45 protein-coding genes, 2 tRNA genes and 1 pseudogene (2 of these 48 cut by a window edge) are annotated in these 57,549 nt (G+C 65.3%); 23 read left to right on the forward strand and 25 right to left on the reverse strand.

Translation table 11 applies throughout. From position 1 onward, the window contains the following. The 5 genes in view from AC1DYD_RS09525 to AC1DYD_RS09545 are tightly spaced (at most 59 nt apart) and all read right to left on the reverse strand, a layout consistent with a single transcriptional unit that may run on beyond the window. A protein-coding gene (locus AC1DYD_RS09525) for an SDR family NAD(P)-dependent oxidoreductase (RefSeq protein ID WP_478172494.1) crosses the window boundary here: on the reverse strand, window positions 1-272 show its 5' end (the start). It extends 634 nt beyond the left edge of the window; 272 of the gene's 906 nt are visible here — the first part of the coding sequence; the start codon lies at window positions 270-272; the stop codon falls past the left edge of the window. Then, entirely contained in the window at window positions 241-1,743 is a 1,503-nt protein-coding gene (locus tag AC1DYD_RS09530; RefSeq protein WP_478172495.1) for an aldehyde dehydrogenase, read from the reverse strand. The genes AC1DYD_RS09525 and AC1DYD_RS09530 overlap by 32 nt, the downstream gene beginning before the upstream one ends. Window positions 1,744-1,782: 39 nt before the next feature. Beyond that, window positions 1,783-2,370: a YbhB/YbcL family Raf kinase inhibitor-like protein gene (locus AC1DYD_RS09535; protein WP_478121676.1), complete on the reverse strand. Its 588-nt coding sequence runs from the start codon at window positions 2,368-2,370 to the stop codon at window positions 1,783-1,785. A gap of 7 nt (window positions 2,371-2,377) precedes the next feature. Continuing rightward, window positions 2,378-3,127 (reverse strand): SDR family NAD(P)-dependent oxidoreductase, encoded by a 750-nt coding sequence (locus AC1DYD_RS09540; RefSeq protein ID WP_478172496.1) that lies wholly within the window; start codon window positions 3,125-3,127, stop codon window positions 2,378-2,380. Between the two features lie 59 nt (window positions 3,128-3,186). Continuing rightward, complete coding sequence (locus tag AC1DYD_RS09545) at window positions 3,187-3,768, reverse strand: hydrolase (RefSeq protein WP_478172497.1); 582 nt, start codon at window positions 3,766-3,768, stop codon at window positions 3,187-3,189. Window positions 3,769-4,040: 272 nt separating this feature from the next. Here AC1DYD_RS09545 and AC1DYD_RS09550 point away from each other — a divergent pair, with 272 nt between their 5' ends. The 4 genes from AC1DYD_RS09550 (at window position 4,041) to AC1DYD_RS09565 (ending at window position 9,847) form a co-directional block, all read left to right on the forward strand. Then, window positions 4,041-4,898 (forward strand): NAD(P)-dependent oxidoreductase, encoded by an 858-nt coding sequence (locus tag AC1DYD_RS09550; protein ID WP_478172498.1) that lies wholly within the window; start codon window positions 4,041-4,043, stop codon window positions 4,896-4,898. Then, window positions 4,882-6,999 (forward strand): hydantoinase/oxoprolinase family protein, encoded by a 2,118-nt coding sequence (locus tag AC1DYD_RS09555; RefSeq protein WP_478172499.1) that lies wholly within the window; start codon window positions 4,882-4,884, stop codon window positions 6,997-6,999. Before AC1DYD_RS09550 ends, AC1DYD_RS09555 begins: the two co-directional genes overlap by 17 nt. Beyond that, the gene (locus AC1DYD_RS09560) at window positions 6,996-9,110 is read left to right on the forward strand and encodes a hydantoinase B/oxoprolinase family protein (protein WP_478172500.1); all 2,115 of its coding nucleotides are present in this window, start codon (window positions 6,996-6,998) and stop codon (window positions 9,108-9,110) included. Before AC1DYD_RS09555 ends, AC1DYD_RS09560 begins: the two co-directional genes overlap by 4 nt. An 86-nt stretch (window positions 9,111-9,196) precedes the next feature. After that, window positions 9,197-9,847, forward strand: coding sequence for a TetR/AcrR family transcriptional regulator (locus AC1DYD_RS09565; protein WP_478172501.1), 651 nt, complete (start codon window positions 9,197-9,199; stop codon window positions 9,845-9,847). Window positions 9,848-10,223: 376 nt separating this feature from the next. Here AC1DYD_RS09565 and AC1DYD_RS09570 read toward each other — a convergent pair whose 3' ends face one another. From AC1DYD_RS09570 to AC1DYD_RS09590, 5 genes are all read right to left on the reverse strand, one after another. Beyond that, window positions 10,224-10,970, reverse strand: coding sequence for an SDR family NAD(P)-dependent oxidoreductase (locus AC1DYD_RS09570; protein WP_478113827.1), 747 nt, complete (start codon window positions 10,968-10,970; stop codon window positions 10,224-10,226). A gap of 78 nt (window positions 10,971-11,048) precedes the next feature. Next, window positions 11,049-13,505 carry an efflux RND transporter permease subunit gene (locus tag AC1DYD_RS09575; protein ID WP_478172502.1) on the reverse strand — a complete coding sequence of 819 codons (2,457 nt, stop codon included), beginning with the start codon at window positions 13,503-13,505 and terminating at the stop codon, window positions 11,049-11,051. Between the two features lie 19 nt (window positions 13,506-13,524). Next, entirely contained in the window at window positions 13,525-14,640 is a 1,116-nt protein-coding gene (locus AC1DYD_RS09580; RefSeq protein ID WP_478172503.1) for a WD40/YVTN/BNR-like repeat-containing protein, read from the reverse strand. Window positions 14,641-14,670: 30 nt separating this feature from the next. Beyond that, a complete protein-coding gene (locus tag AC1DYD_RS09585) occupies window positions 14,671-16,056 on the reverse strand; it encodes a DUF1329 domain-containing protein (RefSeq protein ID WP_478172504.1) in 1,386 nt (461 codons plus the stop codon). 15 nt (window positions 16,057-16,071) lie between these two features. Further along, on the reverse strand, window positions 16,072-17,799 hold the full coding sequence (locus tag AC1DYD_RS09590) for a DUF1302 domain-containing protein (protein ID WP_478172505.1): 1,728 nt from the start codon (window positions 17,797-17,799) through the stop codon (window positions 16,072-16,074). 1,426 nt (window positions 17,800-19,225) lie between these two features. On the opposite strand from AC1DYD_RS09590, the gene AC1DYD_RS09595 reads away from it, so the two are divergent. Both AC1DYD_RS09595 and AC1DYD_RS09600 read left to right on the forward strand, forming a co-directional pair. Further along, window positions 19,226-19,975, forward strand: a complete 750-nt coding sequence (locus AC1DYD_RS09595) for an electron transfer flavoprotein subunit beta/FixA family protein (protein WP_478172506.1) — start codon at window positions 19,226-19,228, stop codon at window positions 19,973-19,975. Window positions 19,976-19,999: 24 nt separating this feature from the next. Continuing rightward, window positions 20,000-20,935 (forward strand): electron transfer flavoprotein subunit alpha/FixB family protein, encoded by a 936-nt coding sequence (locus AC1DYD_RS09600; protein ID WP_478172507.1) that lies wholly within the window; start codon window positions 20,000-20,002, stop codon window positions 20,933-20,935. Window positions 20,936-21,094: 159 nt separating this feature from the next. On the opposite strand, the pseudogene AC1DYD_RS09605 reads toward AC1DYD_RS09600, so the two are convergent. Then, a pseudogene (locus tag AC1DYD_RS09605) lies at window positions 21,095-21,464 on the reverse strand (transposase domain-containing protein); the annotation flags it as partial. 673 nt (window positions 21,465-22,137) lie between these two features. Between AC1DYD_RS09605 and AC1DYD_RS09610 the strand changes: the two are divergent. Genes AC1DYD_RS09610 through AC1DYD_RS09620 form a run of 3 tightly spaced genes read left to right on the forward strand, consistent with a single transcriptional unit; the run spans window position 22,138 to window position 25,291 of the window. After that, entirely contained in the window at window positions 22,138-23,460 is a 1,323-nt protein-coding gene (locus tag AC1DYD_RS09610) for a C4-dicarboxylate transporter DctA (protein ID WP_478172508.1), read from the forward strand. An 8-nt stretch (window positions 23,461-23,468) separates the two neighbouring features. Beyond that, window positions 23,469-24,167 (forward strand): GntR family transcriptional regulator, encoded by a 699-nt coding sequence (locus AC1DYD_RS09615; protein WP_478172509.1) that lies wholly within the window; start codon window positions 23,469-23,471, stop codon window positions 24,165-24,167. Window positions 24,168-24,217: 50 nt separating this feature from the next. Further along, window positions 24,218-25,291: an AI-2E family transporter gene (locus tag AC1DYD_RS09620; RefSeq protein WP_478172510.1), complete on the forward strand. Its 1,074-nt coding sequence runs from the start codon at window positions 24,218-24,220 to the stop codon at window positions 25,289-25,291. On the opposite strand, the gene AC1DYD_RS09625 is transcribed toward AC1DYD_RS09620, so the two are convergent. Next, the gene (locus tag AC1DYD_RS09625; protein WP_478172511.1) at window positions 25,283-26,194 is read right to left on the reverse strand and encodes a LysR family transcriptional regulator; all 912 of its coding nucleotides are present in this window, start codon (window positions 26,192-26,194) and stop codon (window positions 25,283-25,285) included. The two genes, AC1DYD_RS09620 and AC1DYD_RS09625, sit on opposite strands and share 9 nt — an antisense overlap. 111 nt (window positions 26,195-26,305) lie before the next feature. Here AC1DYD_RS09625 and gcl point away from each other — a divergent pair, with 111 nt between their 5' ends. The 3 genes from gcl to AC1DYD_RS09640 all read left to right on the forward strand — a co-directional run bounded on the left by gcl (window position 26,306) and on the right by AC1DYD_RS09640 (window position 29,939). Further along, window positions 26,306-28,099, forward strand: coding sequence for a glyoxylate carboligase (gene gcl, locus AC1DYD_RS09630; RefSeq protein ID WP_478172512.1), 1,794 nt, complete (start codon window positions 26,306-26,308; stop codon window positions 28,097-28,099). A 130-nt stretch (window positions 28,100-28,229) separates the two neighbouring features. Continuing rightward, window positions 28,230-29,009, forward strand: a complete 780-nt coding sequence (gene hyi / locus AC1DYD_RS09635) for a hydroxypyruvate isomerase (protein ID WP_478172513.1) — start codon at window positions 28,230-28,232, stop codon at window positions 29,007-29,009. 24 nt (window positions 29,010-29,033) lie between these two features. Then, entirely contained in the window at window positions 29,034-29,939 is a 906-nt protein-coding gene (locus AC1DYD_RS09640; protein ID WP_478172514.1) for a 2-hydroxy-3-oxopropionate reductase, read from the forward strand. Window positions 29,940-29,969: 30 nt separating this feature from the next. On the opposite strand, the gene AC1DYD_RS09645 is transcribed toward AC1DYD_RS09640, so the two are convergent. From AC1DYD_RS09645 to polA, 3 genes are all read right to left on the reverse strand, one after another. Then, the gene (locus tag AC1DYD_RS09645) at window positions 29,970-30,872 is read right to left on the reverse strand and encodes a LysR family transcriptional regulator (RefSeq protein ID WP_478172515.1); all 903 of its coding nucleotides are present in this window, start codon (window positions 30,870-30,872) and stop codon (window positions 29,970-29,972) included. A 163-nt stretch (window positions 30,873-31,035) separates the two neighbouring features. Continuing rightward, the gene (locus AC1DYD_RS09650; protein WP_478172516.1) at window positions 31,036-32,328 is read right to left on the reverse strand and encodes a M20/M25/M40 family metallo-hydrolase; all 1,293 of its coding nucleotides are present in this window, start codon (window positions 32,326-32,328) and stop codon (window positions 31,036-31,038) included. A gap of 186 nt (window positions 32,329-32,514) precedes the next feature. Next, window positions 32,515-35,307: a DNA polymerase I gene (gene polA / locus AC1DYD_RS09655; RefSeq protein WP_478172517.1), complete on the reverse strand. Its 2,793-nt coding sequence runs from the start codon at window positions 35,305-35,307 to the stop codon at window positions 32,515-32,517. 98 nt (window positions 35,308-35,405) lie between these two features. Here polA and AC1DYD_RS09660 point away from each other — a divergent pair, with 98 nt between their 5' ends. From AC1DYD_RS09660 to AC1DYD_RS09670, 3 genes are read left to right on the forward strand one after another with little or no spacing between them, the layout of a single operon-like run. Continuing rightward, window positions 35,406-35,786: a hypothetical protein gene (locus tag AC1DYD_RS09660; RefSeq protein WP_478172518.1), complete on the forward strand. Its 381-nt coding sequence runs from the start codon at window positions 35,406-35,408 to the stop codon at window positions 35,784-35,786. A gap of 7 nt (window positions 35,787-35,793) precedes the next feature. Further along, the gene (locus tag AC1DYD_RS09665) at window positions 35,794-36,846 is read left to right on the forward strand and encodes a homoserine kinase (protein ID WP_478172519.1); all 1,053 of its coding nucleotides are present in this window, start codon (window positions 35,794-35,796) and stop codon (window positions 36,844-36,846) included. A gap of 9 nt (window positions 36,847-36,855) precedes the next feature. Continuing rightward, window positions 36,856-37,647 carry a BPSS1780 family membrane protein gene (locus AC1DYD_RS09670; protein ID WP_478172520.1) on the forward strand — a complete coding sequence of 264 codons (792 nt, stop codon included), beginning with the start codon at window positions 36,856-36,858 and terminating at the stop codon, window positions 37,645-37,647. A gap of 126 nt (window positions 37,648-37,773) precedes the next feature. On the opposite strand, the gene AC1DYD_RS09675 is transcribed toward AC1DYD_RS09670, so the two are convergent. Together AC1DYD_RS09675 and AC1DYD_RS09680 are read right to left on the reverse strand one after the other, a co-directional pair. Continuing rightward, window positions 37,774-40,173, reverse strand: a complete 2,400-nt coding sequence (locus AC1DYD_RS09675; protein ID WP_478172521.1) for a UvrD-helicase domain-containing protein — start codon at window positions 40,171-40,173, stop codon at window positions 37,774-37,776. A 38-nt stretch (window positions 40,174-40,211) separates the two neighbouring features. After that, on the reverse strand, window positions 40,212-41,117 hold the full coding sequence (locus tag AC1DYD_RS09680; RefSeq protein WP_478172522.1) for a MurR/RpiR family transcriptional regulator: 906 nt from the start codon (window positions 41,115-41,117) through the stop codon (window positions 40,212-40,214). A 109-nt stretch (window positions 41,118-41,226) separates the two neighbouring features. On the opposite strand from AC1DYD_RS09680, the gene AC1DYD_RS09685 reads away from it, so the two are divergent. From AC1DYD_RS09685 to AC1DYD_RS09695, 3 genes are all read left to right on the forward strand, one after another. After that, window positions 41,227-42,408 carry a M20 family metallopeptidase gene (locus AC1DYD_RS09685; protein WP_478172523.1) on the forward strand — a complete coding sequence of 394 codons (1,182 nt, stop codon included), beginning with the start codon at window positions 41,227-41,229 and terminating at the stop codon, window positions 42,406-42,408. A gap of 33 nt (window positions 42,409-42,441) precedes the next feature. Then, a complete protein-coding gene (locus AC1DYD_RS09690; protein WP_478172524.1) occupies window positions 42,442-43,455 on the forward strand; it encodes a Bug family tripartite tricarboxylate transporter substrate binding protein in 1,014 nt (337 codons plus the stop codon). Between the two features lie 214 nt (window positions 43,456-43,669). Continuing rightward, window positions 43,670-44,647, forward strand: coding sequence for a GMP reductase (locus tag AC1DYD_RS09695; protein WP_478172525.1), 978 nt, complete (start codon window positions 43,670-43,672; stop codon window positions 44,645-44,647). A gap of 184 nt (window positions 44,648-44,831) precedes the next feature. Here AC1DYD_RS09695 and AC1DYD_RS09700 read toward each other — a convergent pair whose 3' ends face one another. Then, window positions 44,832-45,698, reverse strand: a complete 867-nt coding sequence (locus tag AC1DYD_RS09700) for an alpha/beta hydrolase (RefSeq protein WP_478172526.1) — start codon at window positions 45,696-45,698, stop codon at window positions 44,832-44,834. Between the two features lie 95 nt (window positions 45,699-45,793). Between AC1DYD_RS09700 and AC1DYD_RS09705 the strand changes: the two genes are divergently transcribed. Continuing rightward, window positions 45,794-45,869: transfer RNA gene (locus tag AC1DYD_RS09705), tRNA-Ala, on the forward strand. 92 nt (window positions 45,870-45,961) lie between these two features. On the opposite strand, the gene AC1DYD_RS09710 is transcribed toward AC1DYD_RS09705, so the two are convergent. From AC1DYD_RS09710 to AC1DYD_RS09730, 5 genes are all read right to left on the reverse strand, one after another. Next, window positions 45,962-46,093, reverse strand: coding sequence for a hypothetical protein (locus tag AC1DYD_RS09710; RefSeq protein ID WP_478172622.1), 132 nt, complete (start codon window positions 46,091-46,093; stop codon window positions 45,962-45,964). Then, complete coding sequence (locus AC1DYD_RS09715) at window positions 46,065-46,700, reverse strand: MarC family protein (protein ID WP_478172527.1); 636 nt, start codon at window positions 46,698-46,700, stop codon at window positions 46,065-46,067. The genes AC1DYD_RS09710 and AC1DYD_RS09715 overlap by 29 nt, the downstream gene beginning before the upstream one ends. A gap of 16 nt (window positions 46,701-46,716) precedes the next feature. Then, window positions 46,717-48,102 (reverse strand): DUF1254 domain-containing protein, encoded by a 1,386-nt coding sequence (locus AC1DYD_RS09720; RefSeq protein WP_478172528.1) that lies wholly within the window; start codon window positions 48,100-48,102, stop codon window positions 46,717-46,719. 125 nt (window positions 48,103-48,227) lie between these two features. Continuing rightward, complete coding sequence (locus tag AC1DYD_RS09725; protein WP_478172529.1) at window positions 48,228-49,802, reverse strand: arylsulfatase; 1,575 nt, start codon at window positions 49,800-49,802, stop codon at window positions 48,228-48,230. Between the two features lie 162 nt (window positions 49,803-49,964). Then, window positions 49,965-50,675 carry an SDR family NAD(P)-dependent oxidoreductase gene (locus tag AC1DYD_RS09730; RefSeq protein WP_478172530.1) on the reverse strand — a complete coding sequence of 237 codons (711 nt, stop codon included), beginning with the start codon at window positions 50,673-50,675 and terminating at the stop codon, window positions 49,965-49,967. Window positions 50,676-50,773: 98 nt separating this feature from the next. Between AC1DYD_RS09730 and bktB the strand changes: the two genes are divergently transcribed. The 4 genes from bktB (at window position 50,774) to AC1DYD_RS09750 (ending at window position 55,056) form a co-directional block, all read left to right on the forward strand. Continuing rightward, window positions 50,774-51,955, forward strand: coding sequence for a beta-ketothiolase BktB (gene bktB / locus AC1DYD_RS09735; protein ID WP_478172531.1), 1,182 nt, complete (start codon window positions 50,774-50,776; stop codon window positions 51,953-51,955). Between the two features lie 67 nt (window positions 51,956-52,022). Next, window positions 52,023-52,098: transfer RNA gene (locus AC1DYD_RS09740), tRNA-Lys, on the forward strand. A 1,509-nt stretch (window positions 52,099-53,607) separates the two neighbouring features. Further along, a complete protein-coding gene (locus AC1DYD_RS09745) occupies window positions 53,608-53,898 on the forward strand; it encodes a 2TM domain-containing protein (RefSeq protein ID WP_478172532.1) in 291 nt (96 codons plus the stop codon). 354 nt (window positions 53,899-54,252) lie between these two features. Continuing rightward, complete coding sequence (locus AC1DYD_RS09750; RefSeq protein ID WP_478172533.1) at window positions 54,253-55,056, forward strand: TSUP family transporter; 804 nt, start codon at window positions 54,253-54,255, stop codon at window positions 55,054-55,056. Window positions 55,057-55,276: 220 nt separating this feature from the next. Here the strand turns inward: AC1DYD_RS09750 and AC1DYD_RS09755 are convergent, their stop codons facing one another. Both AC1DYD_RS09755 and AC1DYD_RS09760 read right to left on the reverse strand, forming a co-directional pair. Beyond that, window positions 55,277-56,653 (reverse strand): amidase, encoded by a 1,377-nt coding sequence (locus tag AC1DYD_RS09755; RefSeq protein WP_478172534.1) that lies wholly within the window; start codon window positions 56,651-56,653, stop codon window positions 55,277-55,279. Window positions 56,654-56,944: 291 nt separating this feature from the next. Beyond that, on the reverse strand, window positions 56,945-57,549 hold the 3' portion of the coding sequence (locus AC1DYD_RS09760; RefSeq protein WP_478172535.1) for an SDR family NAD(P)-dependent oxidoreductase. Its footprint extends 148 nt past the window's final position; the window shows 605 of its 753 coding nt (coding positions 149-753); its start codon lies off the right edge, out of view; its stop codon occupies window positions 56,945-56,947.

Raw genomic sequence — 57,549 nt, forward strand, 5'->3', positions numbered from 1 at the left:
AGCTGCTCGAGGGCGTCAGCCCGGCGCACATCGCAGTGGAACGAGCGAGCCTTCACGCCCTTCGCTTCAAGCTCCGCGCACACCTCGCTGGCGCGCTCCATCTGGACGTCCGCAACGACGATGCCGCTCGCGCCGGCCTCTGCCAGTGCCAGCGCAATGCCGCGGCCGATGCCGCTGCCTGCGCCCGTGACGACACACCCCTTCTGTTGAATTTCCATGACGTCTTCCTGTTTGATCGATTCAGTTCCGCATGACGAACGGATGGTTGGCATCCGGCTTGCCGCAGATCCATACCGTCTTGGTCTGGAGCCATTCTTTGATGGCTTCCACACCGCCCTCGCGTCCGAGGCCACTGTGCTTGTAGCCGCCGAAAGGCGTCGAGGTGCCCCCGACGCGATAGGTGTTGACCCACACCGTGCCAGCCTGCAACCGCTCCGCGGCGCGCATGGCCCGGCCGATGTCGGACGTCCAGACACCCGCCGCCAGTCCGTATTCGGTGTCATTGGCAATGGCGAAGGCTTCTTCCTCGGTGTCGAACGGGATCACTGCGAGCACCGGGCCGAAAACCTCTTCGCGCGCAATGCGCATCTGGTTGTGCACGCCAGTGAAGACGGTCGGCGCAATGAAGCGCCCCCCCTGCGCACCTGCCCCGGTGTACGGGCCTCCGCCCAACACGCAATTCGCGCCCTCGCCCTTGGCGATCGCGATGTACTGCAGCACTTTTTCGTATTGCGGCGGCGTTGCCACCGGCCCCACATGGGTGCCCGCAGCCATGGGGTCGCCGATGCGGGCCTCGCCCGCGATTTGCACCAAGCGCTCGACGAATTGATCGTGGATGGAGCGCTGCACCAAGAGGCGCGAGCCCGCGATGCAAGTTTGGCCGCTGGCAGCGAAGATGCCGGCGATTGCGCCGATCACGGCAGCGTCGAAGTCCGCATCCTCGAAAACAATGTTTGGTGATTTGCCACCCAACTCCAGTGCCACGTGCTTGAAATGACTCGCCGCCGCCTCGTTAATCCTTCGGCCGCCCGTTTCCGAGCCTGTCATGGCGATCTTGGCGACGTCGGGGTGCGCCACCAGCGCGGCACCCGCCTCATGGCCGAAACCCGTTACCACGTTGACCACGCCCGCAGGAAAGCCGGCCTGCGCGAACAGCTCGACGAACTGCAACGTGGACGCCGAGGTGAACTCCGAAGGTTTGATCACGACCGTATTTCCGGCGGCAAGCGCCGTCGGCAACTTGTGCGCGAGCAACAGGAGCGGGGAGTTCCACGGCGTGACCAGCGCCACGACACCCAGCGGCTCGTACCGCGTGAACGTCAGCATGTCGGGCTTGCCTGTCGGGATGACCGCACCCTCGACCTTGTCGGCCAGGCCACCGTAGTACCGGAACCATTCGGAAACCAGCCGCATTTGCGGCAGCATCTCAGCAAGGAGCTTTCCATTGTCACGCACTTCGGCCGCCGCCAGATGCGCGGCGTTGGCCTCCACGAGATCGGCCATCTTCAGCAACATGCGTCCGCGTTCCGCCGGCTTCAGTGCGTTCCACGGTGAAAGCGCCTGGCGCGCCGCTTCGACGGCCCGGTCGACGTCCGGCGCGGTGCCGCGGGCAATCCGCCCCCAAACACGGCCGGTGTAGGGATTGTCAGTGGGGATGTACCCGCCGCCGCAGGCTTTCTCGCGGCGACCTCCGATGTGAAGATCGAAGGTCTCAAGCGCTTCAGTAGTGACAGTCTCTTGCATAGATGTTGATCGTTTTGTGGCTACGCGGCGAACGGAAATTCAGGCTCGCTCGTACACACCTTCAAGCACACCCTTGGCAATGACCGAACGCCGCAGCTCTTTCGCGAGTGAACGGCGGCTTGGGGCCGAGCGGAACGGCAGCGACCGGTCGAGGGCGAAGATCTGGAACAGGTAGCGGTGCGGGCCGTGTCCGGGCGGCGGGTCCGGCGGTGTATAGCCGAGACCGAAAAGGCCGTTGCGGCCCAGCCGGAAGTCCGCGGCGCCATCGGTTGAGGCGCCAGCCTTGAGGTTGCACGCTCCCGCAGCAAGTTCACCGTCGCATCCCGGCAAGCCCCAGGCGACCAGGTGCACGAAAGGTGATGGCGTCGGACTGTCAGCATCCTCGATCAGGAGGGTGAGACTCTTCGTGTTTGCAGGCACGCCATGCCATGCCAGCGCGGGCGAGATGCGCTCGCCATCGGCGCTGTGTTGGCGCGGGATGTTGCCACCACTCGCGAAAGCACTGCTGGCGACAACGATGCTCGACGGAACCCCCGCCAACGCCGGGTCGTGGATCATTGTCTTGCCGATGCCGGCGCGCATGCCGCGAAGCATGCGCCCGATCCATCCGGGAAAGCCGGCCATCATGATCGTTCTACGACAACATCACGCCGCCGTCGACCACGATTTCAGCCCCCGTGATGAACGATGCGTCGGGCGACAGCAGGAACGACACGGTCTTGGCGATCTCGATCGGCTCACCCATGCGCTTCATGGCGGTCAAGCCGGCAATGACATCCGTGCGTTCCTTGTTGCCACGCGTGAGCGGCGTGAGGATCGGGCCTGGCGACACCGCATTGATGCGTATGCCACGCGTCGCATATTCGAGCGCCACCGAGCGGGTCAACCCAAGCGCCGCGTGCTTGCTGGCGGTATACGCATCCAGCCGGCCCAATCCGAGGTGCGCGTAGATCGAGGCCGTGTTGACGATCGCTCCGCCGCCTGCCTTCTCGATCGCCGGAAGCTGGGCCTTCATGCAATAGAAGATCCCGTCGAGATTCACGCCCATGACCCTGCGCCATTCATCGGCGGTCACGTCAGGTAGTGCATCGAACTTGCCGCTGATGCCGGCATTGTTGGCTGCGTAGTTCAAGGCGCCGAAGTCGTGAATCGCGCGGTCGACGATGGCCTGGCATTGCTCCAGCACAGACACATCCGCACACATCGCCACAGCCGTGCCGCCCTGCCCGCGAATCGCTTGAGCCACCGTTTCGGCGGCGTCGGATTGAATATCGACGACTAGCACCTTGGCACCCTGCATGGCAAGGTCCTGGGCTATGGCTTCGCCGATTCCTCCACCGGCACCCGTCACGATCGCCACCTTGTCTTGAAACGTACCTGGCACTGTTTTCTCCTGCTGTTGAATTGGTTCTGTTCGAGCGAGTGGCGCGCTACGCGCTGCCCTCAGCGCTCGTTGATGGCGGCAAGAATCTGGCTCGCGCTGCGAACCCGGCCGATCATCGGGAAGATGGTCTTGACCGCGAACGCATGCAGCTCTTCCGATACGCTGGTGATCGCATCCTCGGCGAAGACGAGCTGGTAGCCCAGTTCATGAGCGGCACGTGCGGTGGACTCAACGCCCATGTTGCTGGCAATGCCCGCCAGCACCACTGTCTTTACACCGCGGCGGCGCAGTTGCAGGTCCAGTTCAGTGCCGTGAAATGCATTCCACTGACGCTTGGTGATCACGATGTCGCTGGCCACGATGCCGAGGTCCGCAGGCAGGTCTGCCCAGTCTGCAGGCAACCCCCCGGCGGGCATCGGCAACGGCCGGTCGACCGGCTGATGCAGTGCATCTGAAAAGTCGGCGGCCCATGAAACGCGCGTCACGGCGACGGGGTACCGGGCGTTCCTGAAGGCTTGCGCCAGTCGCGCACCGTTCTCCAGCACTGCGTCCGCAGGATGCGGCGCGAGCGGGAGACGCAGGATTCCTGATTGCAGATCGACTGCCAGGAACGCGGCGTCGTGAAGCTCCAGAGCTTCCATAAATTACCTCCACTTGAAAAGAACAATGAATGGATTCGACAGCCGCTTCGCCCCTTCCGGAATCAACTTGGCGGCAGTCCCTGAGCCTAGCATAATTGATTGATCGTCATTTGTTAGTTAGGGTTTTCGATAGGCGAAAGAATGGTTCGTTCCTTGCCTCACCAATGGACGATCCGGAAGAGATCGGCTAAGCTGCGATCCACACAAAGCTGACTATTAGTCATTTATGAACTTTCATCGATCTACTGTTTGTCATTCATGGAGACAAGTACATGGCACTGAAGATGGGATTCATAGGGCTGGGCAACATGGGCGAGGGCATGGCTTCGAATCTGGCCAAAGCGGGGTTCCCGCTGACCGTGCTCGACATTCGACCGGAGCCTGTCCAGCGGCTCGTCGAACTGGGCGCCACTGCGGCGGCCGATGTCTTCGAGCTTGCTTCCCGCTCGGACGTCGTCTGCCTCGCGCTTTTCGACGAGACGCAGGTGCGCGAGGCTTGTTCGCCGCAATCCGGAGCGCCGGGCCTGCTGGCCGGCATGAGGCCCGGGGGAATCATTGTCGTTCACAGTACGGTGCCGCCACGCCTGACGCAAGAGCTGGCCGAGCAAGCCAGGGCGTGCGGCATCTATGTTCTCGACGCTCCGATGACCGGCGGAGGCGACACCGCCGCCCGCGCGGGCAAGCTGACCTTCTTTGTCGGAGGCGATGCCGCCACACTGGAGATGGCACGTCCGGCCCTCGCTGCGATGTCGCAGAACCAGTTCCACGTCGGCGACGTGGGCGCGGGTTCCACGACGAAAGTCTTGAGCAACTTCCTGGCCATCACGAACACGCTGGTGGTGCGCGATGCCTTGCGGCTTGCACGCGCCGCCGGCATCGATGAGACGAAGTGGTTGTCGGTGATCAACGCCGGCGCCGTCGGGTCCAGTTGGGTGAGCAACAACTGGTTGCTCATCCGCGCGCAAGGAGAGGCCTACACCACGGGGCAGGCCGGCATGGTTGCCATGGCATCCAAGGACCTGCATCTCGCGAGGGCGCTTGCCATCGAATTGGGCACGTCGATGCCCACGCTCGACCACCTGATCGACCAGTCCTTGCCCGGCCTTCAAGACCATGGCCTCACATACTGAAGCGGCCGCGCGCCTCGACGGTCGCAATGGGCCGGCTCCGTCCGGCCAGTTGTGCATCGGAGTCGATGTCGGGGGCACCTTCACCGACATTGTCCTTTCGGACGGGCAGCAGGTCTGGCGGGCCAAGGCGGCCTCCACGACCGGGGCATTGGGCGGCGGAGTCATCGCCGCGTGCCGGTTGGTCGCAGATCGGGCTGGCCTGCCCTTGGAAGCGATGCTCGAACGTGTCGAGCGATTCGGCCTCGGGACGACAGCGGTCACGAACGACATCGCCTCTCGCACCGGACGAAAGGTGGGTCTGATCACGACGGCCGGCTTCGAAGACATGGTGCCGATCGCCCGCGTCCGGCGCGTACCCTGCGACGGCTGGCTGGTGCCGCCGGACGGCTTGATCGACCGCGACTGGATCATCGGTGTGAACGAACGCATCGACCGCGACGGGGACGTCCTGAAGCCGCTGGACGTCATGCAAGCTGTGACGGCAGCCAGGCGCCTGCGGCAAGAGTTCGGCGTCGAGGCACTCGTCGTTTCATTCCTGTGGTCGTGCGTCAACCCTTCGCACGAGGCGGCCGCGGTCAAGGCCATCCAGGAAGCGCTGCCGGACATGGCCGTGCTGTCCGGCGCGGCGCTGTACCCGGTGGCACGCGAATACGAGCGCACGACTTTCGCGCTGCTCAATGCCTACACATCCGGCTCCCTGAGCGGAATCGACGAACTAGTCGTGGAACTTCGCCGACTGGGGCTTCAGCGCCCTCCACTGCTCGTGCATTCCGGCGGAGGCTCGATCACGGTCGCCGAAGGCCGCGCCACGCCCGCTGTGCTGGCCGAGTCGGGTCCCGCCGCAGGCGTGGTCGGCGCTCTTGCGGTCTGCCGCGCTGCGGGCGTCAAAGACGCAGTTGCCTGCGACATGGGCGGGACCTCATTCGACATGGCCATCATCCGCAGCGGCGAACCCATGCGGCGCGTGCGCGGCGAACTGATGGGTGTCTGGACCGCCATGCCGATGGTGGACATCGAGTCTGTCACCGCCGGCGGTGGTTCGATCGCGTGGGTGGACCCGCTCGGCTTGATGCGCGTGGGGCCGCGCTCCGCCGGAGCATACCCCGGACCCGCCTGCTATGGACGCGGCGGCACCGAGGCCACCGTGACCGATGCCTTGGTCGTGCTCGGCTATATAGACCCGGCGCGCTTTCTCGGTGGCGACATGGCGCTCGACGAATCGGCGGCCCTTGCCGCCTGTAAGCGACTGGGCGACAAGGTGGGTACGGATGCCCGTCAGACGGCTTGGGGCATCCATGAGATTGCGAGGGTAGAGATGGTCCGCGCGCTGCGCGCCCAGTTTGCGCAGCGTGGACTGGACCCGGCTGCGCACACCATCGTGAGCATGGGCGGGTGTGGCGGATTGTTCAACGCTGCGATCGCGCTGGACCTCGGCGTAAAGCGCGTCCTGGTGCCTGAACTGACATCGGTCTTGTCGGCGTTTGGAGCCGCCAATGCGGACATCCGGCGCGAGCGCAGCCGCAGCGTCGCCCTGACGCTGCCGTGCGACCCGCAGGTCGCCGAACATCACCTGTCCGGGTTGGCCCGGGCCGTCGAGACCGATCTCGAGGCCGATGGAATCGGCAAGGATGAGCGCTCGTTGAGATTCGAAGTCGACCTTCGGTTCATGCGCCAGCAATGGGAATTGACGATGGACTGCACCGACGGCCTGGACGCAGCGCAACAGCAGCGTATCGCCGAAGCGTTCAAGGCCGAGTACGGCCGCCGCTATGGGCAAGGCTCGCTGATCAGCGGCACGCCCGTCGAACTCGTGGCGATTCGTGCCATCGGATGCGGGCGAACCGTGCGCGCCGAGTTGACAACGAATGCGGCAAGGAATGTCTCCGCTTCACTGCCCCTCCTGGGCACACGGAACATTCACCGGGGCACCCAATCGCCGGCCATGGAGGTCAAGGTCGTCGATGGCGCCAGGCTCGTTGCCGGACACACGCTCGAAGGGCCGGCACTGATCGACAGCCGTGACACGACGCTATGGATTCCTTCAGGCATGCGCGCGGTAGTCGATGCCTTTCGAACAATCAACCTGGAGACGACCGTATGAACGCCGCCGTACAACGTGAGTTCGATGCGATCGAACTCGAGGTGCTTCGCGCCCGGCTTCAGGCCATGTCCGAAGAAGGTGCAATGACCATCGAGCGCACGGCGTGTTCGCCGACGATCGCGGAGTCGCGCGATTGCTCGTGCTCGCTGCTGGACGCTGGAGGAGATCTTATTGTCGGTGGCGGAGCGGTCGCGCATCACTTCGGCGCATGCAGCCACGCGGTGCGATACACCCTCGCAATGCACGGCGACACCATTGCACCCGGCGATGTCTTCATTGCCAACGACCCGCACAACGGCGGCGGCCTGCACTACATGGACGTCGTCGTGCAGCGGCCCATCTTCCATCTCGGCAAGTTGATCGCCTGGGTGGCGAACTCCGGCCACATGATCGATGTGGGCGGCATGACTTTCGGCTCTTGGTCACCCGCAGCGACGGAATGCTTCCAGGAAGCATTGCGCCTGCCGCCGGTGCGGCTGTTCCACCAAGGCATTCAGCAACCGGACATCTGGGCGATCCTGCGCAACAACATTCGCGTTCCGCAACTCGTGGAGATGGACATACGCAGTCTGGTTGCTGGTTGCCAGGTCGTGCATGACAAGATCGTCGCCTTGGCCGATAGCTGGGGGGCGGACCGCTTCACCTCAGGCGTCCGGTCTCTGCGCAGCATTGTCTTGCGCGAACTGAAACGGCGGATTTCATTGCTTGAAGACGGTGTCTACCGGCTCACGACGTGGACCGAATGGGGCGACGAGCGGTTCAAGGTGCCGTGCGCATTGACAATTTCCGGCGAAAGCATGGTGTTCGATTTTGAAGGCGCCGCGCCGCAGTGCTCGCACTTCTTCAATACCAAGCCGCACATCGTCAAGTCGATCCTCGTCAGCGACGTTACAGACGTCCTGGCGCACGACCTGCCGCTGTCTGCCGCAATGTTCGATGCCATCGAGGTCCGTTGCCCACCAGGCACGGTCGTCAATGCCGCTCCCCCCGCGCCGACAGCGTCAGCGCACTTTGACGTGGCGCTGAACGCCAGCATGGCGGCGCAGCAGTGCGTGATGCTGGCCATCGCGATCTCGGGCGAGCAGGCGCCGGGGCGGCACCTGCTTTCCGGTCCGGTCGCACCGTCGTGTATGGGCTTGCACACATGGGCCTACCGCACACCTGCCGGCGCCCAGGACGGATGGCTCATGATCGATGGCGCTATGGCCGGTGGATCCGCCGGCCATGACCGCGATGGCTACGACCTGTTCAGTTTCATGGTCGCGCGGAAGGCCATCATCGAATCCATTGACGTCGAGTCCTTCGAACTCCGCTACCCCGCGCTGGTCCTCGAAAAGCGCCCGCGCGTGGGTTCGGAGGGCGCCGGCGAACACCGCGCCGGCGCTGGATGCCAGATGGCCTACAAACCGCACAAGACATCGTCGTGGACCGGCGTCATGCTCGGCATGCGCGAACGCTTGCCGCTTCCCGGCTTCGCGGGCGGGCGGCCCGGGGCCAACACCAAGTTCTCACGACGCGACGCGAACGGAACGCTGCATGACGTATCGGGGCACGAAGGCGCGCTCATTGTGACAGAGGCAGACACTTTCGAGTTCCGTCTGGGATCCGGCGGCGGGTTCGGCGACCCTCTGGCGCGCGACCCGGCGGCCGTCTTCAGGGACCTGCGACAGGACCGCATCAGCAATGACGAAGCCTGTTCGATCTATGGTCTCGTGCTGAACGAGCGCGGTACCGTGGATACCGATGCGACCGCAGCGCGGCGCTCCAGACTTCAGCTCGATCGCCTCGAGAACGCCCTGCCCGCTCCGAAGCCCCTCAGCCGACTGGACACCCTAACGATGGCTAGACGCGGGCGTGGCCGGTTGCTCTATCCCGGCGTCGAGCACCACGATGGTACTGCGTATGCCGTCGGCAGCGGAACACCATTGTCCTGCGCGCCTGACGCCTGGATCGAGGGATGCCCACGGCTCGAGGAACATCGCGACGGCCGCGTCGTACTGCGCAGCTACCTTGATCCTGGCAGCGGGCGATTGCTGATGGTCGACGTGACGCTGGAAGGCGAGCCCTGTACGGTGGAATCCAGTCCTCATCACTGGCGGTGTCCGGTATAAGCCGAAATTGTCCAACCCGTGTCAGTGCCCAACCCAGCACTGATTCGCTGATAATCAGTCATCTTTTGTTGAGGATTTCCAAGACCATGAACGAAGCCGATTCGACGACAGTGGTACCCCGTCAGAATCTTTACGGCCAGAAGATCGGTCGCAAGGGCGCTGAAACGCGCGCTCGGCTCATGAAGGCAGCCGAAAATCTCCTTGAGAAGCGCTCGATCATGGAGTTGAACGTCGCAGACATCGCGGCGATGGCGGGGACCTCGTCAGCGTCGTTCTATGTTTACTTCGACGATGTCAACGAGGTCGTGCTAGCCGCGGCACAAAACATACAGCAGATCACGCCCGAGATCGAGACATTGCTCAGCAGTCCTTGGACCCAGGAGGATGCTTCGACCAAGGCGCTCGCGCTGGTGAAGGCTTACGTGGCGTTCTGGCAAGAGCACCAAGCCATCCTTCGGATTCGCAATCTGGCTGCTGACGAAGGGGACAAGCGCTTTGAAGAAGTACGTCATGCGTCGGTTGAACGACTGCACACGTTGCTGGAACAGCGCATCAAGGAAGCTGACAACGGCCTGGAGTACGCATCCGGGGCATCGGCGGTCCTCGTCCTCATAGAACGCGTGGCGGCGATCGTGCGCTTGCCTCTGCGTCGACGCCATTCGTCTCGCACTCAACTTTTGCAGTCCGCAGCGTTCATGGTCGCGCACGCGCTCGCACCTAAGCTCAAGCCGCGTTGATGCTCGAGTGAATCCGGATCTTTCTGTGCCCTTCGGATAGCTTTGCACTCGCCCTCCGCGCAAGGCGTGTACTGCGGGGCCTCGCCATATCAAGGTCCATCCTGAAGGGCTAAACGGCTAAAGGTCGGTGGGTTGCAGGCTAACTCCTGCTAACCAGGAGCTCGATAACACAGCGCCAATGGAAGCCGCCTGCACCATTGGCGGAATTCCCGCGTTGTCGCCTTGCGAGAGCTCCCTGTCGATGAACAACCCGGCCTGCATTGTTGGCAGCAAATCCGATCGCTCGAAAGCCTACCGGAGTTCATACCCGCCAGACACGAAAAATCCCTGGGGTCTGTTCGCTGAACCGCCGCTCGACAGAAGCGTGTTGTGGGGACTACTTGGCCTGGAAGCCCCCATCGATGCTGAGGACGTGCCCGGTAACAAAGGAGGCCTCATCCGAGAGCAACCATGCGATGCCGTTGGCGATCTCACGCGGCTCACCCATCCTCCCCATCGGATGCATAGCGGAAATGGTGGCCTCGTCATATTGACCCAGCGCGATCTGCCCCTCGATCAGATCTGTCTTGATGGCGCCGGGTGCCACGGCGTTCACCCGGATGTTTTGTGTGGCGTAGTCGAGCGCGCTTGACTTTGTGAGACCCACAACGGCGTGCTTTGTCGCAGCATAAGTACCCGCCCAGGGGATGCCGTTGAGCCCGGCAATCGATGCGACATTGACGATGGCGCCGCCGCTTTGCTGGCGCATTTGCTGCAACTCATACTTCATGCAGAAGTAGAGGCCCATCACATTCGTCTGGAGCATGCCCTGGAAGGCGCCCGAATCAGACTCGCCAACCACCTTGTTCTCGTTCGAGATGCCGGCGTTGTTCACCGCCATGTCAAGACGGCCATGATCGCGAACGACTTGATCGATCAGCTTTCGCACCGAAGCCTCATCATTGACATCAGCCTGGGCAAACGATGCCTTGCCACCGGCCGCCTCGATAGCTTTGACTGTCTCAAGGCCCTGGCGCTCACGTCGGCCGCTGATGACGACCGTGACGCCCCTGCTGGCGAGTAACAACGCGGTCTCTTTTCCGATTCCACTGGCACCACCGGTAATCAATGCGACCTTTGTCATGAAAGCTCTCCTTTAAAGCGTTGAATGAACGCGTTGGCACCGGCACGCCCGAGCGCGCGTCTGCGGCGAATGTGATCATCACGACCCGGTCAGGCTTCGACAGCGAATTTTCAGCGGAACAGCGCCGGGCGAAGGGGCGAGATGTTTCGTCTGCAGCAGGAAGTGCGACAAGGCCGGGATCAACAGTAGTGCGCCGACCATGTTCCACAGGAACATAAACGTCAGCAAGATGCCCATGTCCGCCTGGAACTTGATGGGAGACCATGCCCACGTCACAACGCCCGCTGCCAGCGTCACACCGACCAATGCCACCACCTTGCCGGTGAAGCTCACAGCGTTGCGATAGGCCTCACGCAATGGCACGCCGGCGCGTTGCTGTGCGAGTTGGACGCTGAGCAGGTACAAGGCGTAATCGACGCCAATGCCAACACCCAGCGCAACAACAGGCAGCGTCGCCACCTTCACGCCGATGCCAAGCATGACCATGATCGCCTCACAAAGGATGGATGTCAGTGCCAGGGGCAGCACCGCCACCACGACGGCACGCCAGCTGCGGAAGGTGATGAGGCACAGCACCACCACGGCGGCATAGACCACCAGCAGCATCGTATGGTTTGCCGCAGCCACAGCACTGTTCGTGGCTGCCTCGATGCCCGCCGAACCGGCGGCGAGCAGAAACTGCCGGTCAGCAGTGCTATGGGCTTCGCTGAACTGTTCGGCGACGTCTACCACCTGCTTCAACGTGGTCGCCTTGTGATCGCCGAGATAGGCCACCACGGTTCCGCGGCTTCCGTCGCCGTTGATGAACTCGGGGCTATTGGTTTTCAGGTCGTAGGTGGCCTGTGCCGTGACTGCCGCCTCACGATTGATCGTGAGCCACTTCGGATTTCCCTCGTTGTTGCCGTAGGTGGCAAAGCGGGCCAACCGGGCTGCGGAAGACGTCGTCTGCACATCCGGCAGGCTGCGAAGCGCCTGCTCAAGGCGGTCTTCCTCGATCAGCGTCTGGTAGGTGCTCATCCCATCCACAGGCGTCTTCACGATGACTGCAAATACATCACTCGACAAGCCGTAGTGCCCGGTGGTATAGGCGTTGTCGCGGTTGTAACGTGAGTCGGCGCGCAGTTCGGGCGCGCCGGCATCAAGATCGCCGATCTTGAGGTTCAGGCTGACCACGAAGCCCGTGACTGCCAGCAGGGCCGAAATTGCGACGGTCCACGTGGCCAATCGTCGCTCAGTGAATCGGTCGAGCAACGACCAGATCCTGGAGAGCCCCGTCAATCGCTCACCCTCCGGCGTTTCCGCACGCAAGCTGCGTTCGGCGGCCGCGCAGCTGACGCCGATGTAGGAAAGCATCACCGGCAGCAGAAGGAGGTTGGTGAAGATCAGGACCGCCACGCCGATGCTGGCGGTCATGGCCAGTTCGCGGATCACGGGAATGTCGATGGCCATCAACACGCCAAAGCCGACGGCGTCGGCAAGCAGCGCCGTGATGCCGGCAATGAACAGGCGCCGGAAGGTGTACCGAGCTGCGACATAGCGATGGGTGCCGCGCCCGATGTCCTGCATGATGCCGTTCATCTTCTGCGCCCCGTGCGAGACGCCGATGGCAAAAACCAGGAATGGCACCAGGATCGAATAGGGGTTCAGCACAAAGCCGAGCAAATGTACGATGCCCAGTTGCCACACGACGGCGACGAGCGAACACGCCAACACCAGCACCGTGCTGCGCGGACATCGGGTGTAGCCATAGAGCAGGATCGCCGCGATGACACCGGCGACGCCAAAATAGGCCATAACCTGCATCAGGCTGTCGATGAGGTCGCCCACCAGCTTCGCAAAGCCGATGATGTGGATGCGTACACCCTCCGACCCCTGCGATCGCACCTTCTCCTCAAGGGCATGAGACAGCGCGGCATAGTCGAGCTGTTTGCCAGTGGCCGGGTCAGTGTCGATCAGCGGCACGAACAGCATGCTGGATTTCTGATCGTTGGCGACGAGATTGCCGACGATGCCGGCCAGCTCGACATTGCGCTGGAATTGGCCGATGGAGGTGGCCGAGCCGTCGTAGTTCGGCGGCATGACCGGACCACCGCGATAACCTTCTTCGGTGATCTGGGTCCAGCGAACGGCAGGTGTCCACAGGGACTTCATGAACGACCTGTCCACGCCGGGGATCAGAAATACCGTGTCATTGATCTTGCGCAGGGTCTCGAGGTAGTGTGGGTCATAGATCGTGCCTTGCGTGTTCTCGACCACGATACGCACCGAACTGCCAAAGCCGCCGAGCGACGCCTTGTTCCCAAGGTAATTTCGGATGAACGAATGGGAGCGCGGCAACGTGTTCTCAAAGCTCGCATTGACCGACAGACGCGACGCCTGCCAGCCGAGCAGCACGCTGACAACGAAGCAGAAGGCCATGATCAGGAATCGGTGGTTGAATACCATCCGCTCAAGCCAGTTTCCCGAACGCCGGTCGAACTGGGCCGGGTCCGCGATGATGGGCATCGCGCCGAGATCTGCAACAGGTAGGGTCATGGCGTCGACGCGTCTCGCATTACGGCGAGAGCAATTTGAGGGTTTGAACTTGCACGCCCAGCAATCCGGCCGTCACCAGGGACGTCTGGCCGGTGGTGGCGGCGCCGGAGACTGGCTTCAACCTCGGCAAGTCGGCAGGCTTGAAGGTTGCACCATCGTCAGTGCTCTGGATCGCCTCGCCGGTCTCGGTCAACAACACGATGCGTCGACCATCGTCGAAAATTCCGCCGGCGGTGATCGTTCGCTCGACCCCGGTCTTTGCTGCCTGCCAGGTGACTCCACCGTCCGTGCTCCGGTAGGCGACGCCGCGCAAGCCGAACGCAACCAACGCGTGCGGGGTGCCGACAATGTCGAAGAAGCTGCCCTTGTAGCCGGTGCTGGTCCCGATGAAGCGCTGCGCCTTACGATCAAGCCGGTAGACCATGCCGCGCTCGCCAGCGATGTAGGTCTCGCCATTGATGCCGCGAATCGCATTGAGATTCAGGAATTCATCGTTGTCGATGCGATCCAGCCAGGGCAGCCAGGTCCGGCCGCCGTCATTGGTGGCAATGATCATTCCAAAGGCGCCCACAGCGTAGCCGTTGTTCGAGTCTTCGAACCGTACGCCGAGGTACGGCAGTGACACGTCGCCCTCGGTGTTCAGCTTGACCTGGTCCAGGTACTTTTGCATTCCTGTCTCGCCGGCACCGACCCGCTGCTGGTAATTGCTGCTGAGCACCTGCCGGGCCCCGTTGCGATCAAACTGCTTGCTCCAGGAGGCACCGCCGTCCTCGCTGTGCAGGATGGTGGAGTCATGCCCGCTCGCCCATGCGAGGCGATCGTCGAGAAGCTGCACGGCGACCAGGTCCGTCTGCACCGGGACGGCCGCCTGGCGCCACTCTGGAGTACCGGTGTTTGAATAGATGATCATGCCGCGCAAGCCCACCCCGATCGTGCGTGTGGCAGAGGCCGCGACCGCAATCAGCGGCTCGTGCCCGGCACGATCTGCGCCGTTCATCTGAACTGCGGGGGTGTCGAGAGGATCGCGAAATGTGTCCGCGTCGGCTGCCCACGTACCAACTGCCCCGCCCAGCGCTGCCGCGACCAGCGCAGTTGCCAGGCGTGCGTGTCGACTGCGAAACATCGCAAGGCTCATAGCGCTGCTCCCAGGGCGGCCTCCAACATGTCAGCGAACTCCAGTGGCGGCCAGCCGCGACGAGGTGAACGCGCCCACGTCGGGCAGTGCGGTCTTCGAGTCGAAACGCCCCATCGTATCGGGGTAAGACATGAAATATTCGCCCTTGGTAAGGTCAGCAAACCCGTAGAACTGGGTGGCTGTGTAGGGCGCGTTTTCCTTGTCGTCATAGATCAGGAACGGGAAGGCCAGCCCCACGCGGTACAGCTTGCCGGCCTGGTCGTATCCGTCGGTGGCAACGACTTGCCAGCTGTCTTCGTCCACGAAGAAAGTGCGGCGCGAAAGGATGTGCCGCTTGCCTGGCTTCAACGTGCCCTCGACGACAAACACGCGGTGCTTTTCCCAGCGAATGAATTCAGGGTTCGGATGCTTCGGCGTCAGCAACTTCTCGGCCGTCGCTTCCGGCGTGAAGAAGCCATTGTTGTCATAGGGAATGTAGATTTCCTTCTTGCCCACGAGCTTCATGTCGAAGCGGTCGGCTCGACCCGAGAAAACGTTGACTTCGTCGTAGGTCAGCGCGCCGCCGAAGTTTGCGGCCGGCGTGTCGTAAGAGAACTCCGGTGCCGTTCGCACTCGTCGCTGGCCCGGCGTGTACACCCAGGTCAACTGGTCGAAGTTGGCGTAGTCGCTGGAGTAGCTGATCAGTAGGTTGTATCCCGCCTGAGAGGCAGGAGCCTCCCCCAGACAAAGCTGTTTGTAGAAGTACGGGTCAGGCAGCGTCGTGGCAGCTTGGTCGTAGTAGGTGTTCGCAAACTTGCACAGATACCGGCCGAGAAAGACCGACCGTCCGGAGGAATCCACGAGGGAACTCGATTGGCGTTGCGAGGTGGAGGCGGGGATGTAGCGCATGCGGAAGTTCCACAGCACCTCGTCACCGTTCTTCGGAATCGGGAAGGGAATCCCGCCATACACGTTCTTCACCGCGTCCCCGAGCGTCTCTCCCGCCAGTTCCGCAGTCGTGGCATTCTTCAAACTGTTGTCGAGCACCCATTTCGGATACGGCGAGTTGCGGTGCGTCGCGTAGACGTTCAGAAAGTAGTCCGGATACTGCTGCAGCATGGCCATCGTGCCGGGCGTCAGCATGTCCTTGTACTGCGCGGCGTTCTTCGCGTCGATTTTCAGCAGGACCTTGTCATTCGGATAGGGGTCTGGGTAGCGTCCGCTCCCAGCCTTGTAGCTCGGCGGGGTCGTTGGAACTGCGCCGCTGTACGCGGGGATGGACCCATCCGCATTGCCCGCTTTCTCCGCACCGAAAGGCGTGAGTGTGGCGCCGAGTTGCTTGGCTTCTTCGGCCGTGACAGCGGCGAAGGCGCCGTTGGCGAAGGCGAGCGTGGCGACGGCAAGAGCCGGGACGAGGTGTCTGTTGAGATGGATCATTGAGTGCTCCTGTGATCAGAATGAGGCCTTCAGGGTCAGGGACACCCAACCCTTGTCGTTGTACATGAACGTGCCGCTACCGCCAGCGTAGAAGGTCGGGAATCCGGGGGTGCCGTTGGGCACGCCGAAGCGGGCGCCAGCGTTTGTCAGCTTCCCGTTCGTGGGCGAGTGGTAGCCGTTGTACTGAAGGGTTATCGTGTACTTTTGCTGAACGACCGCTTCGAGGCCTACGGTGAAGAGAGTCCCACCTTGATTGACAGGCATGCCGAGCGTGGATGCATTGCCATTGATCCCATACATGACGAAGATTGGCATGCCGAGGTCGACGCTGGGCATCACGCCTAGCCATTGCGGCTTGAAGAGCACTGCTGCCGCGACGGCGCTTCGCGTGGAGCAACCATCCTTCGTGCTGCCGCTTGGACAGGCCGCAGGGTTGTTGACGCCGTTGTACATGTCCGCGTTGGCGGTCACGGAATCGAGGTGCGTGTAGGCGAGTTCGGCGAGGAAGATGCCGGTATCCCACACCGGCGTGCGCGTCAGGCCACCGACGGTATTCAGGACCATGCTGGTTGCGTTGCCGCGAGCAGCTTCACGACCAAGCGGATCCGAGGCGTTGAACGGCGTGCTGTTGAGCGCCGTCCCACGACGCTGGTTCAGCTCGGCGCCGACGCTGTAGGCACCAAACTGCTTCTCCATGCTCAGGCCAAAAAGGTCGACCTTCTGCGCGTATGCCAAGTGGTAGTTCTCGACGGCGAAGGTCGCCGGGTTGTATTGAAGCAGCGGCATCCATGGTTGCGTCTCGTCCAGCTTTCTGTAGTAAGCAGAGACAGCACCCTTGAGCTCCGGGGGGGCATAGGACAGCTTGAGCCCAAAATTGCCGTTGATTGCATTCGGCACAATCGACTCTCCGCGAGGGCCCAATCCGATTGCCCGGGTCAGTGCAGCGCCCTGAGGACCGTTCGCGAGGAAGTCGGCAAAGCTCAAATAGGTACCGCCCTCAGGTACCAGATTGTTCTGGAATTGAAAGAAGTACTGACCTTCTGCGACGAGGTCCTTGGTGAGTTGGGTTGAAAAGTAGATTTGCTCACGTGGAATCGCGAGCTCCTTAGCCTCCGTCCCGGGCGCGAACGAACCCTTGATGTTGTCAGCAGCGTTTTGCGAGTAGCTGATGCCAAGTGGGCCAAAGAATACGGCGTTGCCCCAGTACTTCGTAAGGCGGCCGACCATCACCGACGCATCCCTGTCGCCAAGCTTGAAGTTGTTGTACGCGAAGGCATCGAGCCACTGTCCGCCCTGGTCGTAGTAGCGTTTGGTGTAGCCGGAGAATACGTTGCCGATGTAAGGACCGATTGACGAATACGGCGTTCCGGGCGCGACTTGGCCGGGATTCGTGCGCACGTCGTCGTTGAACGCAAAGTCCTTAAAAAACGAGCCGCTAAGGCGAAATCCCCACCCATTCTTGTTTTGCGCGTCGAGCTCCATCAGATCGGAAATCCGGCTGGTCACCACATTCCCGCGCCCGAAGCTGTAGTCCGACGAAGCAAACACCGGGTTGTTTCCGATTCCCCCGTTGATGCCTTGGGCGCGAACACCGAGGTTGTAGGACAGTGTGTTGTCCCAACGCACCGCCCAATCGGGGCCGGCATCAAGCTCGATGGCCGCGGCCGTGTTGGCGAGTGCCGCCCCAAAGATCAGTGCCGCGCTGCCGATCAGGCGTCCGCGCAGACCGTTGTAATCTTTCAATGCCCTCTCCATTGGTTGTCTCCACGAATGCTAGTAGGCGCGATCACCGACGCCAAGTTGAACTGGAACGAATCAAGCATAACTGATGATAGGTCAACTTTAAAGTTGGTGTTTTTACCAATAGGCAGTGGGCCAACATGAACTGATCCAGATTCATTTTTATCAGAGATCAGCTCATGGCCTCGTGGCTGAGGAGCCGATGCTTTGGTGGACGACGCGTATCAGGGGACATGCCCTGCCCCGCGCGCGGCCAGTCCTGCCGGTCGACCCGGGAGCGCTTCCTATCGAAAGACGAGCTGGCCCGGCGCCCAATGACCTCACGACTTGGTCTTCATCAGTCGGGGGCTTCATGTGCTGCGCGCGCCACCAGTGCGACGGCGGCACGAGCGGCCGCGCCTCCGGACCGACTCGAAGCCCATCCGGCATGTGCACGACGAACGCGCCACCTCCGCTGCTCTTCGTCGCCATGCCTCCGAGACACGCGATTGACGCGTGCAAGTAGTAGGCAATCCGCGAGCGGCCCGCTCCGGCCGACAACTGCCCGCCGCGGGCGGTGCGCGACCCGCCCTCGACAATGGCATCGCTTTCGCCCCTTGTGCAGAACGCCAGGCCTCGAGCCGCACCGAGGTCAGGTTGCTGAAGCCATCGTACAGGTCCGCGAACTGGACAACCCAGGGGTGGAGATCGGCGCGCTGCAACAGATGCATGTCGGCGTCGCGCGCAGTAAAAAAGCATCAAGCTTTCACCAGTTCTCGCGCCCGCAAATCCCCGTTCATGGCCTCCATGCGTAAGGCAGGCTTGCGCTGACCCCTGGCCGCATCGATACTCGAAACGATGATTGCGAAGGAGGCATCGATCGGCGCGCATCGCATCGTGGAGGCATGAAGGCTCGATCGGTTGCTGCGCGCGATGACTGCAATGGTCCGAGCTGTTCGCGTGTGGTCTCGATATCGTGCATGCACCGCGCGGCGACCCGCGCGATCGAGTGCGCAGCAAACAGACCATTGAAAGGCCGTATCCAGCTCATGGGCCCCGAAGCACGCAGTGTCAATGCGCGTCGTGCCGGCCCATGTTCGGCAATCGTCCCACGGCGTTCTACGATTTTCATTCTTGTTGTTCGAATAGTTGATGACACATCAGTTTTTAATTATCATGAAGGTAGCCCCACGGGCGATGGGAAACTTTTCAAAGCGGCGAACGCCCGACGAAACGTTCAAGGCCCGCCTGCGCCCACAGGTCCGAAGGCACTCGGCGTACAGGACTCATGCCCTCAGGACCCGGTCGAAATCGCGGGCCTACCCGGACCATGTGCGTCTGAATTGGTGCGCAAGATCGACCTCAGAACGGGCTTCGGGGATCCAGATGGTCGGCCGTCTCATCCTGTTACGGCCGAAGTAGTCAATGAAACGAAAGAAGGAGAAATCCAGTGAAGGTTTTGATAGCGGTCAAGCGGGTCGTTGACTACAACGTCAAGGTTCGCGTGAAGAGCGACGGTACGGGCGTTGACATCGCCAACGTCAAGATGAGCATGAACCCCTTCGACGAGATTGCCGTCGAAGAGGCCGTACGGTTGAAGGAAAAGGGTGTCGCCACCGAGATCATCGCCGTGTCCTGCGGCGATGCGAAGTGCCAGGAGACCCTGCGCACGGCGATGGCTATCGGTGCCGATCGCGGCATCCTCGTCGAGACTTTCGAAGAGCTTCAACCCCTTGCGGTGGCCAAGCTGCTCAAGGCCCTGGTGGACAAGGAAGCGCCCCAACTCGTGATCCTCGGCAAGCAGGCCATCGATGAAGACGCCAACCAGACGGGCCAGATGCTCGCTGCATTGGCCGATCTGCCGCAAGCCACCTTCGCCAGCAAGGTTGAAGTGGCCGGCGACAAGGTGAATGTCACCCGCGAAGTTGATGGCGGCCTCGAAACCATCTGCCTGAGCCTTCCGGCGGTCATCACCACCGACCTGCGCTTGAACGAGCCGCGCTACGTGACCTTGCCCAACATCATGAAGGCCAAGAAGAAGCAGCTCGACATCGTCAAGCCCGAGGACCTGGGCGTGGACGTCAAGCCGCGCCTGAAGACGCTGAAGGTGTCTGAACCGCCGAAGCGGGGTGCGGGCATCAAGGTGCCTGACGTCGCCACCCTGGTGGACAAGCTGAAGAACGAAGCCAAGGTCATCTGAGGCTCGGAAGAAGGAATACACGAAATGACCGTACTTGTTATTGCCGAACACGACCACGCCACGCTCAAGCCGGCGACCCTCAACACCGTGACCGCGGGCCTCGCCTGCGCCAGCGGCGATGTCCACGTGCTGGTGGCCGGCGCCAACGCCGCCGAAGCCGCCAAGGCCGCGAGCCAGGTCGCGGGCGTCGCCAAGGTGATCGTCGCCGACAGCCCATCGCTGGCCGAGAACCTCGCGGAGAACGTCGCGGCGCAAGTCCTGGCGATCGCCAGGAACTACAGCCACATCCTGTTCCCCTCGACCGCCAACGGCAAGAACGTGGCCCCGCGCGTGGCCGCCTTGCTGGACGTGGCGCAGATCAGCGACATCACCAAGGTCGACAGCCCCGACACCTTCGAGCGGCCGATCTACGCAGGCAACGCGATCGCCATCGTGCAGAGCTCGGATGCGATCAAGGTGGTGACGGTGCGCACCACCGGCTTCGATGCGGCAGCGGCCAGCGGCGGCAGCGCCGCCATTGAAACCGTCGACGGCGTGGCCGACTCGGGCAAGAGCAGCTTCGTCGGCCGCGAAGTGACCAAGAGCGAGCGCCCCGAACTCACGGCGGCCAAGATCATCGTCTCGGGCGGCCGGGCGCTGGGCAGCGCTGAGAAGTTCCAGGAAGTGATGGCGCCGCTGGCCGACAAGCTCAACGCCGGCCTGGGCGCCAGCCGCGCGGCGGTCGACGCCGGCTACGCGCCGAACGACTGGCAGGTCGGCCAGACCGGCAAGATCGTGGCGCCGCAGCTGTACATCGCCTGCGGCATCTCGGGCGCGATCCAGCATCTGGCGGGCATGAAGGACTCCAAGGTGATCGTAGCGATCAACAAGGACGAAGAGGCGCCGATCTTCTCGGTGGCCGACTACGGCCTGGTCGCCGACCTGTTCACGGCCGTGCCGGAACTCGTGGCCTCGCTTTAAACCATCGGGATCGACCATGGCATTTCTTCGACAATGCTTGGATGAAGTTCGCAGCAAACAGCGCGAAAAGAAGTTCTGCAATGCCCTGGGTGGGCGGTTTGAAGGTAAGCGGGCAGCAAACACACGCAGCCCAACACTGGCGCAGTGCTGACGCGGGCGCTATTCAGCGCCGCCAGTGGGGCGCCAGAGATGAGGCAGCAGTTGATCGACCTCGCGTGCCTTGTGTCTGGGCAGGCGCGTGAGCACGTCCCTCAGGTACGCATAGGGGTCCAGGCCGTTGAGTTTGGCCGACTGGATGAGGCTGGTGATTGCGGCTGCGCGTCGTCTGCGCCGATCCGCTCACCCAGCTTGGCCAACTTCGCATAAGAACAAGGTTCGCCTTATTTCTGCCAACTGCCCATAGGCGGATTTGGTTTTCGAGGTGGTTGTTGTCGAACGCAACATCGCCGTCGTGGAGGAAGCTGCTCAACGCGTCCCAGCGCCTCAAGCTGTAGTCCAATGCCCTCGCCGTTGCGCTGCCATCGGCCACCTTTCGTGACGGGGGCCAATGAATGCGCGCGCAATCCTGAGACCCAAAACTTTCCGCTGACACCTTTTTCTTGATTGGATCGCTTCTCCCTCGGGCGTCAGTACCTGCCGACCGCTGAGAATTTCTCGATCACGTATCGAGCGGGTGCCTTGCTTGCGGTCGTGATGATGAGATTCATCTGCTGCTCTCCAAGACTGTCGCATGGAAGAACCCGACCTCCTCGCGGAGTTCATGCACAAGAAGGACTTCCGCGGAGCCTCGGTGCTGGATTTTGTGCTCGCGCGTTGCCCGGCGTGGTCGACCTGGCACTGCAGCCCCCTGCCCGCCCTCAGATCGTCCTGGGCAGCGACGTCGGCATGCTTTCTTTCTTGAGCTCTTGGGATGGCAAGTCCTGAACTTGAGCGGTCCTCACCCCCTGGAAATCCAGGCCGTTGTGCCCTGACGCTTAGCGTGCTCACTTCGCGAGGGCCGAACTGCCCAGCGCCGTTCTACGACTTTATTTCGCCTCCTACGACTTTATTCGGCGGACTACGAGTTTGTTCTCACAGAACAGCGGCTGTGAAGGCCCACTCTCACCCGGGAATACCCTCAGAGCATTTCCCGTGTTCTTGCCTACATTGCTTGTATGCAAGACAACGTGAATCTTGCATGCAAACCTAACCAGGGAACTTCCATGCCACGTTTCGCCAAATCGCTCTTCGGTCAGGTGGTCATCGCGCTGGTGCTCGGCGTCGCGGCCGGCCTGTTCTTCCCGGACTTCGCCGTCAAGCTCAAGCCGCTGGGCGACGGCTTCATCAAGCTGATCAAGATGATCATCCCGGTGCTGGTCTTCTGCGTCGTGGTGCACGGCATCGCAGGTGCCGGCGACCTTCGGCGGGTCGGTCGCGTCGGCGTCAAGGCGCTGATCTACTTCGAGGTCCTGACCACCATCGCGCTGGCGCTCGGCCTGGTGCTGGCCTTCGTCTTCCAGCCCGGCGTGGGCATGAACGTCGACCCTTCCAAGCTCGACCCGGCGGCCATGAGCGCCTACGCCTCGAACGCCGACAAGCTCACCAGCGGCGGCACGGTCGACTTCCTCATGAAACTGATCCCGACCACCGTGGTCAACGCCTTCGCCACCGGGGACGTGCTGCAGGTGCTGCTGTTCGCGGTGCTGTTCGGCTGCGCCCTGACCCTGCTCGGCGAACGCGGCCGGCCGGTGGCGGTGGTGGTCGACGCGCTGTCGCTGGTGCTGTTCAAGATCATGGGCATCATCATCAAGCTGGCGCCGCTGGGCGTGCTCGGCGCGATCGCCTTCACGGTCGGCCAGTACGGCATCGGCTCGCTCAAGCAGCTGGGCATGCTGGTCGCACTGTTCTACGTGGCGGTGCTGCTCTTCGTCTTCGTGGTGCTCGGGCTGGTGATGCGCCTGTCGGGCTTCAGCCTGGTCAAGCTGCTGCGCTACCTGCGCGAAGAACTCACGATCGTCTTCGCCACCACCTCGTCCGACAGCGTGCTGCCGCAGATCATGGCCAAGCTGCGCCACATGGGCATCCGCGACTCGACCGTCGGCCTGGTCATCCCCACCGGCTACTCGTTCAACCTCGACGCCTTCTCGATCTACATCACGCTGGCCGCGGTGTTCATCGCCCAGGCCACCAACACGCCGATCTCGATGGCCGACCTGCTGACCATCCTGGCGATCGCGCTGGTCACCTCCAAGGGCGCGCACGGCGTGCCGGGCTCGGCGATCGTCGTGCTGGCCGCCACGCTGCACGCCATTCCGGCGATCCCGGCCATCGGGCTGGTGCTGGTGCTGTCGGTCGACTGGTTCATGGGCATCGCCCGCGCGCTCGGCAACCTGATCGGCAACTGCGTCGCCACCGTCGCCATCGCCGCCTGGGAGGGCGACATCGACCGCGAGCGCGCCCACGCGGTGCTGAACGGCACCCACTCGCCCGAGGACGAGCCGCTGGCCGAGCCCGGTTCGCCGGCCGCGATCCCGGCAGCCCATTGAGCAAGCCGATGACCGACGTCACGCCCACCCACATCGCGGAGCGCGTGGTGGAAGCGATCCTGGCGCAGAAGCTGGCGCCCGGCGAACGGCTCGGCGAACAGGCGCTGGCCGAGAACTTCGGCGTCAGCCGCACCATGGTGCGCGAGGCTCTGATGCAATTGCAGGCGCGCGGCTTCGTCGAGGTCCAGTCGCGCCGCGGCTGGTACGTGGTGGAACCCTCGGCCGACGAGGCGCGCGACGCCTTCGCGGCCCGCCGCATCGTCGAGGCCGGCATCCTGGCCGAGGCCGGCCGGCCGCTCTCCAAGGTGATCCGCAAGCTGCGCGAGCACATCGCCGACGAGAAGCGCGCCATCGCCGGCGCCGATGCCGCCACCCGCGCCTTCCTGCTGGCCGACTTCCACGTCTGCCTGGCCGACCAGATGGGCCACCGTCTGCTGTGCGACGTGCTGCGCGACCTGACCGCGCGCACCACGCTGGCCGCCACCCTGTTCCAATCCCGCCACGAGGCGGCCGAGTCCTGCGCCGAGCACGCCGCGATCGTGGCCGCGCTCGAAGCCGGCGACACGCCGCGCGCCCGGCAGTTGATGCTCGACCATATCGGCAACGTCGAGCAGGCGCTGCAGGTCGAGGTCCAGGCCGCCCCCGGTGCCGACGAACGGCTGCGCACCACCCTGGCCCCCGTGGCCTTGCCTCGCGGCCTCCGCTGACACGTTTCGACCTGCCGGCGGGGGCTGTTTCGGCTAAAGTCGACGCGCCTATGAATTCACCAGCCCTGCAGCGCGGCACCTTTCTCTTTCTGCTTGCGGTCGTCACGGTTGCCTTCGGCTGGATCCTGTTCCCCTTCTTCGGTGCCGTGATGTGGGGCGTCGCCCTGGCCATCCTGTTCACCCCGATCTACCGGCGGCTGGTCAGGAAGATGGGAGGCCGGCGCAACCTGGCCGCCCTCACCACGCTGCTGATGGCGATGGTGGTGGTGATCATTCCGCTGGTCGCGGTCACCGTTTCGCTGGTCGAGGAGGTGTCGGTGCTGTCGCACAAGATCCGATCCGGCGACATCAGCTTCGCCAGCTATTTCCAGCAGGTCGTCGACGTGATCCCGAAATGGGCGTTGAGCCTGCTCGACCGTTTCGGACTCGGCAACGTCGAGGGCCTGATCAAGCAGCTGTCGCAGGCCGCCGCCCGCGGCAGCCAGGCGATCGCCGCCCATGCGGTCGCGATCGGCCAGAACACCTTCGAATTCATCATCAGCTTCGGCCTCATGCTGTACCTGCTCTTCTTCCTGCTGCGCGACGGCGCGGAGCTGTCGAAGACGGTGCGTGCGGCCCTGCCGCTGGCCAGGCCGCACACGCACCACCTGCTGAACAAGTTCACCACCGTGATCCGCGCCACCATCAAGGGCAACATCGCGGTCGCAGCGGCGCAGGGATTGATCGGCGGCGTGACCTTCTCGCTGATGGGCCTGCAGGGTTCGCTGCTGTGGGGCGTGCTGATGGCCTTCCTGTCGCTGCTGCCGGCGGTTGGCGCGGCCCTGATCTGGGGCCCGGTGGCGATCTATTTCCTGGCCGTCGGCGCGGTGGGCAAGGGCCTCGGGCTGATCTTCGTCGGCGTCTTCGTGATCGGTCTGGTCGACAACATCCTGCGGCCGCTGCTGGTCGGCAAGGACACCCAGATGCCCGACTACGTCGTGCTGATGTCGACCATCGGCGGGATCGCGCTGTTCGGCATCAACGGCTTCGTGATCGGGCCGGTGATCGCGGCGCTGTTCATGGCGGCCTGGGATCTTTTCGCGTCCTCGAACGTCGATGAAGACAAGGCGCCGCCGCTACCCTGAGCGGGCGCTCCACCAGGCCTCGCCGAAGCGGCCCTGCAGGAAGGCCACGAAGCTCGACACCTTGCCCGGCACCAGCTTGGGCGACGGAAACACCGCATGGATTTCCTGCTCGGCGAGCGCGTGGTCGGCCAGCACCTCCACCACCTGCCCTGAAGCGAGCGAATCGCTCGCCACGTAGCGCGGCATCAGCGCGATGCCGAGGCCGGCGCGCGCGGCGGCCAGCACGGCCGAGACGTTGTTCGAGCGCAGGCGCCCCGAGACCGGCACCGTGACCGGTTCGCCGCGCGGCGTGTGCAGGTGCCAGACATCGTCGCCGACCACGCTGCTGTAGATCAGCGCCACGTGGGCGCTCAGCTCCTGCGCCTTCTTCGGCGTGCCGTGCTTGCGCAAATAGGCCGGCGCGGCCACCATCACCCAGGGATTCATGCCGAGGAAGCGCGCACCCAAGGACGAATCGGCCAGCTTGCCCATCCGGATCGCGACGTCGATGCCCTGCGCCACGAGGTCGACATAGCGGTCTTCGAAACTGAGGTCGACCTGCACCTGCGGATGCCGCGCCATGAATTCCAGCGCCAGGGGCACCACGATACGGCGGCCGAAGGCGGTCGAGGTGCCGATGCGCAGCAGCCCCTGGGCCTGCGACTGCTGCAGCTTGACGATGTTCTCGGCTTCCTCGGCGTCGCGCACGATCGCCTTGCAACGCTCGTAGTAGAGCGCGCCCGACTCCGTCAGGCTCACGCCGCGCGTATTGCGGTTGAGCAGCCGCGCCTTCAGCCGCGCCTCGGTGGCGGCCACCTGTTTGGTCACGGTGGGCTGGGTGGTGTTGAACTCGCGCGCCGCCTTGGAGAAGCTGCCGGTCTCCACCACGCGCACGAACATCTCCATCGCCAACAGTCGGTCCATCCGCGCATGCTACTCACTTATTCCAACCAGGAATAGGCTTTATGGCTGTACGCCCTCTTCTGCCCGAAGCGCTGAATTCCTACAGTCGAGTCCAAACCCAAGGAGACTCGCATGGCAAAGATGACCGCGGCGCAAGCCGCCGTGCTCGTGATGGAAAAAGAAGGCGTGACCCAGGCCTTCGGCGTCCCCGGCGCCGCCATCAACCCGTTGTACTCGGCGCTGCGCAAGCAGGGCAGCATCGCCCACATCCTGGCGCGTCACGTCGAGGGCGCCTCGCACATGGCCGAGGGCTACACCCGCGCGGTGGCCGGCAACATCGGCGTCTGCATCGGCACCTCGGGGCCGGCCGGCACCGACATGATCACCGGCCTCTACTCGGCCTGGGCCGATTCGATCCCGATCCTCTGTATCACCGGCCAGGCACCGCGCGCCCGGCTCTACAAGGAAGACTTCCAGGCGGTCGACATCGAATCGATCTCCAAGCCGGTCACCAAGTGGTCGGTCACGGTGCGCGAGCCGGGCCAGGTGCCGCAGGTGTTCCAGCAAGCCTTCCACCTGATGCGCTCGGGCCGCCCGGGCCCGGTGCTGATCGACCTTCCCTTCGACGTCCAGATGGCGCAGATCGAGTTCGACATCGACAGCTACGCGCCGCTCCTGCCCTACAAGCCGGCCGCCACGCGGGCCCAGATCGAGAAGGCTATCGCGATGCTCAACGCGGCCGAACGGCCCTTGATCGTGGCCGGCGGCGGCGTCATCAATGCCGATGCCAGCGATCTGCTGGTGCGCTTCGCCGAAGCCACCGGCGTGCCGGTGATCCCGACCCTGATGGCCTGGGGCGCGATCCCCGACGACCATCCGCTGATGGCCGGCATGTGCGGCCTGCAGACCAGCCACCGCTACGGCAACGCGACCATGCTGGCCTCCGACTTCGTGCTCGGCATCGGCAACCGCTGGGCCAATCGCCACACCGGCTCGGTCGAGGTCTACACCAAGGGCCGCACCTTCGTCCACGTCGACATCGAGCCGACCCAGATCGGCCGCGTCTTCACGCCCGACTTCGGCATCGTCTCGGACGCCAAGGCGGCGCTCGAACTTTTCGTGCAGGTGGCCGAGGAAATGAAGGCCAGGGGCCAGCTGCCCGACCGCGGCAAATGGGCCGGCGAGTGCCGCGGGCGCAAGAAGACGATGCTGCGCAAGACCAACTTCGGCGACGTGCCGATGAAGCCGCAGCGCGTGTACCAGTGCATGAACAACAACTTCAGCCACGACACCTGCTACGTCAGCACCATCGGGCTCTCGCAGATCGCGGCGGCGCAATTCCTGCATGTCTACAACCCGCGCCACTGGATCAACTGCGGCCAGGCCGGACCGCTCGGGTGGACCATTCCGGCGGCTTTGGGCGTGCGCGCAGCCGACCCGACGCGCAAGATCGTCGCGCTCTCGGGCGACTACGACTTCCAGTTCATGATCGAGGAACTCGCCGTGGGGGCGCAGTTCAAGCTGCCCTACATCCACATCGTGGTCAACAACTCCTACCTCGGGCTGATCCGCCAGGCGCAGCGCGGCTTCGAGATGGACTACTGCGTGCAGCTCGGCTTCGACAACATCAACGCCGCCGAAGACGCCGGTGTCGAGCGCAGCTACGGCGTCGATCACATGAAGGTGGTCGAGGGCCTGGGCTGCAAGGCGATCCGCGTCTACAAGCAGGAACAGATGACGCCGGCAATCCAGCGTGCCGAAGCGCTCATGGCCGAGTTCAAGGTGCCGGTGGTGATCGAGGTGATGCTCGAACGGGTGACCAACATCGCGATGGGCACCGAGATCGATGCCATCAACGAGTTCGAGCCGCTCGCCGAAAGCACCGAAGACGCGCCGACGGCCATTGCGGTCGCGATGCTTGACTGAAACCTTGCGGGACAGATCAAGAAACTGCGCAGCAGTTTTTGCTTTGTCCTCGACCTACTGAAACCTTGCGGGACAGATCAAGAAACTGCGCAGCAGTTTTTGCTCTGTCCTCAACTGACTAGTGACACACATGCCCAAGTTTGCTGCCAATCTGACGATGCTGTTCAACGAGCTGCCTTTCATGCAGCGCTTCGAGGCCGCCGCCAAGGCCGACTTCAAGGCCGTCGAATACCTGTTCCCCTACGCCTACGAGAAGAAAGAACTGACGGCCGCGCTGCGCGACAACGGCCTCGCTCAGGTGCTGCACAACCTGCCCGCCGGCAACTGGGAGGCCGGCGAGCGCGGCATCGGCTGCCATCCGGACCGGGTGGCCGAGTTCCGCGAAGGCGTGGCGCGCGCCATCGACTACGCCACGGCGCTGGGATGTCCGCAGGTCAACTGCCTGCTCGGCAAGCTGCCCGAGGGCGTCACGCCTGCCGATGCGCGCAAGGTCGTGGTCGACAACCTGCGTTTCGCGTCCACGGAGTTGCTGGGTGCCGGCATCCGGCTGCTGATCGAGCCGATCAACACCTTCGACATTCCGGGCTTCTACCTGAGCCGCACCGACCAGGCGCTGGCGCTGATCGACGAAGTGGGCTCGCCCAACCTGCGGGTGCAGTACGACATCTACCACGCGCAGCGCATGGAAGGCGAACTCGGCAACACGCTGACGAAGAACATCGCCCGCATCGGCCACATCCAGCTGGCCGACAACCCCGGGCGCGGCGAGCCGGGCACGGGCGAGATCAACTACCCGTGGCTTTTCAAGCACATCGATTCGCTGGGCTATGACGGCTGGATCGGCTGCGAATACAAGCCGCGCGGCACGACGGTCGACGGCCTCGGATGGCGCACGGCGCTCACCCAGTAATTCAGGACAAGGACAACTCGCGAAATGACGCAACCCAACGCACAGAAAATCGGTTTCATCGGCCTCGGCATCATGGGTGCGCCGATGGCAGGCCACCTGCTCGACGCGGGCCATCAGCTCTGGGTGAACACGCGCGGCGACGTGCCGCAGCCGCTGGCTTCGCGGGCGGAAGTCTGCGCGTCGGCCACGGAGGTGGCACGGCAGGCGGACATCGTCTTCATCATGGTGCCGGACACGCCGGACGTGGAGAAGGTGCTGTTCGGCGAAGGCGGCGTGGCCGAGGGATTGTCCAAAGGCAAGGTGGTGGTCGACTGCAGTTCGATCGATCCGATCGCGACGAAGGCGTTCGCGAAGCGGATCACCGATCTGGGCTGCGGCTATGTCGATGCGCCGGTCTCGGGCGGCGAGGTGGGCGCGAAGGCAGCGAGCCTCACGATCATGTGCGGCGGCGATGAAGGCACTTTCGGGCGCGTGCGGCCCCTGCTCGAGAAGATGGGCAAGAACATCACGCGGGTCGGCAATGTCGGCGACGGCCAGGTCTGCAAGGTGGCGAACCAGATCATCGTGGCGCTCAACATCGCGGCGGTGGGCGAGGCCCTGGTGTTCGCATCCAAGGCCGGCGCGGACCCGGCGAAAGTGCGGCAGGCGCTGATGGGCGGCTTTGCGTCATCGCGCATCCTCGAGGTGCATGGGGAGCGCATGATCAAGCGCAGCTTCGCTCCGGGCTTCCGCATCGCACTGCACCAGAAGGACCTGAACCTGGCGCTGCAGGGCGCACGCGCGCTGGGGGTGGCGCTGCCGCAGACCGCGAGCGCAGCGCAATTGATGAACGCCTGCGCGGCACTAGGGCATGGCCAGGAAGACCATTCGGCGCTGGTGCGTGCGCTGGAGGCGATGGCGCAGCACCCGGTGGCCGGAGAGCTGGGCTAGCTGCCGCCGCATCCCTCGCGCGTGCCCTGCCTAGTTCATCTCCTCGATGGCCTCGCGCATGAAGCGCGTGATGCTGCGCACCGCCACCGAATCCGGCCGCCCGGCGAAACGCAGGGCGCGGATCGGCACCGGGATGTGCGGCTCCAGCCTCAACACGTCGACCTTGCCGCGGTCCGCCGAACTCGCGGTGCAGCCGTCGACCAGCGCGACGCCCAGGCCATGGTGCGCCATCGCCAGCGCCGCATGGTAGGTCTGCACCGTGACGACCGCCTGCTGGAAGCCGACGCCGGCCTGGCGGCAGGCCTGGCTCAGGCTGGTGCCTACCGGGTCCCGGCTGTCGAGGCCGACCACCGGCAGCTTGACGAGGTCGTGCAGGGCCACCGAGCCGTTGCGCAGCAGCGCCCGCGGCAGCAGGCCCTTGGGCGCGATGCAGACCATGCGGCTGTCGGCCAGCGCCTCCTGCGTCAGCGAGGGATGGACCGCCGGGCTGAAGGCAAAGCCGACATCGGCCTCCTGCAGCAGCAAGGCCGACATGATCTGCGGCGAATGCAGCGATTCGAGCGTCACCGCGATCGATGGGTGCTGCGCCCGGAAGCGCTTCAGCGCCCGCGGCAGCACCTCGTAGCTCAGCGCCAGCACGCTCAGGATGCGCAGCTCGCCGGCATCGCTGGCCGTGCGCAGGTTGGCGGCCAGCCGCTGCACTTCGTCGAGCTGCGCGAACAGCCGCTCGATGTGCGGGTAGAGCGCCAGCGCTTCCGTGGTCGGCGTGAGCCGGCCCTTGGCACGCTGGAACAGCGGAAAGCCGAGCTGGATCTCGGCATGCTGCAGCGTGCGGCTGACCGCCGGCTGCGTGATGTTGATCAGGCGCGCCGCCGCGCTCACGCTGCCCGTGAGCATGATGGCGTTGAAGACCTCGATGTGGCGCAGGCGCATGGATCAGGCCTTGCGCCGGGCCGCCCCAAGATCGCGTGACCCGCGGCGCATGAAACTGGCGTAGCCAAATGCCAGGGATACCGCGGAACCGGCTTTGCCGGGCCGCCGGTATCGCCCCCCTTGAGGGGGGAGGCGCCGCAGGCGCTTCGGGGGGTGTTTCATTTCAGGGCGCAGCGACCTTGCCGCGCGAGATGTCCATGATCAGCTGCGCCGACAGGGTCAGCCGCGGCTCGATCGAATCGACCAGCACGTACTCGGCGTCGGCCGAGTGGGCGCCGAAGCCCTGCAGGCCGAAGCGCTCGACCACCGCCGCCTTGGTCTTGAGCGCCGCGAACGCCGCATCGGTGCCGCCGCCGGCAACCTTGTCGTCCGCGCCCAGCTCCCGACCCAGCGCCTTGTAGATCTGCTGCGCATGCTGCGCCAGCGCACGCGAGGCATCGTTGGCCTCGAGCGGCGGACGGCGACGCTCGAACTTCATCTCGACCTTGGCCTGCGGGATCAGCTGCTTCTTCACGCGCTCCTGCACCTGCTGTTCGATGCGGTCGTAGTCGCTGACCTTCAGCACCCGCACGTCGGCGCCGGCCGTGGCGCTGGCCGGGATCACGTTGCGGTTGCTGCCCGCGCGCGAAATGGTCCAGTTCATCTTGAGACCGGTCGCCGGGTCCGACAGGTCGCGCATCTGCAGGATCTGGTGGGACAGCTCGTACAGCGCATTCACGCCCTGCTCCGGCGCCGAGCCCGCATGCGAGGCCTTGCCCGTGACGTTCAGCGTGACCGAAGCGATGCCCGCGGTGGCCAGCGAGAGCTTGTCGCCCTGGACCGGGGCGCCTTCGTAAGACATCACGACGTCGTGCTCGCCGCCCAGCCGCGTGATCAGTTGGCGGCCGCCGGGCGAACTGATCTCCTCGTCGCCATTGATCAGCACCGTGAGCGTGCCGTACTCCTTGAAGTCCATCGCCTTGAGCAGCGCCAGCGTATGGGCGATCACCGCGATGCCCTGCTTGTCGTCGGCGATGCCCAGGCCATAGGCCTTGTCACCCTCGACGCGGAAGGGCTGCTTGTTCAGCATGCCGATCTGGTAGACCGTGTCCATGTGGGCGATCAGCATGATCTTCTTCGTGCCCGTGCCCTTGAACGTCGCGCGCATGACCTTGCCGATCTTCTCCGGCGTGTCTTCCATGCGGTAGGCCTCGGCCGAGGGATCGATCAGCTCGACCTGGCCGCCGAGCGCCCGGAACCTGTCGGCGATCAGGTTGGCGATCTTGTCGAGGCCCTCGAGATCGCGGCTGCCGGATTCGATCGAGACCAACTGGTTCAGCGTCTCGAGCAGCGCGGACTTCTCCTTGGCGGCCAGCGCGGCGATGCGCTCGTCGGGGGCGGCCGACGCCAAGGTGCATGCGGCGGCGAGCGCAGCGAGCGCGAAGCCCCCGCGAGCGAAAGCGATTGCATTCTTCATCAAACTCAAATCTCCAAAAAAACCATTCCAGAAACACCGCGGAACCGGCTTTGCCGGGCCGCTGGTGTTGCCCCCGGCAGGGGGCTGAGGAGCCGCGGCTCCAAGCCTGCCTGCGCAGGCTTGGACGGCTCCGAAGAGCCGCTGCCTCTGGCAGCGACTCGAGGCGTCCCTGGGGGCGAGCAATAGTCAATGCGCCTTGTCCCAGTTGGGACCAAAGCCGATTTCCGCGAGCAGCGGAACCCTGAGGTCCGCCACGCCCGCCATGAGGCGCGGGATCTCGGTACGGACCCACTCGACTTCCTCTTCGGGGACCTCGAACACCAGTTCGTCGTGCACCTGCATGATCATCTTCGTGCCGCGCTGCTCGGCGTCGAGCACCTGCTGCACCTTGACCATGCTGAGCTTGATCAGGTCGGCCGCGGTGCCCTGCATCGGCGCGTTGATGGCAGCCCGCTCGGCGCCGCCGCGGCGCGGACCGTTGGGCGAGTTGATCTCGGGCAGGTAGAGCCGGCGGCCGAACACGGTCTCCACATAGCCCTTCTCCTTGGCCAGCGCCTTGGTCTCGTCCATGTAGATCTTCACGCCCGGGTAGCGCGCGAAGTAGCGCTCGATGTAGGAGGCTGCGGCCTTGGTCTCGATACCCAGGTTGCGCGCCAGCCCGAAGCTGCTCATGCCGTAGATCAGCCCGAAGTTGATCACCTTGGCGTAGCGGCGCTGCTCGCTCGACACCTGGTCGACCGGCACGCCGAAGACCTCGCCCGCGGTCGCGCGATGGACGTCGATGCCCTCGGTGAAGGCCCGCAGCAGCGATTCGTCGCCGCTGATGTGGGCCATGATGCGCAGCTCGATCTGCGAATAGTCGGAACTCGCGATGACGTGGCCCGCGGGTGCCACGAAGGCCTCGCGCACGCGCCGGCCTTCGGGCGTGCGGATCGGGATGTTCTGCAGGTTCGGGTCGTTGCTCGACAGCCGCCCGGTCACCGCCACCGCCTGCGCATAGTGCGTATGCACGCGGCCGCTGCGCGGATTGGCCAAGAGGCCCAACTTGTCGGTGTAGGTACCCTTGAGCTTGGACAGCCCGCGATGCTCAAGGATCTTCGCCGGCAGCGGGAAATCCTCGGCCAGCTTCTCGAGCACCTCCTCGTCGGTGCTCGGCGCGCCGCTCGGGGTCTTCTTGACGACCGGCAGGCCGAGCTTGGTGAAGAACACTTCGCCGATCTGCTTCGGCGAACCGAGGTTGAAGGGCTGGCCCGCCAGCTCGTAGGCCTCCTGCTCGAGCGCCATGATGCGCTTGCCGAGCTCGTTGCTCTGCGACGCCAGCGTCGGCGCATCGATCAGCACGCCGTTGCGCTCGATGCGGTAGAGCGTCTCGCTGGAGGCCATTTCGAGCTCATAGATGAAGCGCAGCTTCTCGTCGGCTTCGAGCCGCGGCCACAGCACGCGGTGCACGTCGAGCGTCTGGTCGGAGTCCTCGCAGGAATATTCGGCCGCCTTGTCGATCGCCACCTGGCTGAAGGAGATCTGGTGCGTGCCCTTGCCGCACAGGTCCTCGTAGTCGATGCCGCTGCGGCCCAGGTGGCGCTCGGCCAGGCTGGCCAGGCCATGCGGCTTGTGGACTTCGAGCACATAGCTCTGCAACATGGTGTCGTGCGCATAGCCCCGCACCTCGATGCCGTGGTTGGCGAACACATGGCGGTCGTACTTGACGTGCTGGCCCAGCTTCTTCTTCGCGCCGTTCTCCAGCCAGGGCCGGAGCTTCTCGAGCACCGCCTCGCGCGGCAGCTGCGCCGGCGCGTCGGGGTAGTTGTGGGCCACCGGAATGTAGGCCGCCTCGCCGGGCTTGACGCTGAAGCTCAGGCCGACGATCTCGGCGCGCAGCTCGTCGAGCGAGGTGGTCTCGGTGTCGAGCGCGACCAGCTCGGCGGCCTCGATCTTCGCCAGCCAGGCGTCGAAGGCCTCCCAGGTCATGACCGTGTCGTAGGCCAGGTTGCTGACCTTCTCGGCGGCCTCGAAGGCCGGGTCGCTGAACAGGTCCGGACCGGCCTCGGCGCCCTTGCGCTTCGGGGTCTGCCCGACCAGCTCGGGCGGCACCGCATGCGCCTCGAGCGTCTTCACCAGGCTCTTGAAGCCGTATTGCTCGTAGAACGCCTTGAGCGCATCGGTCTGCTGCGTGCCGATCGCGATCGCATCGAGCGCCGGCAGACCGCTCACGTGCTCGCCGAGCTCGCAGTCGGTGCGGATCGTGACCAGGCGCCGGCCCTGGGGCAGCCATTCGAGCGCGCGGCGCAGGTTCTCGCCGGCCTGCCCCTTGACCTCGGCGGCGCGGGCGATCAGGGCTTCGAGCGAGCCGTATTCGAGCAGCCACTTGGCCGCCGTCTTCGGGCCGACCTTCTCGACGCCGGGCACGTTGTCCACGGTGTCGCCCACCAAGGTCTGGTAGTCGATCATCAGGCTCGGCGGCACGCCGAATTCGGCCGTCACGCCCGCCACGTCGCGCTTCTTGCCGTTCATGGTGTCGATGATCGTGATGTGCTCGTCGACCAGCTGGCTCAGGTCCTTGTCACCGCTCGAGACGATCACCTCGATGCCCTGGCTCGCCGCCGTCCGGGCCAGGGTGCCGATCACGTCGTCGGCCTCGACGTCCGGCACGCAGAGCACCGGCCAGCCGAGCATCCGGACCACCCGGTGGATCGGCTCGACCTGGCTGCGCAGGTCGTCCGGCATCGGCGACCGGTTGGCCTTGTACTCGGGGTACCAGTCGTCGCGGAAGGTCTTGCCGGGGGCGTCGAAGACGCAGGCCGCGTAGTCGGCCCTCACCTCGCGCCGCAGCGCCTGCATCATGTTGATCATTCCGCGGATGGCCCCGGTGGCCGGGCTGCTGTTGTCGCCGGGAACGGCGCGCAGATCGGGCATCGCGTGGAAGGCGCGATAGAGGTAGCTCGATCCGTCGACGAGCAGCAGCGTTTTCTTGTCGGTCATCAAGGCATTTTGCCGTGCCGCGCGGCCTGCTCCCGAAGACGGAAAAGTTCGGCACATGCTTCTATCCCCCAACCGGTCACGGACCTACAATCCAAATCATGTCCTCCTCCCTGCTCCTCGTTCGCCGCGCCCGCCTCGCCACGCTGGCGCTGGCCTGCGCCGCGCCCTCGGCTGTCGTTTTTGCGCAGGATCCGGCGCCCCCGGCCCCGGCGCCCGCCCAGGAACAGCAAGACCCGGACAAGGCGGCCGGCCGCCAGAACCAGCGGATCCAGCGCATCCGCACCGAGGACAGCGGCGCCACCATCGACGAGCTGCGCGTCGGCGGCCAGACCCAGGACATCACGGTCAAGCCCAAGAACAACGCCCCGGCCTACCAGGTCATGCCCAACGCCGAGGAACGCGTGCGCAACCAGGGCCAGTCCGACTCCAGCGCGGGCGAAGGCGGCTCGCGCGTCTGGTGGAACGTCTTCAAGTTCTGAGCGCGCAGTGGCGGTTTTCACGGAAGTCGGATTCGACGAGGCGGACGCGCTCGTTCAGCGCCTGGGCCTGGGGCCGCTGACCGCCCTCAAGGGCATCGAGGGCGGCATCGAGAACACGAACTATTTCGCCAGCACCGAGTCCGGCGAGTTCGTCCTGACCCTGTTCGAACGCCTGGGCGCCGAACAGCTCCCCTACTACCTCTGCCTGATGAAGCACCTGGCGGCCCGCGGCATCCCGGTGCCCGAGCCGGTGGCCGATCCGGCCGTCGCGCCGCCCCAGGGCCATCCGCTGTCGATCCCGGCCAACGCCCCCTGCGAGTTGCTGCACACGGTGGCCGGCAAGCCGGCGGCGGTGGTCCAGCGCCTGAACGGCAAGAGCGAACTGGCCCCGTCGGAAGCGCACTGCGCCGAACTCGGGCGGCTGCTGGCCCGCATGCACCTGGCGGCCCGGGACTACCCTCGCATCCAGCCCAATCTGCGCGGTCTGGCGTGGTGGAACGACACCGCACCGGTGGTGCTGCCCTACCTTGGCGCCGCCCAGAGCTCGCTGCTGCGCAGCGAGTTGGCCTACCAGAACCACGTGGCCGAATCCTCGGCCTATGCGGCGCTGCCGCGCGGGCCGGTGCATGCCGACCTGTTCCGGGACAACGCCATGTTCGACACCCACGCCAGCGCCGACGCGCCGCGGCTCACCGGCGTGTTCGATTTCTATTTCGCCGGCGCCGACAGCTGGCTGTTCGACCTCGCCGTGTGCCTGAACGACTGGGCGATCGAGCTTTCCACCGGCCGCCACGATGCCGCCCGCGCCGACGCCCTGCTGGCCGCCTACGGCACCGTGCGTCCGCTCACCGGCGCCGAGCGCGCACTGCTGCCCGCCATGCTGCGGGCCGCGGCGCTGCGCTTCTGGATCTCGCGGCTGTGGGATTTCCACCTGCCGCGCGAGGCCAGCATGCTGAAGGCCCATGACCCGGCCCACTTCGAGCGCGTGCTGCGGCAACGCGCCCACGCCACTTTCGACATTGTCGACATTGCGCCCGGCGCCAACGCGCTGGCTGCCTGACCGGACCCGATGAAACTCAACCTCGTACCTGCACGCACCGGCGTGCTCTGGGTCCGCGCGGGGCTCAAGGCCTTCGCGAAGCAGCCGCTGGCCTTCATCTCGCTGTTCTTCTTCTTCATGGCGATGGTGTCCATCGCCTCGCAACTGCCGCTCATCGGGGCCGCCCTCGCGCTGATGCTGCTGCCGACCATGACGCTGGGCCTCATGGCGGCCGCGCAGCAGGCCTCCGGCCCCGAGAAACCGCCCGCGGGCACCGTGTTCCTGGCGGCGCTGAATGCGGTGCGCGCCGACATCCGGCCGATGGCGGTGCTGGGTGCCCTGTACGCGGGATTGTTCCTGGGCGTGATGGCGATCTCGGCGCTCGCCGACGGCGGCCAGTTCGCCCGCGTCTACCTGCTCGGCGGCCCGCTGACGCGGGAGCTGGCCGAATCGACCGAATTCCAGGTCGCGCTGTGGATCGCCATGGGCCTCTACCTGCCCCTGTCACTGGCCTTCTGGCATGCGCCGGCGCTGGTCCACTGGCACCGCGTGCCGCCGGCCAAGAGCCTGTTCTTCAGCTTCGTGGCCTGCTTCAAGAACTTCGGCGCCCTCACCGTCTTCGGCCTGGCCTGGTTCGGCGTCTTCATCGGCGCCGGCATCGTGCTGAGCCTGCTCGCAAGCCTGCTGGTGGCGGTCGGCGCCATGGCCAGCGAAGGCGCCGCGACGATCGGCGGTGCGCTGATGATCGGCGGCGCGCTGGTGATGGCCGCGATGTTCTTCACCAGCACCTGGTTCACCTTCAGGGACAGTTTCACGGAATAGACTCGCCCCCCAGGTTGGCTCACTGCGTGTAGCCGCCCACCCCCCTACCGGGGGGCAACACCAGCGGCCCGGCGAAGCCGGTTCCGCGGTGTTTCACCAACGGGCCTGGCTGCGCCGGCCTCGGCGTCAGACTGGGGTCAACTTGGCCACCGAAAGGGCCAGCCACTTGATGCCGTGGCGCGGGAAATTCACCTGCGCGCGGGCGTCGTCGCCGCTGCCTTCGAGCGCGGTCACGGTGCCTTCGCCGAACTTGTTGTGGAAGACCTGCATGCCCGAGCGCAAGCCGTGCGAAGGTGCGGCCTTCTGCGGCGGGACCGGCGGGCTGGCGAAACTGTCCTTGCTGAAAGCTCCGGCGCCGCCCCGCGTGGTCGCGTAGCCGCCGCCGTAGCCGAAGGCCGAAGGCGTGAAGCCCATGTTCTTCGGCGTCAGCCATTTGAGCGCGCCCTCGGGCAGTTCGTCGAAGAAGCGGCTCTTGAGGTTGTAGCGGGTCTGGCCGTGCAGCATCCGGGTCTGCGAATGGCTCATGTAGAGCCGCTGGCGCGCGCGCGTGATCGCCACGTACATCAGCCGCCGTTCTTCCTCGAGGCTCTCGTTGTCGCTCATCGAGTTCTCGTGCGGAAACAGGCCCTCTTCCATGCCGGTAATGAATACGCAGTCGAACTCGAGGCCCTTGGCCGCATGCACCGTCATCAGCTGCACAGCGTCCTGGCCGGCCTGGGCCTGGTTGTCGCCCGATTCCAGCGCCGCATGGGTCAGGAAGGCGGCCAGCGGGCTCAGGGTTTCGCCGGTCTCGGCGTCGGGCGCCAGCGGCTCGTCGAGCAGCGGCCGGTTCGGGTCCAGCCCCTGGCTGGCCGGCGACTGGCGCAGCTCGTCGACCGGCAGCGCCACCGCGTCGCGGCCAAAACCCTCCTGCGTGACGAAGCTTTCGGCCGCATTCACCAGTTCTTCCAGATTCTCGATCCGGTCGGCGCCCTCGCGATCGGCCTTGTAGTGCTCGATCAGGCCGCTGTGGTCGAGCACCAGCTCGATGATCTCGCGCAGCGACAGGCCCTGCGTCTGCTCGCGCAGCACGTCGATCCGGGCCACGAACGCCGTCAGGTTGCTGCCGGCCTTGCCGCCGACGGCGCTCACCGCGTCGTGCATCGAGCGCCCGGCGGCGCGGGCCGCGTCCTGCAACTGCTCGATGCTGCGGGCGCCGATGCCGCGCGGCGGGAAGTTGACGATGCGCAGGAAGCTGGTGTCGTCGTCCTTGTTCTCGAGCAGGCGCAGGTAGGCCAGCGCGTGCTTGATCTCGGCCCGCTCGAAGAAGCGCAGGCCACCGTACACGCGGTACGGCACCGAGGCGTTGAACAGCGCCGTCTCGATCACCCGGCTCTGCGCGTTGCTGCGGTAGAGCACGGCCATTTCCTTGCGGTCGATGCCGTCGCGCACCAGTTGGCGCATCTCCTCGACCATCCACTGCGCCTCGGCGAAGTCGCTGGTGGATTCGTAGACGCGCACCGGCTCGCCGGGGCCCTGGTCCGTGCGCAGGTTCTTGCCCAGCCGCTTGGTGTTGTGGCTGATCAGCGCATTGGCCGAATCGAGGATGTTGCTGTAGCTGCGGTAGTTCTGTTCGAGCTTGATCTGGTGCGAGACGTCGAATTCGCGCACGAAGTCGGCCATGTTGCCCACCCGCGCGCCACGGAAGGCATAGATGCTCTGGTCGTCGTCGCCGACCGCGATCACGCTGTTGTCGTTGGGCGTGAAGCGGCCTTCGGCCGTCGTGCCCGAAAGCATCTTGATCCAGGCGTACTGCAGCCGGTTGGTGTCCTGGAACTCGTCGATGAGGATGTGGCGGAAGCGCCGCTGGTAGTGCTCGCGCACCGGGTCGTTGTCGCGCAGCAGTTCGTAGCTGCGCAGCATCAGCTCGCCGAAGTCGACCACGCCTTCGCGCTGGCACTGCTCCTCGTACAACTGGTAGAGCTCGATCTTCTTGCGGTCGTCGTCGCTGCGGGCCTCGACGTCGCGCGGTCGCAGGCCGTCTTCCTTGGCGCCGGCGATGAACCACTGGGTCTGCTTGGCCGGGAAGCGCTCGTCGTCGACGTTGAACTGCTTCATCAGCCGCTTGATGGCCGAGAGCTGGTCCTGGGTGTCGAGGATCTGGAAGGTGGACGGCAGGTTGGCGAGCTTCCAGTGGGCGCGCAGGAAGCGGTTGCACAGGCCGTGGAAGGTGCCGATCCACATGCCGCGCACGTTGACCGGCAGCATGGCGCCCAGCCGGGTCATCATTTCCTTGGCCGCCTTGTTGGTGAAGGTCACGGCCAGGATGCCGCCCGGCGACACCTGGCCGGTCTGCAGCAGCCAGGCGATGCGGGTCGTGAGCACCCGCGTCTTCCCGGAACCGGCGCCGGCCAGGATCAGGGCGTTGCCGGCCGGGAGCGTGACGGCGGCGAGTTGTTCCGAATTCAGGTTGGCAAGCAGCGGCGACGCTGCAGGCGCATGGCCCGTGGCCTCGGGCGCGCCAGAAAACAAGTCATGGGGGAGCATGCGCCCATTGTAGGAAGGTGCCCCTGCCAGCGGCCGCCTCAGGTCTTGGGACGCCGGCCTCGTGGGGTGGACGGCGCGCGGTACAGGCCATCGACCGCGTCGGACTCGACGCGCTGCCACAGCGCATCCTGGCGCCGCAGCGCCTCGCCGACCTGCACCTGCCGCCGCTGCGCGACGGCCGAGACGAGTGCATTGCAAAGGAAAAAGGCGGCCGTGTACGAATCGAAGGGCGACGCGTTCGCCGTGCCCACGACCAGGCAGTGATCGGCCTGCGCCACCACGGGCGCGGCCGCGCTGTCCGTCAGGGCCAGCACGGTGCAGCCTTGCTCGCGGAACTGGCGGGCCGCCAGCAGGGCGCCGCTGGAGTAGCGACGGATGCTGAACACCAGCAGCACGTCTTTCGGTTCGATCCACAGCAGGCGGTCCACCGCGAACGGCGCGCCCGCTCCCAGGTCCTGCACGCGCGGGCGGCACAGGTTGAGGTGGGTGGTGAGGTAGGTCGACACCGGAACGCTGTTCTTCTCCGCCAGCACGAACAGACGGCCTTCGCTGCCGGCGATGGCATTCACCATGCCCTCGAACATCGACATGTCCAGCGACTGGCGCGTGGCGGCGATGTTGTGCTGGTCGTGCAACAGGGCGTCGTCGATGCATTCGGCCAGGCTGCGATCACCGCCGATCGTGGCCGTGGCGCGCTGCGCGGGCGTCTGCAGCAGTGCTGTCACCTCGGAGCGTGCCTCGCGCCGGACCTCCGCCAGGCTGGCATACCCCAGCTTGGAAACGAGGCGCACCACGGTGGACGCGCTGGTGCCGGCGCGCATCGCGATCGCACTGGCGGAATCCAGCAAGCCGTCGGGATAGTGGCGCAGGAGGTCGTCGGCCAGGCCACGTTCGCTGGCCGTGAGGGATGACGCGTGGAACACCAGCCGTTCTGTCAGGAGCATGAGTGCGATTGCAGAGTGACATTTTCAGAATCGTCTGAGTATGCAAGTCATTGCAATGAACGTTTCATAAAAATATCATGGCTGACAATTTCATTTCAGGGGAGCATGCATGCACATTCAGGCGCGGGACGATGCGCGCGCGGCCGCCATCGACGCCCAGGTGACGGACTGGCTGGCGGCGCAGCACGAGCCCATGCTGGCACTGTTCCAGCAGATCGTGGACATCGACAGCGGCAGCGGCCACATCGAGGGCATTCATCGGGTGGCGGCCGCCCTGGCCAAGCGGCTGGAGGCGGCGGGCATGCAGGTCCAGACGATCGAACTGCCCGGCTACGGCTGCTGTCTCCACGCCCGCCTGCCGCAGGAACTGGACGCCGACAAGGGCCATGTCCTCCTGCTGGGCCACATGGACACGGTCTTCCCCATCGGCACCGCCGCGAGCCGCCCGTGGCGCTCGGACGGGGGCCGTGCCTACGGGCCGGGCGTGGCCGACATGAAATCGGGCTTGGTCATGAACGCCTTCGTCGCCGAGGCATTCGCGCGCTTCGGCGGCCACCCGAGCCCGTTGCAACTGTTCTTCTCGTGCGACGAGGAGGTCGGCTCTCCCGCGTCGCGCGCGTTGATCCGCCAGGTGGCGAAAGGCGCCCGGGCGGTCCTGAACGCGGAGCCGGGGCGCATCAGCGGCAACGTGGTGACGGCGCGCAAGGGTTCCTACAACATTGAATTCGAGGTCCTCGGCGTCGCCGCGCATGCCGGCGTGAATCCGACCCAAGGAGCCAGCGCCATCGCCGCCCTGGCGCACAAGACGCTCGCCTTGCATGCGCTGACCGACTCGCAACCCGGCGTGCTGCTGAACGTGGGCTTCGTCGAAGGCGGCATGGCAGCCAATGTCATCGCACCCCGGGCACGGGCACAGCTCGATCTGCGCTACACCGCCGACACCGACTTGGAAGCGCTGCTGGGCGATGTGAAGACGATCATCGAAGCCGAATCCCTTCCGCGCACGCACGGTCGCATCGTCAGGCAGACCGGCACGCTGCCGATGGTCCGCACGCCGGAGGCCTTGCTGCAGCTCTACCAGCACTGCGCCATGCGCTCGGGTTTCTCGGTCGACGGCGAATTCACCGGCGGTGCGGCAGACAGCGGCATCACCTCCTCCATGGGCATCCCGACGCTGTGCGCGCTGGGCCCGGTGGGCGGCTATCCGCACAGCGAACGCGAGTTCTGCGATCTGAGCACCTTCGTGCCGCGCGCTCAGGCGCTCGCGCGAACCATCCTGGCACTGCGCTGACCCGCGCGGCCCCCCATTGTCTGGAGCAACCCCATGAAACACCGCCGCCTCGACGCCGCCTGGCCTGCCTTGACCCGGCGCCGGATCCTGGGCACCGGCCTGGGCCTCGCCGCCCTGTCCGCCTTGCCTTCCTCGGCCAATCCCCAATACCCTTCACGTCCGATCACACTCGTTGTCCCCTTCCCTCCCGGAGGATCCGTGGACGTGATGGCGCGCCAATTTGCCGAACCCCTGAGTCAACTGCTGGGGGTGCCCATCGTCATCGACAACAAGCCCGGCGCTGGCGGCTCCATCGGCGCGCAGTTCGTGGCGCGTGCCAAGCCCGACGGCCACACACTGGTTGTGTCGTCTCAAAGCAGCCACCTGGCCAATCCGCTGGTCCAGCCCAACCTGGCCTACGACCCCATCAAGGATTTCGACAACATCGCCCTGCTGGGCCGCCAGCCGAACGTGTTGCTGGTGCATCCCAGCCTGCCGGTGCGAAACTTCGCGGAGTTCGTCGCCTACGTGAAGGCACGTCCGGGCCAGCTCAATTTCTGCAGCGCGGGTGCTGGCAGCATGGGTCAACTGAACGTGGAAATGATACAGCTGGCGCTGGGCACGCAGGCGGTACACGTCCCGTACCGCGGCGGCTCGCCGCTGATCACGGCGGTGCTCGGCAACGAAGTCCAGTTCGCGCTCGACAACCTCGTGATCTTCCTGCCCCACATCCAGGCTGGCAAACTGCGCGCGTTGGCCGTGGCATCGCCGACGCGAATCGCGCAACTGCCGGACGTGCCGACCTTCGCCGAACTCGGCCACCCGACGCTCAACCAGACGTCCTGGACCGGCATCGCCGCACCCGCCCACACGCCACAGGCCGTGGTGCAGGCGATTCACAAGGCCATCCGCAGCGCGGCGACACAACCGGCCATGATCGACGCGCTCAAGTCGCGCGGCGTGATCCCTCCGGAAGCAATGACGCCGCAGGCACTCGAACAGATGATGTCCGACCGACTCGTCGCCTACGGTGAAGTGGTGCGGCGAGCCAACGTGCGCCCCGAATAGCCCCTGACGCCCGGCCCCTTCGCATGCAAGGGTCGGGCGAACGGGTAGAATCAGTCACCGGGCCCAAGTTTCTTGACGTCCGGTTTTTTTGCGCCTGCGCACAGCAGGGAACGGCCGCGCCGCCACGGCGCGCCCGCAGATCCGGTCTCCAAGCCAAGCGCCCCATCGCCATCGCAATCTTTCGGCGGCGACCTACTAAGGAGCTTGGAATCTCATGCAAATCTTCGACTACGACAACATCCTCTTGCTGCCCCGCAAATGCGTGGTGGAAAGCCGCTCGGAATGCGACGCCAGCGTCACGCTGGGCGGCCGCAGTTTCCGCATCCCGACGGTGCCCGCCAACATGAAGACGGTGGTCGACGAGACCATCTGCACCTGGCTGGCGAAGAACGGCTACTTCTACGTCATGCACCGCTTCGACCTCGACAACCTCAAGTTCGTCAAGGACATGCACGCCCAGGGCGTGTTCGCCTCGATCTCGCTGGGGGTCAAGAAGCCCGATTACGACACGGTCGACCAGATGGTCGCCGCCGGCCTCGAGCCCGAATACATCACGATCGACATCGCGCACGGCCATGCCGACGGCGTGAAGAACATGATCGGCTACCTCAAGAAGAAGCTGCCCAAGGCCTTCGTGATCGCGGGCAATGTCGGCACGCCCGAGGCCGTGATCGACCTCGAGAACTGGGGCGCCGATGCGACCAAGGTCGGCATCGGCCCGGGCAAGGTCTGCATCACCAAGCTCAAGACCGGCTTCGGCACCGGCGGCTGGCAGCTGTCCGCGCTCAAGTGGTGCGCGCGCGTGGCGACCAAGCCGATCATCGCCGACGGCGGCATCCGCGACCACGGCGACATCGCCAAGAGCATCCGCTTCGGCGCCTCGATGGTGATGATCGGCTCGCTGTTCGCGGGCCATGAAGAGTCGCCCGGCAGGACCGTCGAGGTCGACGGCGCCCTCTTCAAGGAGTACTACGGCTCGGCCAGCGACTTCAACAAGGGCGAGTACAAGCACGTCGAAGGCAAGCGCATCCTGGAGCCGATCAAGGGCCAGCTGGCCGACACGCTGATCGAGATGGAACAGGACATCCAGAGCTCCATCAGCTACGCGGGCGGCCGCAAGCTGATGGACATCCGCAAGGTCAACTATGTCATGCTCGGTGGGGACAACGCCGGCGAACACCTGCTGATGTAGGTCACGAGGCCCCCACGCTCCCCCACTTCGTGTGGGTCGCTGCCCCCCGAGGGGGCCGCAGGCCGCCTTGGGGCGGCCCGGCGCCGGCCTGGATCGCCCCCACGCTTCCCCACTTCGTGTGGGTCGCTGCCCCCCGAGGGGGCCGCAGGCCGCCTTGGGGCGGCCCGGCGCCGGCCTGGTCCCCTCAGGCCTCGAGCAGTTGCACCGCGAGCCGGTGCAGCCGATGCGCCGGATCGGCCAGCGCGTCCAGGATGCTGAAATGGTGGCGCCCCGGCATCAGTTCGCACACCGGCACCGTGCGCGCGCCCCAGGCGTCGCGGATCAGCGCGTTCTGGCGCTTGAACTCCTCGCTCTCGTCGCCACCGGCGACCGCCCAGAGCCGGCCGTGCGCCGGTGCCGGCCACAGCGCCGGGCTCAGCCGCCGCGCCGATGCGTCCGTCAGGCGCAGTACGTCGGCGATGAAGGGCGCGTGCTGAAGAGGCCGCAGATCGTGCACGCCCGAGATCGACAGCGCGTTGCGCACCAGCTGCGCGGGCAGGTCCGGCGCCACCGATTTCCAGTCGCAGCCCAGCAGCATCGCCGCCAGGTGCCCGCCGGCCGAATGGCCCGCGACCGTGATCCGCGACGGATCCCCACCGTGCGCCGCGATGTGGCGCCAGGTCCATGCCAGCGCGCGCACCATCTGCAACGCGATGTCCTCGATGCCGACCGGCTGCTCGGGCGTCCCCGGGCACAGCGCATAGTTCGGCAGCACGACGCAGACGCCGCGGTCGCGGAAGGCGCGGACGATGAAGGAATGCTGGCTCTTGTCGAGCGAGCGCCAGTAGCCGCCATGGATGAACACCAGCACCGGCGCATCCGGCGCCAGCGCCGGGAACACGTCCAGGGTCTCGGCCGGCCCGTCGCCATAGCGCAGGTCGAGCTGGCAAGGCAGCGCGCCGCGGGTCGCGGCGGAATCCGCCGCCCAGCGTTCGAAATAGGCGGGATGGTCCGGCACCAACGCGCGATTGTTGTACATGCGGTCCAGCCAGGCGGGATCGTACGAGGCCATCGGTTCAAGCTCCAGGGTTTGCGAGGCGCGCATCTTGGCACGGCCACGCGGTCGTGCAAACGGGCGCCGGTTCTGGTTAGAATTCAACTTGCGTTGGGGGGGTAGCTCAGCTGGGAGAGCGCCGCGTTCGCAATGCGGAGGTCGTGAGTTCGATCCTCATCCTCTCCACCAACTTTTCAGCATTCATGCGGGTTCCGGGTCCATTTGGCCCCATTGCCCCGTATGAAACCCCTCTTCCGTGCAACCTGATCCTCCTGGCGCCCTCAGGGCACCAGCGGCGGCCCCTCGCCCAGCCGCACCGCGGGCTGCGGCGCGTCCTGGTCGGCCAGGCCCACGGACTGCGCCCCCGGATCGACCCACGCGTTGTCATCCGGCGTGCAAGGGTCCCAATTCACGCAATGCAACAAAGATGATGCTCACCGCCAGGGCCACCTGAAGCACCCCCAGCACCGCCCCCAGGATCTCCAGCACCATGGCCGCGGCCCCGCCGATCAGGCGGCGCGCGCAGAGCATGGCGAGCAGGTTCAGGAGCATCACGAAGGCCAGCATCGCCAGGATGGCCAGCGTGCGCCCGGCGCTGTGGCTGTTGGCCACCAGCACGATCAGCGCCGAGATCCCGTAGGGCGTGACCACGGTCGGAAAGGTGATGCGCATCGCCGCCGCGATGGGCGAGGCCGGGAGGTCCGCCGGCGGCGCGGCGGCCGGCTGGTACTGTGCCAGCACCATGCGCATGCCGACGACGAAGAAGATCAGGCCGCCGGTCAGCAGCAGCGCAGGGACCGGGATGTCCCAGTTCCGGAGCAACAAGAGCCCGATGAAGGCACCCAGGACCGCCGCGGCCAGGGCGATGACGAAGGTGCGCAGGGCGATCCCGCGCAGCAGCTTCTCGTCGAGACCGTGGGTGAGCCTGGCGAAGGGTCCGATGATCTTGAGGGGCCCGAGCGTGACGAACAACACGGTGAAGATGCCGCCCAGGCCCAGAAGCGAATTGGTCTCGTACATGGCGGCCTCTCCGGCGCTACTCGCGCTCGGCGCGAACCACCGCCGGCGGCGTCCAGCGGCCTTCCATCGCCGCGGGCTCCGGCCAGTAGGCGCGGATGTAGAGCGAGAACTCGCTGGCGTTCCCGGCCGGTGCCGGCAGCCAGTTGCTTTCGTTCTCGGCGCCCGGCGACGTCGACTGCACATGGATCGTCAACGAGCCATCGGCGGCGAAGCGCAGCGCCCGGCTCTTCGTCCCCACCGCGTAGCGCCCGAGTGCGTTGGGCTCGAAGAAATGGTGGCCGTTGTAGAGCGTCAGCGACCAGAAGCCCTTGACCGGCGGCAGCGCCCCCTGCGCGAAAGTCAGGGTGTAGCGCGCCGTGCCGCGCAGGCGCATGCCGTCCCGGTCCAGGTCCTGGTAGTAGTACTGCGTCTCGTTGGGCTTGTTGACGAAGATGTTCGACTTGGCAACCGCCGTGCGCGTGAAGTAGTCGGCGCCAAAGCAGGCGCCATTCGAAATCGTCGACCAGTGGTGCGGCAACGGCCGCCCGTAGTTTCGGAACTCGAACAGCGGCTCGACCAGTTCCCGTTCGGCCGCCGCCACCGCCTGCTCGAAGACCTGCTTGAGGCGCGCATCCCTCGCAGCCGCAGCCGCCACCGCCAGCACCTGCGCATAGCGCGCCGATTCGCCCGGCAAGGGCCTCGCATCGGCCAGCGCGGCGGGCAGGTCCTGCAGGAAATTCTCCGGCGGCACCCAGCGCGTCTCCGCGTCCCCGGGATCCGCCGCGCTCGGCCGCACCGGGAGCTTGCGCCAGTCGGTGATCTTCATCCGGCCGTCGAACTCGGCCACCGGGTAGAGGCCGATCCGGTTGATGACCGACTGCACCGCCTGCAGGTCTTGCGCCGTGTCGTCGCGGAACACCCGCGGGATCACCACCCCGGTGCCGGTCTGCGAGACGAACACGCGGCGAATCCCCGGCGGCACCGTGCCGATCCAGTTCGGCCCGACCAGCAGATAAAAGCCGGGCGCCGTGCCGTACATGCTGCCCAGCTCGGCGAAGCTGTCGGTGCGCGAATCCACCACCTGGAAGACCCAGAAGCGATCGCCGAAATCGGGCACCTGCAGCACCATCGGCGACCGGTCCAGCGCGACGATGCCATTGCCGTACACCACGTCCTGGTTCGGGCAGGCCACCGCGCGCTCGGCCGGATCGACGTAGTCGCTCAGCATGGTCAGGCTGTTGTTCGGCCCGACCGGCAGCACGCCGCCCAGCAGCATCGGATGCGGCAGGCGTCCGAAGGCGACGCGGCGGTTGTACACGTTGACGATCGGCCAGGCCCAGAAGAAGGCATCGCGCGCCACCAGGCGCACGTAATCGTCGCTGAGCCGGGTCTCGTGGTCGGGCCCCGGAACTGCCTGCGGCATGGCGATCTCCTGGAGTGGCATGCACTCGATCCGGCCTCGCTGGAGGCTCGGGCCGGCCCGGCCGCCAAGGCCCCGCTGCGGATTGGCCCGGCGCATGGCATCGGCCCGGTGTCGACGGCCGGCACTCAGTTCGCGCCACCGGCCGAGGCTTCCGCCATCTTCGCCAGCGCGTCGTCGATCGTGAAGGTGTTGGGCTTCTGCACCGGCGGGAACTCCTTGAAGGTGGCCGCGAATTTGTCGGCGATCGCATAGGCGCCGTACAGGATGTACGCGTGGTAGATGAACCACTCGTAGTAGGAGTTGGAGGTGATGTCGGCGCGCTCGAACGGATCGGTTCGCAGGTTGAATATCTTCGGCAGCCGCAGGCGTACGAAGGGCTCGGCCCAGACGCCCAGCGTGCCGGCCAAGCGCTGCTCCATGAAGACCACCTTCCAGTTGTCGTAGCGCAGGCCGAGGATGTCGCCGTCGTCGCTGATATAGACGAAGAGCTTGCGCGGGCTCTCCTTCTCCTTGCCCGTGATGTGCGCCAGCAGGCTGAAGCCGTCGATGTGGTTCTTGTATTTGCGCCCGATCGCGGTCACGCCTTTCTTGACCTTCTCGACGATGTCGGGCTCGCCCGCCATTTCGAGAAAAGTCGGCAGCCAGTCGTGGTGCTGCACGATGCCGTTCGACACGCTGCCGGCGGGAACATGGCCCGGCCAGCGCACCACCATCGGAACGCGGAAGGCGCCTTCCCAGTTGGTGTTCTTCTCGCTGCGGAAGGGCGTCATCGCGCCGTCGGGCCAGCTGTTCATGTGCGGCCCGTTGTCGGTCGAATACATCACGAAGGTGTCTTCGCTGATGCCGAGCTCGTCGAGGTAGTCGAGCATCTCGCCCACGTTCTTGTCGTGGTCGATCATCGTGTCGTGGTAGGGCGACTGCCAGCGCCCGGCCTGGCCCAGGCTCTCCTTCTTGGTGTGCGTGAACATGTGCATGTGGGTGAAGTTGAGCCAGACGAAAAAGGGCTTGCCGGCCTCATGCTGCTTGCCGATGAACTTCTTGGCCTCGGCAGCGAAGTCGTCGTCGCAGGTCTCCATGCGCTTCGTGGTGAGCGGACCGGTGTCCTCGATCTTCTGCTTGCCGACGCGACCCCAGCGCGGCTCCTCGGTCGGGTCGTCGACATCGGTAGCATAGGAGTGGACCACGCCGCGCGGGCCGAAGTTCTTCTTGAAGTTGGGGAAGTCCTTGTCCGGGTAGTAGTCGTACATCTCCGGCTCTTCCTCGGCATTCAGGTGATAGAGGTTGCCGTAGAACTCGTCGAAGCCGTGGTTGGTGGGCAGATGCTGGTTGCGATCGCCCAGGTGGTTCTTGCCGAACTGGCCGGTGGCATAGCCCTGGTTCTTGAGCAGCGCCGCGATCGTGACGAGCTCCGTGTTCATGCCGATCGGGGCCGCCGGAATGCCAACCTTCGAAAGGCCGGTGCGGTAGACGCTCTGGCCCGTGATGAACGACGAGCGGCCCGCGGTGCAGGACTGCTCGCCGTAGGAATCCGTGAACTTCATCCCCTCCCAGGCCAGGCGATCGATGTTCGGCGTCTGGTAGCCCATCAGGCCATGCGTATAGCAACTGAGATTGGCGATGCCGATGTCGTCGCCCCAGATCACGAGGATGTTGGGCTTCTTGGCACCGGATGGACTGGCAGCGGGCTTCTTGGACGCCATGGCGGACTCCTGGTTGGGGGTTGCGTACAGGCGCGGGCGACGATGCCGGGCGCCGGAAGGAGCCCACAGCATGCGCATCCCGGAAAAAAAGTGCACTTGTCCCAAGGTGCCGTGCCGCTTGCCCTTTGGTGCAAGTCCGCCCGGCACCGGGGCATGCGCCGCTCAGGCGTCGAGCGTGAGGTGCTGCCCGTGCAGCGCGGCGGCGGCCGGCGAGGCCAGGAAGGCCACGGTCTGTGCCGCCACCGCGGTCGGCACCCACTGGCCCGGGTTGGCAGCCGGCATGGCTTGCCGGTTGGCCGGCGTGTCGAGCACGCTGGGCGCGATGCTGTTGACCGCGATGCCGTGCGGCGCCAGCTCGGCCGCCGAGGCCTCGACCAGGCGCTGCAGCGCACTCTTCGAGGCGATATAGGCGGCCATGGCGGCGGCGCCGCGGGCGGCGGTCTTGGCGGAGACCGCGACCACCCGGCCGGCCTTGCGCGCGATCATCGCGGGCACCAGCGCCTGCGTCACGGCGACGAAGGACCAGGCGTTGAGGTTCATCATGCGGTCCCAGGCCGCGCGGCTCAGGGCGTGCACCGGCTCGCCCATCTCGAAGCCGCCGGCGATGTGCACCAGGGCGTCGACCTGCCCGCCGAAGGCGCCGAGCACCCGCTGGCCGGCCGCGGCCATGGATTCCAGCGAACTGACGTCGGCCTCGAGCAGCAGGTGCTGCGCGTTGTCCAGCCCCGGGAAGGTGCCGGCCAGGTGCTCCAGCCGATGGTCGATCAGGGCCAGGCGTGCGCCCTCGTCGAGGAACTGCTGCACCACGGCACGCCCCAGCGCACCGGCGGCGCCCGTGACCACCACATGACGGGGAAGAACGGCTTCGACCATCGAAAGGCTCCTGGTTGGGACAGGAATGGTAACGCCGGCGTCACCCGCGCGGCGGCCGGGCTGGCATCATCGGCACTTCGTTTGCTAAGGAGAAAGTCATGAAGGAAGTGGTTGTCGTCAGCGGCGTTCGCACCGCCATCGGGACCTTCGGCGGAAGCCTCAAGGACGTGCCGCCCACCCGGCTTGCCGCGCTGGTCACCAAGGAAGCGCTGGCGCGCGCCAAGGTCGACGGCAAGGATGTTGAACACGTGGTCTTCGGCCACGTCATCAACACCGAGCCGCGCGACATGTACATGGCCCGCGTGGCCGCGATCGAGGGCGGCTGCGCCCAGGAGACGCCCGCGTTCACCGTCAACCGCCTCTGCGGCTCGGGGCTGCAGGCCATCGTCAGCGCGGCACAGAGCATCCAGCTCGGCGACGCCAAGGTGGCGGTCGGCGGCGGCGCCGAAAGCATGAGCCGAGCGCCCTTCGCCTCGCTCACGGCGCGCTGGGGCGCCCGCATGGGCGACAGCAAGATGGTCGACATGATGCTCGGCGCGCTGCACGACCCCTTCCAGACCATCCACATGGGCATCACGGCCGAGAACATCGCCAAGAAGTGGGGCATCAGCCGCGAGACCCAGGACCAGACCGCGTTGACCAGCCACCAGCGCGCCCAGAAGGCGATCGAGGGCGGCTACTTCAAGACGCAGATCGTTCCGGTGCCGCTCGAGAGCCGCAAGGGCACCACCTACTTCGACACCGACGAGCACGTGCGCCACGACGCCAAGATCGAGGACATGAGCAAGCTCAAGCCGGCCTTCCTGAAGGAGAACGGCACCGTGACCGCGGGCAATGCCTCGGGCGTCAACGACGCGGCCGCGGCCGTGGTGCTGATGGAGAAGGAAGAAGCCGCGCGGCGCGGCCTGAAGCCGCTGGCGCGCATCGTGGCCTACGCCTTCGCGGGCGTGGATCCGGCCTACATGGGCATCGGCCCGGTGCCGGCCTCGCGCAAGGCGCTCGAGAAGGCGGGCCTGAAGGCCTCCGACATGGACGTGGTCGAGGCCAACGAGGCCTTCGCGGCCCAGGCCTGCGCCGTGACCCAGGACCTGGGCCTGGACCCGGCCAAGGTCAATCCGAACGGCTCGGGCATCTCGCTGGGCCACCCGGTCGGCGCCACGGGCGCGCTGATCACGGTCAAGGCGCTGTACGAGCTGGAGCGCATCCAGGGCCGCTACGCGCTGGTGACCATGTGCATCGGCGGCGGCCAGGGGATCGCCTGCATTTTTGAACGGACCTGAGGAAAGCCGCCAAAGTTGTGGCTATAATCGTAGGATTGCCTGAAACGACAAAGCTGTCGTTCCTCAGGGGCTCTTAGCTCAGTTGGTAGAGCAGCGGACTCTTAATCCGTAGGTCGAGTGTTCGAGTCACTCAGGGCCCACCACCAACAAGCCCGCATGGGCACTAGAAAGCCTGCTATCAAATCGGTAGCAGGCTTTTTTCTTTCCTGTTGTTGTTTCGTTGCCTGTCGGCAATCTGTAGGCAACTTGCCCAAATGCAGCCCTCCCGAAACGACAAACCCGGCGCAGTGTCCGGGCTCCCCCGCCCGACTCCCGCGCGCCCACGCCTCCCCAACCGTTGCGAGTTGCGGCAGCCTCGCCTTGTCAGTGCGCGGCCAGGTTGACCGGAAGTTCCCGACTATCGCCGGCTACGTGGTCCCATCAGCTTGAGGGTTGACGACTGTCGCACCAAAGCGCTCAATCAATCTTTACCCGACATCGACAGGGGGGCGACATGAAGACAACTTCTGTCGCGGCAGTGGTCGCAGGTTGCACACTGGTTCTTGGCTGCGACTTGGAGCCTCAAGTCCTGTTCGTGACGGACGGCAATCAACCCCTGCAGTTGACCGATGCCCAAGACGGATGCGTCACCCCCTATCGCGTTGCCTACCTCACTTCGTTCTATGGCGGGGCATCCAGGGGATGTTGGGTTCGGGAAGGGCCCCACATCCGCACTCACTTTCCGAAATTGGATGACAAGCTCATTCCGGTGGGTGAGTTCCGCCGCACAGCGTTGGCTGAGTACCGGAACGCCTCGTTGGACTAGACCAATGAGGCACGTCGTTGCGGTCCGGGATATGGCCGGTCCGAGGAGGCCTGAGCCGATGACCCTTGCTCGCTTCAAACCAGCACTGGCAAATGGGCCGTACGAGCGTGAACCCACTTCATGGCTTGCGCTTCAGCGTGCCGGATTGCTTCCGCCTCGGTTCGACAGGTATCGGAGTCACTCAGCAAAGACACTCGCCCTTCGCTGGGCCAAGGAAGCCTGCGCACGAGGACCGGCCGGTACAAGGCACGGCCCAGACGCTCTGCCGAGCAGAAAAATTGATAGCCCTCGTATACGAACAATACGCTTCTCGCCACGGTCGGCTCCCGATAGCCAACTCCGGTTGGACATCGTGCACCCCATAAATGTTCCCGAACGTAACACTGGCGATCAGGCCTGCGATGGGTCGCGCAACCGCTTCGGGATAGAGCCGTGAGGACCCTTCCCTCTCAGTTCCGCTCCGTATAGCCGAACGGTTCGAAGCCCTGTCGGTCGGCCGGGGTCGGCGAAGATTCTTGCGGCGGCGAACTGGGTGGCGGTGGCGGTGGACCCAGTTCGGACGGCGTTGGCGAATCGGTATTCATGGCGGTCTCGTTGACTTGCTCGGCCACTTGGTTCGTCTCGGCTGGCCCTCTGCGCTCGTCGCTCCATTCGATGCAATAGATGTTAGGCGCCTTGAGCGCATCCCGGGAACCGAGGCGGAGGGCAAGAGCCTCGATCGGCGTCTCGGGCCTCAGCCGACCCGCGCTGAGCAAGCCCCGGGCGCCTCGAGGGTGCCAATTGAAAGCCATGTGGTGCCGAAACCTGTTCCACTTGAGGAATATGCTTCCCCCTATGAGGTCGCACCATGAAAAACGCCTCCGCCGACCATGACCCTCTGGAGCGACTTGCTCGCCGTCGCGCGAGCGCCAAGATGGGCTGGTACATCCATGCGTTCGTGTACGTTCTGGTGAACCTGCTCCTCATTCTCCTGGCTACCTCGCGCGGGCAGAACTGGTATGTGTATCCACTCCTCGGCTGGGGCCTGGGCCTCCTGATACACGGCGCGGCGGTATTCCTTGTCGCGCCGGGCGGGGGCCTCTACGACCGGCTGCTTGAGCGCGAGCGCAAATCGCTGCGGGGCGGTGACCGTCGGTGATGGGTCGACCGTAGCCGGCCGACTATCGGCGGTGGCCCTGGGCGCCCGGCTTTGGTGGCGAGCCGCCCCCATGCTCAAAGCCCCGAGCGTTTCGGAATCTGCGCTTGAAGTGAATCTTGTTCTTTTCAAGATCCAAGTGGCCTCCACACATTTGAGGAGGGCCTCGCGGCCGAGGCGTGTCCCTGCGGGGCGCGCGTGTAAATAATGGCTTCCGGTGGGTGACTGACCGGGCGAGCGCTGGTGCTGGTGGGCCCCTCTCGTGGCTTTGCGCTTCGACGATCTGCGGACGATGACCGCGCACCGTCGGCACGCTGCCAGCCGAAAAGCCAGCGCGCTCTGATCTGGTAGCGCACTATGCACGTCCTTCCCGACTTCTCGAGCGCCGGCGGTCTGCCATTCATGCTCGCCCTTGCCGCGATTTACGCGGCGGCGGCAGTCTTCAGTGGCTTGTCTGGCTTTGGCTTCTCGGCCATCGGCGCCCTGAGCCTGATGGTCCTGCCTCCACAACTCGGCGTGGCCGTCCTGATGGGGTTGTCTCTGCTGACGCAGGCTTTCAGCGTCGGCAGTCTTTGGAGCGAAATCCGCCGCCATGTCGGCCTGCGGAACTGGCGCGCCGGAGTTGCCCCCTACCTCGCCGGCGGCATGGCCGGCATGCCCGTCGGACTGACGATCCTCTACGCCTTTGGCCCCCGCGACTTGACGGTATCGCTTGGCCTGTTGCTCATGGCGTATTCGACATGGTCGTTGCTCAAACCCGCGACGCTGCGGCTGAAGAGCAGCGCGCCCAGTCTGAAGCGCTCGTTTCTTGTCGGCGCCGTGGGCGGCGTCGTCGGCGGCTTCTCGGCCTTTCCCGGCTCGGCTTTGGTCGTGTGGAACGGCCTGGTGGGGGTCAACAAGGAAGAAAGCCGCGCGCTGACGCAAACCTTCATCCTGTGGATGCAGTTCGTTGGCCTGACGCTTCTGGCTGCCGCGCGGCCTCACCTGTTCGATCGTCCGTTCTGGATGATTTTTCTACCGGCGTTGCCATTGGCGCTGCTCGGAAACGCATTGGGCATCGCCATCTACAGGAGGACGGGCGATGTGGGCTATCGCAACATCACTCTCGTCGCACTGGGCGTCTCCGGGCTGGGGCTGTTGCTCAAGGTCGTCTTGGTGTGACGGAAGTTCTTCCGCACGATGCCACGCCGTGCCTGCAAAAGTGACATCGCACCTCTTGGCATCGCGACAGTCGCCGGCATCGAGGAACCGCCCTCTAGGGGCGGGCGCCGAAGCAACCTCTACCAGCGCCGGCAGACTGTCTGCGTGAAGGGTACCCCACCAGAATTAAGCCTTCGTGACACAACCGAACAAAGCCGCACACGGGGGGCGACCTTTTCTTTCATGCGCGCCGTGATTCAAGCAGCGCGGCGATCCCGAGCAGATAGTGGTCGTCGTGCCAGCGGCCGGCCAGTTGAAGACCGATCGGAAGTCCGATCGAGCTGCGGCCACAGGGCATCGACAGCGCGGGATGCCCCGTCAGGTTCATCGGATAGGTGTAGGGATACCAGGCGCCGCGAACCGTGCCTGCCGGCTTTCCGGCGATCTCGATCTCGCCGCTGACGTCCATGTCGATCGGCAGCGGCGGCGCGGACAGCGTGGGCGACACCAGCAGGTCGAAGCTCTCGAAGAGTGCCTGAAGCCTGGCGAAACATTGCGTTCTGGCGAAGCCCGCTTCGTTGAGCGCCACCGCGCCGAGCTGGCGACCTTTGCGCACCGTGTCGATCAAGGTCGGGTCCAGGCGCGCACCGAAGCGTTCGAGATGGGCGCCCACGCGGGCGGCCAGCATCGACTGCAGGACCACCAGGAAGTGCCGCTCCAGGGCCACGAAGTCGAGCTCGACGGTTTCGACGATGGCGCCTTCCCGCTCCATCGCCCGCACGGCGGCCTCGGTGATGCGCGCCACCTCGGGGTCGACCCGATTGCCAGCCGTGGGAAGCCACGCCACCTTCACGCCGCTCAGGGTGAGCGGCGCCGGCCGCCCCGGTGGCGTCGAGCCCTGCCCGTAGGGATCGCGGGAATCGAAGCCGCGGATCACGTCGAACAGAAGCGCCGTGTCCGCCGCGTCGCGCGCCATCGGTCCGACATAGGAATTCACCGAGAACAGGTCGGGCGCCTGGAGATGCGGCACCACGCCGAGGGTGGGCTTCAGGCCGACGATGCCGCAGCACGATGACGGGATGCGGATCGAGCCGCCGCCATCGGTTCCCAAGGCCAGCGGCCCCATGCCGGCGGCGACGGCCACGGCGGCCCCGCTGCTCGACGCGCCCGGCGTGTAGCGCGGATCGATCGGGTTCAGCGTGCGGCCGAAGATCGGCGCCGTTGCGACGGGCTTGTGACCGAACTCCGGCGTGGTGGTCTTGCCGATCAGGATCGCGCCCGCGGCCTTGGCCCGCGCAACCGCCACGGCGTCCTCCTTCGGGACGAAGTCCTCGTAGATCGCCGAGCCCATGGTGGTGCGCACCCCCGCCGTCGCCGTCAGGTCCTTGACCGAATAGGGAATGCCATGCAACGGCGGCAGCACGCCACCGGCCATGACTTCGGCCTCCGCCTTGCGCGCCGCTGCCATCGCCTGTTCGCCGGTCACGGTGATGAAGGCATTGAGGTCGCTGCGGGCATCGATGCGATCGAGTGCCGCCCGCACGACTTCCACCGGGGACACCTCCTTGCGCCTGATGAGGGAAGCCAGCTCCCGGGCGCTGCGGTCCATCAAATCCATTGTCGATCCTCCGTGAACAGGGACGAGGGCCTATTCACACTATGTCCGGGGTCGCGAAGGCATGCCAGGACGGGCCAATCAAGGCGCGCGACGCGGCATGTGCGTTGGCACATGCAAGGAGCGCAACGCCGAGTGGCCCGTCCTGGCATGCCTTCCCTTCGGGTTGCCGTGCCAAGGGGCCGTCTGCGGCGTTGCACGCGCTTGCAAGGCCAAAGCCTTGCTGCGCACGCGCGCCTTGCATCCAGCCCCTTGGTACGGCAACGCGATCCCCGGACATAGTGTGAATAGGCCCTACACCATCCATCGGCCGCCGTCGATCAGCAGCGTCTGGCCGGTGATGAAACGGGCGTCGTCGCCCGCAAGGAAACTGACCGCGGCAGCCACGTCTTCGGGTGACCCGATGAAGCCGGCGGGGGTATCGGCCACGATCCTGGCCAGCACCTCGGGCTGGAGCCGGTCGTGCGCGCGGGTGCGAATCGCACCGGGACAGACCGCATTGACCGTGACGCCGTGCGGCGCCAGCTCTCGCGCCAGCGAGCGGGTAAAGCCGACCACGCCCATCTTGGCTGCCGCGTAGTCCGCCAGCCCCACGTCGCCGACGAAGGCCGCATCGGTGCTCATGTTGACGATCCGGCCAAAGCCGCGGTCACGCATCCCCGCCGCGACACGTCGCGACGCGCGCATCGCCGTCAGCAGCGAGACCTCGAGCACGAAGCGCCAGGTCGATTCTTCCGATTCGGCGAAGGGGCCGCCGCGTTCGCGCGCGCTTTGCCCGACGTTGTTGAACAGGATGTCGACCGGCCCCCAGCCGGACTCGGCACGATCGAAGAATGCCGACACGACCTTCGGATCGGTGCAATCCCCCGACACGCAGATGCAGCGGCCGGCCGCGCCGG

The organism is Variovorax sp. P4_B11 (genome assembly GCF_056402355.1).

Bases quoted from the DNA above. Each gene is read 5' to 3' on its own strand.
- AC1DYD_RS09530 (WP_478172495.1), bottom strand. From the start codon at position 1,743: ATGCAAGAGACTGTCACTACTGAAGCGCTTGAGACCTTCGATCTTCAC.
- AC1DYD_RS09535 (WP_478121676.1), bottom strand. From the start codon at position 2,370: ATGATGGCCGGCTTTCCCGGATGGATCGGGCGCATGCTTCGCGGCATG.
- AC1DYD_RS09545 (WP_478172497.1), bottom strand. From the start codon at position 3,768: ATGGAAGCTCTGGAGCTTCACGACGCCGCGTTCCTGGCAGTCGATCTG.
- AC1DYD_RS09550 (WP_478172498.1), top strand. From the start codon at position 4,041: ATGGCACTGAAGATGGGATTCATAGGGCTGGGCAACATGGGCGAGGGC.
- AC1DYD_RS09555 (WP_478172499.1), top strand. From the start codon at position 4,882: ATGGCCTCACATACTGAAGCGGCCGCGCGCCTCGACGGTCGCAATGGG.
- AC1DYD_RS09560 (WP_478172500.1), top strand. From the start codon at position 6,996: ATGAACGCCGCCGTACAACGTGAGTTCGATGCGATCGAACTCGAGGTG.
- AC1DYD_RS09565 (WP_478172501.1), top strand. From the start codon at position 9,197: ATGAACGAAGCCGATTCGACGACAGTGGTACCCCGTCAGAATCTTTAC.
- AC1DYD_RS09570 (WP_478113827.1), bottom strand. From the start codon at position 10,970: ATGACAAAGGTCGCATTGATTACCGGTGGTGCCAGTGGAATCGGAAAA.
- AC1DYD_RS09575 (WP_478172502.1), bottom strand. From the start codon at position 13,505: ATGACCCTACCTGTTGCAGATCTCGGCGCGATGCCCATCATCGCGGAC.
- AC1DYD_RS09580 (WP_478172503.1), bottom strand. From the start codon at position 14,640: ATGAGCCTTGCGATGTTTCGCAGTCGACACGCACGCCTGGCAACTGCG.
- AC1DYD_RS09585 (WP_478172504.1), bottom strand. From the start codon at position 16,056: ATGATCCATCTCAACAGACACCTCGTCCCGGCTCTTGCCGTCGCCACG.
- AC1DYD_RS09600 (WP_478172507.1), top strand. From the start codon at position 20,000: ATGACCGTACTTGTTATTGCCGAACACGACCACGCCACGCTCAAGCCG.
- AC1DYD_RS09610 (WP_478172508.1), top strand. From the start codon at position 22,138: ATGCCACGTTTCGCCAAATCGCTCTTCGGTCAGGTGGTCATCGCGCTG.
- AC1DYD_RS09615 (WP_478172509.1), top strand. From the start codon at position 23,469: ATGACCGACGTCACGCCCACCCACATCGCGGAGCGCGTGGTGGAAGCG.
- AC1DYD_RS09620 (WP_478172510.1), top strand. From the start codon at position 24,218: ATGAATTCACCAGCCCTGCAGCGCGGCACCTTTCTCTTTCTGCTTGCG.
- AC1DYD_RS09625 (WP_478172511.1), bottom strand. From the start codon at position 26,194: ATGGACCGACTGTTGGCGATGGAGATGTTCGTGCGCGTGGTGGAGACC.
- gcl (WP_478172512.1), top strand. From the start codon at position 26,306: ATGGCAAAGATGACCGCGGCGCAAGCCGCCGTGCTCGTGATGGAAAAA.
- hyi (WP_478172513.1), top strand. From the start codon at position 28,230: ATGCCCAAGTTTGCTGCCAATCTGACGATGCTGTTCAACGAGCTGCCT.
- AC1DYD_RS09640 (WP_478172514.1), top strand. From the start codon at position 29,034: ATGACGCAACCCAACGCACAGAAAATCGGTTTCATCGGCCTCGGCATC.
- AC1DYD_RS09645 (WP_478172515.1), bottom strand. From the start codon at position 30,872: ATGCGCCTGCGCCACATCGAGGTCTTCAACGCCATCATGCTCACGGGC.
- AC1DYD_RS09650 (WP_478172516.1), bottom strand. From the start codon at position 32,328: ATGAAGAATGCAATCGCTTTCGCTCGCGGGGGCTTCGCGCTCGCTGCG.
- polA (WP_478172517.1), bottom strand. From the start codon at position 35,307: ATGACCGACAAGAAAACGCTGCTGCTCGTCGACGGATCGAGCTACCTC.
- AC1DYD_RS09660 (WP_478172518.1), top strand. From the start codon at position 35,406: ATGTCCTCCTCCCTGCTCCTCGTTCGCCGCGCCCGCCTCGCCACGCTG.
- AC1DYD_RS09670 (WP_478172520.1), top strand. From the start codon at position 36,856: ATGAAACTCAACCTCGTACCTGCACGCACCGGCGTGCTCTGGGTCCGC.
- AC1DYD_RS09675 (WP_478172521.1), bottom strand. From the start codon at position 40,173: ATGCTCCCCCATGACTTGTTTTCTGGCGCGCCCGAGGCCACGGGCCAT.
- AC1DYD_RS09680 (WP_478172522.1), bottom strand. From the start codon at position 41,117: ATGCTCCTGACAGAACGGCTGGTGTTCCACGCGTCATCCCTCACGGCC.
- AC1DYD_RS09685 (WP_478172523.1), top strand. From the start codon at position 41,227: ATGCACATTCAGGCGCGGGACGATGCGCGCGCGGCCGCCATCGACGCC.
- AC1DYD_RS09690 (WP_478172524.1), top strand. From the start codon at position 42,442: ATGAAACACCGCCGCCTCGACGCCGCCTGGCCTGCCTTGACCCGGCGC.
- AC1DYD_RS09695 (WP_478172525.1), top strand. From the start codon at position 43,670: ATGCAAATCTTCGACTACGACAACATCCTCTTGCTGCCCCGCAAATGC.
- AC1DYD_RS09700 (WP_478172526.1), bottom strand. From the start codon at position 45,698: ATGGCCTCGTACGATCCCGCCTGGCTGGACCGCATGTACAACAATCGC.
- AC1DYD_RS09715 (WP_478172527.1), bottom strand. From the start codon at position 46,700: ATGTACGAGACCAATTCGCTTCTGGGCCTGGGCGGCATCTTCACCGTG.
- AC1DYD_RS09720 (WP_478172528.1), bottom strand. From the start codon at position 48,102: ATGCCGCAGGCAGTTCCGGGGCCCGACCACGAGACCCGGCTCAGCGAC.
- AC1DYD_RS09725 (WP_478172529.1), bottom strand. From the start codon at position 49,802: ATGGCGTCCAAGAAGCCCGCTGCCAGTCCATCCGGTGCCAAGAAGCCC.
- AC1DYD_RS09730 (WP_478172530.1), bottom strand. From the start codon at position 50,675: ATGGTCGAAGCCGTTCTTCCCCGTCATGTGGTGGTCACGGGCGCCGCC.
- bktB (WP_478172531.1), top strand. From the start codon at position 50,774: ATGAAGGAAGTGGTTGTCGTCAGCGGCGTTCGCACCGCCATCGGGACC.
- AC1DYD_RS09745 (WP_478172532.1), top strand. From the start codon at position 53,608: ATGAAAAACGCCTCCGCCGACCATGACCCTCTGGAGCGACTTGCTCGC.
- AC1DYD_RS09750 (WP_478172533.1), top strand. From the start codon at position 54,253: ATGCACGTCCTTCCCGACTTCTCGAGCGCCGGCGGTCTGCCATTCATG.
- AC1DYD_RS09755 (WP_478172534.1), bottom strand. From the start codon at position 56,653: ATGGATTTGATGGACCGCAGCGCCCGGGAGCTGGCTTCCCTCATCAGG.